Source organism: Marinobacter sp. MMG032, from assembly GCF_040112695.1.
GTDB lineage: Bacteria > Pseudomonadota > Gammaproteobacteria > Pseudomonadales > Oleiphilaceae > Marinobacter > Marinobacter salsuginis.
In genome coordinates this window covers 1,719,907-1,776,579 of record NZ_CP157802.1, presented here as the reverse complement: position 1 = coordinate 1,776,579, position 56,673 = coordinate 1,719,907, and the positions used below count along the sequence as shown (strand labels likewise).

At 56.1% G+C, this 56,673-nt stretch carries 52 protein-coding genes and 2 pseudogenes (2 of these 54 cut by a window edge); 35 read left to right on the top strand and 19 right to left on the bottom strand.

Annotated elements, in window-relative coordinates:
• Window positions 1–326, top strand: the 3' portion of a protein-coding gene (locus ABNF92_RS08215; protein ID WP_349343876.1) for a hypothetical protein. Its footprint begins 97 nt before the window's first position; only the last 326 of its 423 coding nucleotides appear in the window; the start codon falls outside the window, past its left edge; its stop codon occupies window positions 324–326.
• Between the two features lie 96 nt (window positions 327–422).
• On the opposite strand, the gene ABNF92_RS08210 is transcribed toward ABNF92_RS08215, so the two are convergent.
• Entirely contained in the window at window positions 423–1,076 is a 654-nt protein-coding gene (locus ABNF92_RS08210; RefSeq protein WP_349343875.1) for a DUF4124 domain-containing protein, read from the bottom strand.
• Between the two features lie 3 nt (window positions 1,077–1,079).
• The gene (gene pyrE, locus ABNF92_RS08205) at window positions 1,080–1,718 is read right to left on the bottom strand and encodes an orotate phosphoribosyltransferase (protein ID WP_069184776.1); all 639 of its coding nucleotides are present in this window, start codon (window positions 1,716–1,718) and stop codon (window positions 1,080–1,082) included.
• Between the two features lie 81 nt (window positions 1,719–1,799).
• On the opposite strand from pyrE, the gene ABNF92_RS08200 reads away from it, so the two are divergent.
• Window positions 1,800–2,606, top strand: coding sequence for an exodeoxyribonuclease III (locus ABNF92_RS08200; RefSeq protein WP_209399032.1), 807 nt, complete (start codon window positions 1,800–1,802; stop codon window positions 2,604–2,606).
• 207 nt (window positions 2,607–2,813) lie between these two features.
• Here the strand turns inward: ABNF92_RS08200 and rph are convergent, their stop codons facing one another.
• Window positions 2,814–3,530, bottom strand: coding sequence for a ribonuclease PH (gene rph / locus ABNF92_RS08195; RefSeq protein WP_136630813.1), 717 nt, complete (start codon window positions 3,528–3,530; stop codon window positions 2,814–2,816).
• Window positions 3,531–3,698: 168 nt separating this feature from the next.
• On the opposite strand from rph, the gene ABNF92_RS08190 reads away from it, so the two are divergent.
• A complete protein-coding gene (locus ABNF92_RS08190; RefSeq protein WP_349343874.1) occupies window positions 3,699–4,565 on the top strand; it encodes a YicC/YloC family endoribonuclease in 867 nt (288 codons plus the stop codon).
• 185 nt (window positions 4,566–4,750) lie between these two features.
• Window positions 4,751–5,992 carry a site-specific integrase gene (locus ABNF92_RS08185; protein ID WP_022987607.1) on the top strand — a complete coding sequence of 414 codons (1,242 nt, stop codon included), beginning with the start codon at window positions 4,751–4,753 and terminating at the stop codon, window positions 5,990–5,992.
• A gap of 10 nt (window positions 5,993–6,002) precedes the next feature.
• Here the strand turns inward: ABNF92_RS08185 and ABNF92_RS08180 are convergent, their stop codons facing one another.
• Genes ABNF92_RS08180 through ABNF92_RS08170 form a run of 3 tightly spaced genes read right to left on the bottom strand, consistent with a single transcriptional unit; the run spans window position 6,003 to window position 8,165 of the window.
• Window positions 6,003–6,245 (bottom strand): AlpA family phage regulatory protein, encoded by a 243-nt coding sequence (locus tag ABNF92_RS08180; protein ID WP_023008356.1) that lies wholly within the window; start codon window positions 6,243–6,245, stop codon window positions 6,003–6,005.
• Window positions 6,238–7,962: a DUF927 domain-containing protein gene (locus tag ABNF92_RS08175; protein ID WP_022987608.1), complete on the bottom strand. Its 1,725-nt coding sequence runs from the start codon at window positions 7,960–7,962 to the stop codon at window positions 6,238–6,240. The genes ABNF92_RS08180 and ABNF92_RS08175 overlap by 8 nt, the downstream gene beginning before the upstream one ends.
• An 11-nt stretch (window positions 7,963–7,973) precedes the next feature.
• Complete coding sequence (locus ABNF92_RS08170; RefSeq protein WP_031209892.1) at window positions 7,974–8,165, bottom strand: helix-turn-helix domain-containing protein; 192 nt, start codon at window positions 8,163–8,165, stop codon at window positions 7,974–7,976.
• A gap of 746 nt (window positions 8,166–8,911) precedes the next feature.
• Between ABNF92_RS08170 and mobI the strand changes: the two genes are divergently transcribed.
• From mobI to brxL, 13 genes are all read left to right on the top strand, one after another.
• Window positions 8,912–9,514 (top strand): conjugative transfer protein MobI(A/C), encoded by a 603-nt coding sequence (mobI, locus tag ABNF92_RS08165; protein ID WP_023011724.1) that lies wholly within the window; start codon window positions 8,912–8,914, stop codon window positions 9,512–9,514.
• A gap of 249 nt (window positions 9,515–9,763) precedes the next feature.
• Window positions 9,764–9,973 carry a helix-turn-helix domain-containing protein gene (locus ABNF92_RS08160; protein ID WP_008174223.1) on the top strand — a complete coding sequence of 70 codons (210 nt, stop codon included), beginning with the start codon at window positions 9,764–9,766 and terminating at the stop codon, window positions 9,971–9,973.
• Window positions 9,970–10,584, top strand: a complete 615-nt coding sequence (locus tag ABNF92_RS08155) for a DUF1819 family protein (protein WP_022988852.1) — start codon at window positions 9,970–9,972, stop codon at window positions 10,582–10,584. Before ABNF92_RS08160 ends, ABNF92_RS08155 begins: the two co-directional genes overlap by 4 nt.
• Window positions 10,585–10,601: 17 nt before the next feature.
• Window positions 10,602–11,192: a DUF1788 domain-containing protein gene (locus ABNF92_RS08150; RefSeq protein WP_011784100.1), complete on the top strand. Its 591-nt coding sequence runs from the start codon at window positions 10,602–10,604 to the stop codon at window positions 11,190–11,192.
• A gap of 43 nt (window positions 11,193–11,235) precedes the next feature.
• Window positions 11,236–14,817 (top strand): BREX system P-loop protein BrxC, encoded by a 3,582-nt coding sequence (gene brxC, locus ABNF92_RS08145; RefSeq protein WP_349343873.1) that lies wholly within the window; start codon window positions 11,236–11,238, stop codon window positions 14,815–14,817.
• A gap of 40 nt (window positions 14,818–14,857) precedes the next feature.
• Complete coding sequence (locus ABNF92_RS08140) at window positions 14,858–16,531, top strand: ATP-binding protein (RefSeq protein ID WP_349343872.1); 1,674 nt, start codon at window positions 14,858–14,860, stop codon at window positions 16,529–16,531.
• An 84-nt stretch (window positions 16,532–16,615) separates the two neighbouring features.
• Window positions 16,616–20,113 (top strand): BREX-1 system adenine-specific DNA-methyltransferase PglX, encoded by a 3,498-nt coding sequence (gene pglX / locus ABNF92_RS08135; RefSeq protein ID WP_349343871.1) that lies wholly within the window; start codon window positions 16,616–16,618, stop codon window positions 20,111–20,113.
• Window positions 20,114–20,123: 10 nt separating this feature from the next.
• Window positions 20,124–21,404 carry an AAA family ATPase gene (locus ABNF92_RS08130; RefSeq protein WP_022988845.1) on the top strand — a complete coding sequence of 427 codons (1,281 nt, stop codon included), beginning with the start codon at window positions 20,124–20,126 and terminating at the stop codon, window positions 21,402–21,404.
• Complete coding sequence (locus tag ABNF92_RS08125) at window positions 21,401–22,042, top strand: retron system putative HNH endonuclease (protein WP_022988844.1); 642 nt, start codon at window positions 21,401–21,403, stop codon at window positions 22,040–22,042. Before ABNF92_RS08130 ends, ABNF92_RS08125 begins: the two co-directional genes overlap by 4 nt.
• A 61-nt stretch (window positions 22,043–22,103) precedes the next feature.
• On the top strand, window positions 22,104–23,216 hold the full coding sequence (locus tag ABNF92_RS08120) for an AAA family ATPase (RefSeq protein WP_022992172.1): 1,113 nt from the start codon (window positions 22,104–22,106) through the stop codon (window positions 23,214–23,216).
• On the top strand, window positions 23,213–23,890 hold the full coding sequence (locus tag ABNF92_RS08115; RefSeq protein ID WP_022988842.1) for a DUF4276 family protein: 678 nt from the start codon (window positions 23,213–23,215) through the stop codon (window positions 23,888–23,890). Before ABNF92_RS08120 ends, ABNF92_RS08115 begins: the two co-directional genes overlap by 4 nt.
• Complete coding sequence (gene pglZ, locus ABNF92_RS08110) at window positions 23,887–26,385, top strand: BREX-1 system phosphatase PglZ type A (protein WP_349343870.1); 2,499 nt, start codon at window positions 23,887–23,889, stop codon at window positions 26,383–26,385. The genes ABNF92_RS08115 and pglZ overlap by 4 nt, the downstream gene beginning before the upstream one ends.
• A 12-nt stretch (window positions 26,386–26,397) precedes the next feature.
• Entirely contained in the window at window positions 26,398–28,449 is a 2,052-nt protein-coding gene (gene brxL, locus ABNF92_RS08105) for a BREX system Lon protease-like protein BrxL (RefSeq protein ID WP_022992174.1), read from the top strand.
• 32 nt (window positions 28,450–28,481) lie between these two features.
• Here brxL and ABNF92_RS08100 read toward each other — a convergent pair whose 3' ends face one another.
• The 6 genes from ABNF92_RS08100 to ABNF92_RS08075 form a co-directional block, all read right to left on the bottom strand.
• Entirely contained in the window at window positions 28,482–28,832 is a 351-nt protein-coding gene (locus ABNF92_RS08100; RefSeq protein ID WP_081699727.1) for a hypothetical protein, read from the bottom strand.
• A 105-nt stretch (window positions 28,833–28,937) separates the two neighbouring features.
• Window positions 28,938–29,096: a hypothetical protein gene (locus ABNF92_RS08095; RefSeq protein WP_022992176.1), complete on the bottom strand. Its 159-nt coding sequence runs from the start codon at window positions 29,094–29,096 to the stop codon at window positions 28,938–28,940.
• Between the two features lie 48 nt (window positions 29,097–29,144).
• A complete protein-coding gene (locus ABNF92_RS08090) occupies window positions 29,145–29,777 on the bottom strand; it encodes a recombinase family protein (RefSeq protein ID WP_022992177.1) in 633 nt (210 codons plus the stop codon).
• Between the two features lie 120 nt (window positions 29,778–29,897).
• Entirely contained in the window at window positions 29,898–30,287 is a 390-nt protein-coding gene (locus ABNF92_RS08085; protein WP_011784116.1) for a hypothetical protein, read from the bottom strand.
• Window positions 30,288–30,357: 70 nt separating this feature from the next.
• Window positions 30,358–30,633: a hypothetical protein gene (locus ABNF92_RS08080; RefSeq protein ID WP_011784117.1), complete on the bottom strand. Its 276-nt coding sequence runs from the start codon at window positions 30,631–30,633 to the stop codon at window positions 30,358–30,360.
• Entirely contained in the window at window positions 30,626–31,474 is an 849-nt protein-coding gene (locus ABNF92_RS08075) for a hypothetical protein (RefSeq protein ID WP_011784118.1), read from the bottom strand. Before ABNF92_RS08075 ends, ABNF92_RS08080 begins: the two co-directional genes overlap by 8 nt.
• 376 nt (window positions 31,475–31,850) lie before the next feature.
• Here ABNF92_RS08075 and ABNF92_RS08070 point away from each other — a divergent pair, with 376 nt between their 5' ends.
• Complete coding sequence (locus ABNF92_RS08070) at window positions 31,851–32,021, top strand: hypothetical protein (RefSeq protein WP_220150157.1); 171 nt, start codon at window positions 31,851–31,853, stop codon at window positions 32,019–32,021.
• A 63-nt stretch (window positions 32,022–32,084) separates the two neighbouring features.
• Window positions 32,085–32,294: a transposase gene (locus tag ABNF92_RS08065; RefSeq protein ID WP_022988836.1), complete on the top strand. Its 210-nt coding sequence runs from the start codon at window positions 32,085–32,087 to the stop codon at window positions 32,292–32,294.
• Here ABNF92_RS08065 and ABNF92_RS08060 read toward each other — a convergent pair.
• A pseudogene (locus ABNF92_RS08060) lies at window positions 32,247–32,873 on the bottom strand (transposase); the annotation flags it as partial. The gene ABNF92_RS08065 and the pseudogene ABNF92_RS08060 sit on opposite strands and share 48 nt — an antisense overlap.
• A gap of 209 nt (window positions 32,874–33,082) precedes the next feature.
• Here ABNF92_RS08060 and ABNF92_RS08055 point away from each other — a divergent pair.
• The 13 genes and pseudogenes from ABNF92_RS08055 to ABNF92_RS07995 form a co-directional block, all read left to right on the top strand.
• Window positions 33,083–33,241: pseudogene (locus tag ABNF92_RS08055) on the top strand (MarR family transcriptional regulator); the annotation flags it as partial.
• A 101-nt stretch (window positions 33,242–33,342) separates the two neighbouring features.
• Window positions 33,343–34,182 (top strand): universal stress protein, encoded by an 840-nt coding sequence (locus tag ABNF92_RS08050; RefSeq protein ID WP_011784122.1) that lies wholly within the window; start codon window positions 33,343–33,345, stop codon window positions 34,180–34,182.
• 186 nt (window positions 34,183–34,368) lie between these two features.
• Entirely contained in the window at window positions 34,369–34,815 is a 447-nt protein-coding gene (locus ABNF92_RS08045) for a MarR family transcriptional regulator (RefSeq protein WP_011784123.1), read from the top strand.
• A 316-nt stretch (window positions 34,816–35,131) separates the two neighbouring features.
• Window positions 35,132–36,082, top strand: a complete 951-nt coding sequence (locus tag ABNF92_RS08040; RefSeq protein WP_227501191.1) for a lipid A deacylase LpxR family protein — start codon at window positions 35,132–35,134, stop codon at window positions 36,080–36,082.
• 56 nt (window positions 36,083–36,138) lie between these two features.
• Entirely contained in the window at window positions 36,139–37,392 is a 1,254-nt protein-coding gene (locus ABNF92_RS08035) for an efflux RND transporter periplasmic adaptor subunit (RefSeq protein ID WP_011784125.1), read from the top strand.
• Complete coding sequence (locus ABNF92_RS08030) at window positions 37,389–40,556, top strand: efflux RND transporter permease subunit (RefSeq protein WP_011784126.1); 3,168 nt, start codon at window positions 37,389–37,391, stop codon at window positions 40,554–40,556. The genes ABNF92_RS08035 and ABNF92_RS08030 overlap by 4 nt, the downstream gene beginning before the upstream one ends.
• Window positions 40,546–41,979, top strand: coding sequence for an efflux transporter outer membrane subunit (locus tag ABNF92_RS08025; RefSeq protein ID WP_011784127.1), 1,434 nt, complete (start codon window positions 40,546–40,548; stop codon window positions 41,977–41,979). Before ABNF92_RS08030 ends, ABNF92_RS08025 begins: the two co-directional genes overlap by 11 nt.
• A complete protein-coding gene (locus tag ABNF92_RS08020; RefSeq protein WP_011784128.1) occupies window positions 41,963–42,430 on the top strand; it encodes a MarR family transcriptional regulator in 468 nt (155 codons plus the stop codon). Before ABNF92_RS08025 ends, ABNF92_RS08020 begins: the two co-directional genes overlap by 17 nt.
• A gap of 228 nt (window positions 42,431–42,658) precedes the next feature.
• A complete protein-coding gene (locus tag ABNF92_RS08015; protein ID WP_011784129.1) occupies window positions 42,659–43,279 on the top strand; it encodes a glutathione S-transferase in 621 nt (206 codons plus the stop codon).
• A 47-nt stretch (window positions 43,280–43,326) separates the two neighbouring features.
• Window positions 43,327–43,995, top strand: coding sequence for a cupin domain-containing protein (locus ABNF92_RS08010; RefSeq protein WP_011784130.1), 669 nt, complete (start codon window positions 43,327–43,329; stop codon window positions 43,993–43,995).
• Between the two features lie 138 nt (window positions 43,996–44,133).
• Window positions 44,134–44,730, top strand: a complete 597-nt coding sequence (locus tag ABNF92_RS08005; RefSeq protein ID WP_011784131.1) for a TetR/AcrR family transcriptional regulator — start codon at window positions 44,134–44,136, stop codon at window positions 44,728–44,730.
• Window positions 44,731–44,791: 61 nt separating this feature from the next.
• Window positions 44,792–45,874, top strand: a complete 1,083-nt coding sequence (locus tag ABNF92_RS08000) for an aldo/keto reductase (protein WP_011784132.1) — start codon at window positions 44,792–44,794, stop codon at window positions 45,872–45,874.
• A 71-nt stretch (window positions 45,875–45,945) separates the two neighbouring features.
• Window positions 45,946–46,713 carry a MipA/OmpV family protein gene (locus tag ABNF92_RS07995; protein WP_011784133.1) on the top strand — a complete coding sequence of 256 codons (768 nt, stop codon included), beginning with the start codon at window positions 45,946–45,948 and terminating at the stop codon, window positions 46,711–46,713.
• 115 nt (window positions 46,714–46,828) lie between these two features.
• Here ABNF92_RS07995 and ABNF92_RS07990 read toward each other — a convergent pair whose 3' ends face one another.
• The 5 genes from ABNF92_RS07990 to ABNF92_RS07970 are packed head-to-tail and all read right to left on the bottom strand — an operon-like array spanning window position 46,829 to window position 52,816.
• On the bottom strand, window positions 46,829–49,864 hold the full coding sequence (locus tag ABNF92_RS07990; protein WP_011784134.1) for an efflux RND transporter permease subunit: 3,036 nt from the start codon (window positions 49,862–49,864) through the stop codon (window positions 46,829–46,831).
• Window positions 49,861–50,913, bottom strand: coding sequence for an efflux RND transporter periplasmic adaptor subunit (locus ABNF92_RS07985; RefSeq protein ID WP_011784135.1), 1,053 nt, complete (start codon window positions 50,911–50,913; stop codon window positions 49,861–49,863). The genes ABNF92_RS07990 and ABNF92_RS07985 overlap by 4 nt, the downstream gene beginning before the upstream one ends.
• 37 nt (window positions 50,914–50,950) lie before the next feature.
• Window positions 50,951–51,853 carry an alpha/beta hydrolase gene (locus ABNF92_RS07980; protein ID WP_011784136.1) on the bottom strand — a complete coding sequence of 301 codons (903 nt, stop codon included), beginning with the start codon at window positions 51,851–51,853 and terminating at the stop codon, window positions 50,951–50,953.
• Window positions 51,843–52,334, bottom strand: a complete 492-nt coding sequence (locus tag ABNF92_RS07975) for a PaaI family thioesterase (RefSeq protein ID WP_011784137.1) — start codon at window positions 52,332–52,334, stop codon at window positions 51,843–51,845. Before ABNF92_RS07975 ends, ABNF92_RS07980 begins: the two co-directional genes overlap by 11 nt.
• On the bottom strand, window positions 52,331–52,816 hold the full coding sequence (locus ABNF92_RS07970) for a PaaI family thioesterase (protein ID WP_031209883.1): 486 nt from the start codon (window positions 52,814–52,816) through the stop codon (window positions 52,331–52,333). The genes ABNF92_RS07975 and ABNF92_RS07970 overlap by 4 nt, the downstream gene beginning before the upstream one ends.
• A 258-nt stretch (window positions 52,817–53,074) precedes the next feature.
• Between ABNF92_RS07970 and ABNF92_RS07965 the strand changes: the two genes are divergently transcribed.
• A complete protein-coding gene (locus tag ABNF92_RS07965; RefSeq protein WP_011784139.1) occupies window positions 53,075–53,689 on the top strand; it encodes a TetR/AcrR family transcriptional regulator in 615 nt (204 codons plus the stop codon).
• Window positions 53,690–53,730: 41 nt separating this feature from the next.
• Here the strand turns inward: ABNF92_RS07965 and ABNF92_RS07960 are convergent, their stop codons facing one another.
• Complete coding sequence (locus ABNF92_RS07960) at window positions 53,731–54,801, bottom strand: AraC family transcriptional regulator (protein WP_011784140.1); 1,071 nt, start codon at window positions 54,799–54,801, stop codon at window positions 53,731–53,733.
• Between the two features lie 75 nt (window positions 54,802–54,876).
• Here ABNF92_RS07960 and ABNF92_RS07955 point away from each other — a divergent pair, with 75 nt between their 5' ends.
• Both ABNF92_RS07955 and ABNF92_RS07950 read left to right on the top strand, forming a co-directional pair.
• On the top strand, window positions 54,877–55,251 hold the full coding sequence (locus ABNF92_RS07955) for a 2Fe-2S iron-sulfur cluster-binding protein (RefSeq protein WP_022988825.1): 375 nt from the start codon (window positions 54,877–54,879) through the stop codon (window positions 55,249–55,251).
• 14 nt (window positions 55,252–55,265) lie between these two features.
• Window positions 55,266–56,673, top strand: the 5' portion of a protein-coding gene (locus ABNF92_RS07950) for a cytochrome P450 (RefSeq protein WP_011784142.1). It continues 5 nt past the right edge of the window; the window shows 1,408 of its 1,413 coding nt (coding positions 1–1,408); the start codon lies at window positions 55,266–55,268; its stop codon lies off the right edge, out of view.

Sequence of the window (56,673 nt, the reverse complement as noted above, 5' to 3'; positions counted from 1 at the left end):
CGTTCGACTACGCAGAAAAGCTGGAGTCCGAAGCGCGTGAATACAGCGTGAAGACCTTGCGCAAGCGCTACAACGGCTACAGCGATAGCCTGTTCGAGCAACTTCGCAACCTGAACAGTCGTTTCGGCAGCTTCGCTGGTGACCTGGTCGCCAAGCTGGAGAAAGAAGCCGCAGAAGGCGCGGATGCCGTGGCAGAAGCCGCTGAAGACGTATCTGACGCTGCCAGGGATGCCAAGAAATCAGTTGAGCCGAAGAAGCCGGCTGCCCGCAAGACCACTGCGCGCAAAACCACTTCTACTGCCAAGAAGAGCACCGCTTCCGCCTGAGCTGCGGATAGCGTCTCACCGACAGGTGAGTGAAATGAAAAAGGCCGCCGGTTTTACCCGGCGGCCTTTTTGTATGCAGGTGCGTTCCAGAAAAAATCAGTCTTCGGTTTCGGTGTGATCGAGTGGTACGGTCCGCGCCTCGCCAGTGACCTCTTCCAGGCGCTCTATGTCGGCCTCGAAGGCCTTGCGCAGCTCTTCGATTTCCTGGGTTTGTGAGGTGATTTCCCGCTCAATATCCCGTATCTGGGATTCCAGGCGCCGGATTTTTTCCAGCGTGGCCTCGGGAATCTCGCGACCGGCCCGCTCCATGTTGGCGGCACGGCTCTGTTCGCTATCCAGCTGACTGGATATCACCGAAATGTTGCCTCGCTTGAGCTGTATCAGGCCCTCAAGCTCCCGGATTTTCCGATGCATGGCTTTTACCGCCTGATCCGGATGGCTGAAGCGCTTCAGTAGCGCGCGGTCCTTCTCGCGTTGCTCCGCGATTTCCTTCTGGCGCTGCTTTTCCGCTTCCCGGGCGGCAATCTCTTCCTCGGTTGGCGCTGGCGGAATGGTCTCAATGACGCGGCCATTGTTGCTCAAAATGTCATAGCCACGTTTGGTGGCTTCCTGGGGAATGGTGCTGCTGATGACGATCTGGCCGTTTTCATCCGTGTAACGGTACATATTGGCCGCGACCTGGGCAGAGAAACCCAGGGCAAGCGCCAATGCTGTAGCTTTGACAGATATTGCGGTCAGACGATTGGCCATCAATCAGACTCCGTAACGATCCCGATAACTGGCCACCTTTTCGGCATGCCCGGCGAACTCCGGGTTGGCTTTGAGGTAGTCCAGCACTTGCTCAAGACGAATGATGCTCACCACCGGGATGCCGAATTCCTTTTCCACTTCCTGGATGGCGGACAGTTCGCCATTACCTTTTTCCTGACGATCGAGGGCAATAAGCACGCCTGCCGGTTCGGCCCCGGCAGCCCGGATGATGTCGATGGATTCCCGGATCGCTGTTCCGGCAGTGATTACATCATCAACAATCAGTACCTTGCCCTGTAACGGTGCGCCAACTATGTTGCCGCCCTCTCCATGATCTTTCTTTTCCTTGCGGTTAAACGCAAAGGGTTTGCTGTTACCGTCTGTAGCCAAGGCCATGGCGGTAACGGTGGCCAACGGAATGCCCTTATAGGCAGGGCCGAAAATAATGTCATAATCCAGCCCGCTGCGTGCTATCGCGGCGGCATAAGCCTTGCTTAACTGAAGCAGGTCGTCCCCGGTATTGAACAGACCGGCGTTAAAGAAGTAGGGGCTGGTTCGGCCCGACTTGAGCGTGAACTCACCAAAGCGTAGTACATTCCGGCGGATGGCAAATTCGATAAATGTTTGCTGATAGTCGTGCATGACAAGGCTTCTGGCGGGTGTTGATCTTTAATTAGCGCGTAAAAACGGTATCATACACACAAACCGAATCAGGGAACACGTATGCGGGTAGTATCAATCAGCGTCAATGGCCTCGCCCAGGCTGTTGAAAAAGGCTTTTTCGACTGGCTGGCAGAGCAGGACGCTGACGTGGTCTGTGTCCAGGATCACCGCATGCGCGCCTACGAGATTGAAGACTACAACCTGATTCCGGAAGGGTACGAAGCCTATTTCATCGATGGTGAAAAAAACGAGGATGGCGGTGTCGGTATCTACACCCGCCATTTCCCGAAAGCCATCATGTACGGGTTCGCCAATGAACAGGCAGATCGCGAAGGCCGGTTCATTCAGGCCGATTTTGACAAGGTGTCTGTCGCCTGCGTGCTGGCGCCCTGCGCCCTTGGCCGAGAAGAAGAGCTGATCGGCGAGGACGACCTCACGGTGCTGGATCACAAGGACGAGTTCATGGAGTCCTTCGGCCTGCACATGCAGAAAACACTGCGCAAGCGTCGGCAGTTCATCTTCTGCGCCAACCTTCAGACCGCCCATCACGTAACCGATGCCAGCCCGCTTTACCACAAACTGGATTTCTCCGGCTTTCTGCCCCACGAGCGTGCATGGCTGGATCGCCTGTTCGATGAAATGGGCTGCGTTGACGGTTTCCGTGAGATCAACAAGCAGAGCAACCAGTTCACCTGGTGGCCCGAGCAGGCCGAGGGTTCCCGCAAGAATGCCGGCATCCGTGTGGACTACCAGCTACTCACACCGGGGATTCGAAAGACCATCGAGGACGGCTGGATCGACGACTCAACACGCTTCTCCGATCACGCCCCCGTGATAATGGATTACGACATCGAAATCGGCTTCTAAGCTCTGAGGAAGGCGCCTGCGCGGCAACGCTTTCCCAGACACGCTACAAGCACATCCATGTGCGCTTGAATCGGGCCATCCATGGCCCTCAACAGTCTGGGAAAGCGTCACCACGCAGGCGCCCCATGCTTGTGAGGTTTTTCGAACAGTAGCGTGTCCCGGAAAGGTTTCCCCCTCCGGACACGCGGGCTGCTTAATCAGCAGTCGTCAGGCCTCCAAAGCAGCCTTTTGAATCTCAAACAACTGCTCGATACCTTGTTTGGCCAGAGTCAGCATGCTGTCCAGCTCTGACTGGTCGAACGGAGCTCCTTCCGCTGTTCCCTGGATTTCAATGAAGCCGCCCTGGTCAGTCATGATCACATTCATATCAGTCTCGGCTTCGGAATCTTCCGGATAGTCCAGATCCACCACCGGCGTGCCTTTGTAAACACCGACTGAGAGTGCAGCGACCATCTGCTTGAGGGGCGATTTCTTCAGGCGCTTCTCGGCGACCAGGTGGTTCAGGGCGTCCACCAGCGCCACGCAGCCGCCGGTGATCGCCGCGGTGCGGGTGCCGCCATCGGCCTGGATGACGTCGCAATCGATGGTAATGGAGTGTTCGCCAAGGGCGGTCAGATCCACCGCAGCACGCAGGGAGCGACCAATCAGGCGCTGGATTTCGACGGTGCGACCACCCTGTTTGCCGCGGGCAGCCTCCCGACCCATTCGGCTGCCCGTGGAGCGGGGCAGCATGCCGTATTCGGCGGTGATCCAGCCCTTGCCTTCGCCCCTGAGAAATGGGGGAACCTTGTTTTCGACGGAGGCGGTGCAGATGACTTTGGTATCCCCGAATTCCACCAGCACCGAGCCTTCGGCATGACGGGTGTAGTTGCGGGTGATTCGAACATCTCTGGGTTGCTCGGGCGTTCTGCCGCTTGGACGCATAGTATTTCCTGAAATCATTATTGAATGTCCGGGCGCGTGTCCCGGTCGAACGTTTGTCGAAAAGGCCGGTCAGTATAACACGTTGGTGTTGGGCTTTTGTCCGGTTCGCCGACGCTGTTAAGAGCCTGTTAGACTGGGTTTATCATTATCTATCGAAGCGGAGCCAACATGATCCGAAGTATGACCGCATTTGCCCGCAAGGATGTCCAGGGAGACTGGGGTACGCTGACCTGTGAAATCCGGACCGTCAACCATCGATATCTGGAGCCCTCATTCCGGTTGCCGGAGGCTTTCAGGGAACTGGAAAACCGGTTTCGGGAAGAGCTGAGAAAACAGCTGAAACGGGGCAAGGTGGATGTGTCCATGCGCCTGCAGTCTGCAGAGAAGGCGTCCCAGAGCTTCGAGATCAGCGAAGACATGGCCCAGGCGGTGAATGAGGCGGCCAACCACATCAACCGGATGCTGGATAATCCGGCCCACATCAATGCCCTGGATATCCTCAGATGGCCGGGCGTATTGTCTGTGCCGGAGCACGATTACAGCCCTGCAAAAGAGGCTGCTATAGGACTCTTCGAACAGACCGTGTCCGACCTGGCCTCGGTGCGCGAGCGTGAGGGGGAGCGCCTGCGGCCTCTGTTCGAGGATCGCCTCAATACCATGGGCAGTCTTGTCGCCGATGTGCGTAAACGCATGCCGGAATTGCTGGATGCCCAGGAAAAAACGCTTCGGGAGCGATTTGAAAAAGCCAAAGTGGAGCTGGATGCCGAGCGGGTGGCCCAGGAGATGGTCATGCTGGCCCAGAAGAGCGATGTTGCCGAAGAATTGGATCGGTTAGACGCGCATATTGGCGAGGTGACGGATACCCTCAAAAGCGACGACGCTATAGGCCGGCGGCTCGACTTCCTGATGCAGGAGCTGAACCGGGAGGCCAATACCCTGAGCAGCAAGAGCATCGATGCCGGCGTCACACGCATTGCGGTGGATCTCAAGGTGCTCATCGAGCAGATGAGGGAGCAGGTGCAGAATATTGAGTGATGTTCTTGGGGGTTCGACGTTGTTCTTGATGGCATTATAAATCAAATAGTTATGTAATTTTGACGCTCATAATGTTCGTGTAAGTTCTGCCAAGTTTGGGTAGTGATGGGTAGTAGATTGGGGAGTATTTTCTCGCTATATTGTATCGGCGAGATTGTACTCCCCAATTTTTTTAAGGCAGGAAAGTGGGCAAGCTACACGACAAGACCGTCAAGAAACTGATCAAAGAGAAGCCATCCGTGCGGCATGCCGATGGCAATGGTCTCTACCTCATGACCCCGAAGCGCGGCGATGCCTACTGGATGCTGCGCTATACCACCCCAGCTACCAAGCTCCGGCGCGAATACACCATCGGCAAGGTGGACGACTGGTCATTGGCCGACGCCCGTGATGAGGCGGCGAAGCTGAGGTTGGCGATCAAGCGTGAGGGTGCTGACCCGGTTCAGGAGCGGCAGAAGGTCAACCAAAACCCCTTCAAAACGCTCAATGACCTGTACGCGGACTACTACGAGCTTCGCAAACGAGAAATCGCGTCCCACCATAAAGAGAAGAGCCTGTACGAGCGTGAGGTCGCCTGGCGCATCGGAAAGGTGGAACTTGAAAAGATCCGACCAGTGGATATCAGTGAAATCCTGCGGGACGTGGCCACTGGCTATGACGACAATAAGCCCCGCCCAACCCTATCAAATGATTTGATGCGCCTGCTGAGGAACCTGTTTGATCATGGCATCAAACTGGACGTCACCAGGTTCAATCCAGCCTCGCCATTCCGTCCCAGGGACGCCGGCGGGGAGGAGAAGGCCGCCAACTACCCAATGAATGAAGACGAAGTCACCGAGTTCTTCACCAAACTCCGGGTGATTCCGGCGCAGTTCAGCCGTGAAAACTACCTGGCCTGTGCTTTGTTGATTGCGACCTGTACGAGAAAAATGGAGCTGCTGGCAGCGCCTTGGTCGGAATTCGATCTGGAGAACCGTATCTGGTACCTGCCCGAGGAAAGGACCAAAAAGAGAAGGGCCATCGATATCCCGTTGGCGGAGCCCGCCGTGGAATGGCTGAATGAGCTGAAGGTACGTTCCTGCGGTAGTGAGTGGGTATTTCCAGCTCGCAGGATCAGTAAAAAAGCACGGACGCCGTTTGTGTGTGAAAACACGCTGAACCATGCGCTCAAGAAACTCTTTGAGAAAAAGTTCTTTTCGTTCGACAAGCGCCGCGTCCACGATCTGCGTGGCACGGCCAGGACGAAGCTGGGCAAGCTTGGTTTTGATGACAATCTGGCTCAGCGCTGCCTGAATCAACTGCCCGGCAACCGGACGGACCGGGTTTATAACAAGCATGCGTACTTTGAAGAGCGAAGAGCGGCTCACGAGGCGCTCTGCGAGTGGCTGGCGCCCATCGTGAGAGGTGAAGTCAGCTCTGGAGGGTAAAGGGGCCAGATCAGGCCCCTTGTTGCTCAATCCAGGCCAACAGATCCGACAGGCGCCAGGCCACTGAGTTGCATCCCAGCTTGAGTCGTGCCGGAGCCACTCGCTTTCGTTCCAAGGTCCACCACTGCGTCCGGCTGACGGCTGTAATCGCTCGACGGTCCGACTCCCGAACCAGCCGCTCACACTGTCCAGAACGAGCCAGCAGCTTGGCGCGCACCTCCTCCGAAGGCGGACTGAAGGTCTTGTTACTCATTCTCCGTTACCTCCGAATCAACACTGGGATAAGTGGGAAACTGGGAAAGTCCATCTCCATCCGGTAGCGCTTCCCAATACGCCTTGATGCGATCAGGCCACAGGGCGAAAAAACGCTCCGATCGATCCCGTAGCTTGATTTTCATGGTGCCACGGCTCTGTTCATTGGTTTCCAGGAAATCTCTCTGGATCAGCGGCTCAATTTCCCGGGTGTATCGACTTCGAAGGCCAAGCTCCTTGATAAGAGTATTTTTGGGTATCAGCCACTGCGTCTCACCGGCCACTTTGCGTCGCAGACCAATTGCTCTTCCGTAATCCCCCCGCTCTATGTCAACGAGACGGTGATTCCATTTGTAAATAGCATCGCGAAGGCGGGCCAACAGGCGGTACTCCTCCGAATTGAAGATGTGACCCCGGCTCCGAAGCCAGGCTCCAACGACTTGGTGTACTGCTCGAACCGACTCCGCTTCCGTCCAGGGGAGGAGATAGTTCCGACATGCCAGGCATAGTGCAGCGGTGATCAGTGCGAACCGCCTGATCACTCGGACGACTTGCGAAGCCATATGAGGGGTCTTCCATTGCTCCGTCAACCGGGCAACCTCATTCTGGATGTAGCTGGGTAGGTCATTCACATCTTCTGTAAGACGCTCGAGCCAGTGCCGGAACAGTGTGCCGTGGTAGTGCCCGGTACGGCTTTTCAACGTGTCCACGAACTCTTGGGCACTGTTGAATCCATGCAACTTGTCAAAGGCTCCAAACCTCCCAAAAATCGGAATCTCGACAAGTCGGGTTTCTTGGCCGGCTTTAACCGACTTGCCTATTTCCTGAAATACTTCCGATAGCCATACCTCACCGGTACTTAAAGCCAGAGTTCGCCAGTGCGTTTGTGCAGTAAGGTCCCCTGATATATTCGCACGCAACTTACTGGCACCGGTCATTATATGATACGTCGCTACATCGACATCTTCCGGGCGCGCCAGGCCAATTTCATCCAATGCCAGCAACATGTCATTGTGCTCAGCAGCCACGGCTGCCAAGCCATTGGCAGTCGATACCCAGTTCCGCACAAACGTTGGTGCACCACACACGCTCGCGGCCGCCTGCAGTAGTGTCGTTTTACCGCTGGAGCTATTGCCGCCGAAGTGAAAAGCCCCATTTTCAATCTCCGCATGCTTCAGCAGTGGTGCCGCAAGGGCTACCCCAATGCTGAACATCGCCAGCGGGTTGCCCTCACACAGCTTCCCCACTTGAGCTTGCCAATCCTGGAGAGAACCGTTTTCCTGAAGTAGAGGGGAGGTTGATAGCTGCCCGACGAAGTAGTGCTGCTCATCCGCCTGACCTGCCGTCCAGCTACTCGTCGCGAAGATGGGGCCGTGCCAACCTGTACGGTCGACGGTTGTGGCCGGCGGCGCCTTTGCCATTTCCTCAAGCAGGTAGCGTTGTAGTCGTGCCCAACTGATATTGCCAGGCTCCAGCGGATAGCCGCTGTCCACGAGCAGCTCCCGTATCTGTCGGGCGTTATCGCCGTTCAGGTTGCGCGCATACACCACCTCGCGGAGCAGGACGTTGTCCATATTTTTCCACTGCAGCAGCGCACCGTGACCGTGCTTCTTGTTGGAGAGTCGGGTTCTGGCAATAACCTCAATCCATCCACCAACTCTTTGCCATTCATCAGAGCTGAAGCAGTACAGGCCAGAGTCTCTCAATTGAAATTTCATTTGCCCCTCCGTCACAACCGATCCAGCCAGTTTCTAACATCCTGGATCCGAAACCTGACGGCTCGACCTTGCGGGTTTGGCTTGATGGGGGCGGGGAAGCGACCTGATCGGACGTATCGACGTAGCGTGGCTTGCGATAGCTGAGTGACGGCGCACACTTCTTCGTATGTGAGCAAGCGCTCGTTGGTCTCGCTAGAAAACATGTGTTTCATTATCTACTCCTGGTTCGTTGATTAACGGCAGGAGTGATTATTAGTAATCAGGAGTCAGGACCAGAACCGTGAAATTGGCCATTTTGGGCGCAAAGAGAAAAAAATTATAACTAGATGAAATTAAAGGTTAACTTCTGTCATTAAGGCGATTTTCATGGGAGCCTCATCGGTTTACGAGCAAAATCTGGCGAAATGTAAGCAATCGCTGTTACCCGCCACCATCACGGCATCATTTTGTGAAGCGGTAATGCGCATTGACTTTCACATGTGAAAGTCAATGCTGGACGTGATCAAAACAGCCTCTTAAAGAGCCTTTTCGAGGCCCTGTTATTTTACGGGGCATGTCCATATCACAACGGGGCTCCAAAAGGTCTCTTCCAAGCCCTTTGTAAGTGCCCCGAGGAAGTAGCGGGAATTGTCGTAGCGACGACAGTCAGTCCGGTTCCATCAAGCCACCGGATACCGGTGTTTTCACTGAGGTGGGAGGCCAGGGTCCCAAATAAATAATGGAGCGCGGATCCTTCAGCCCATGCGAGCTATTTCATGGCGCGTGGGAGCGCAGCGGCAAAGTCCCAAATCAGGTAGTCACGTGGACAGGAATTGGAAAGGTCCCATGGCTTGGAGGAAGGAATCTGCCTCCGCCCCCGCCTTTGTGTCCAAAAAGGACAAAAGCACATGGCAGCTCAAAGCACTCGACGGATTACGATTGTTGGCAAATCCATAGCGAGGAGCCAGCCATGAGCAAACGAATGACTCACCAGGAAATCTGCGAAGAGTGGGAGGCGGTCAGCCGAGCCCAAAATGTGAACCACCAACGTGGTATCAAAGCCGCCATAACGCAATGCCGTCAGTTTCTGACGGCGATTCACCAGCAAGCGGACGTGGAGCAAGCAAGGTACCGCTATCTGGCGCAGCGGCTCTGTGATCACTTCTGGTCCCACAACATGGCTCATCGTACCGACAAGACACCCGGCTATCCCGGGCACTTCGGCTGCCGCGTTCGACTCAGAAAAAGAAAACTGGAATTGTCCTGGTACTACAACCGCTTTATCCCGAAGAAGAGTGGCGAGGGCCGATCAGTTTTCAGTGAGTACATCCGCAAAGAAGGTCGGTTCCGCTATCACAAACCGGCCTTCACGCGGGCACAGGACTGGGAGAAACCGCTCATCATGGAAACTGAGGACGGTTTTGAAATGTTGCGAAGGCTCAATGCCAACCAGGCGGAGCTTTGTCGAATCGTGCGGAAAAGCGAGCGCCTCCTGAAAAATCTGGAGGAGCACCTCGGTGGACTGAAGGAGGCGACCAGCGGGAGTTCAAGCCCCTCCAACGAGGAGGGATGAGGGCTGTTGGCGGTAAAAGGCATGCCGCTCACACCGCAGGTGTTGATTGCGTGGGGCTATTGATGGGATCGCCCAGATTTCAGGTGGCTATATATGCCGTTCTTTGCTGGTCTATCCGGGTCAAATCGGTTGAATGCAGCGTGGTACCTCTATATATTGATCAGTCAATGTAGTGTAGGGCTGTTCCGCCCATGAGACCGTGCCGCCTCAGATAAGGTGGCAACACCATCGCCCATAGGAAGCGAAAACATGGCCGAGATGGAAGATCGCTGGTTATCCGTAGACGAAATTGGCAAGCACCTCGGTGTCAGCAATGACACCGTGTACCGCTGGATCGACAAGCACGCAATGCCCGCCCACCGCATGGGGCGATTTTGGAAGTTCAAAAAAGTCGAAGTGGATGAGTGGGTCAAGGGCGGTGGAGCCGCTGAGACGAGCAAAGGTGAGCGTTCCGAATGACCCAAGGCCGGTATCGCATCTCCTTCACGTCCGGCAGCCTGTATCACCGCGAATCGGTGAAGTTGGCCGAGCTGTACCTGTCGCTCCGTGACTGGGAAGATGTGCGGACTCAAGCTCTACATGACAACCTGCTACAGGCCAGAACAGAAAGCACGGCAAAGCGCACCTGTAGAGAGGCGATTGCACGCCTGAAGACGTTGACCGAAAGCGAACTGACTTTCCTGGCCGAGGCAAACCACCAGGACCAGGCTCACCTTCTGTGGGTTGCCGTGTGCCGCCTGTACCGCTTTATCGCGGACTTTGCGGTGGAAGTGCTACACGAACGGTTTGTCGCGATGAAGCTGGATCTCAGTTTTGAGGATTTCGATGCCTTCTATAACCGTAAATCGGAATGGCATGACGAACTGGATAATGCCAGCGCCTCAACGCGCGATAAATTGCGGCAGGTCCTGTTCAGAATGCTGCGGGAGGCAGGGTTGTTAGCTAAGGACAAAACCATAAACGCAGTTCTGCTCAGCCCCAGGCTGGTTGAGTTGCTGCGTCAGAACAATCCTGACGAGTTTTTCTACTTCCCAGTCTATGAATCCGATATCAGGGGGATGTCAGCTTGAAAAAGGACATTGCCAAAATGCCGATGCAGGAGCGACTACAGCACCTGTTTAGCGTGGTTTCCGGCCAGCGGTTCCTGAACAAACAGGGACTGGGTAATGAAGTGCCTTTCTTCATCTGTCCCTACCGGCCTGAAGAAGCGGTCGAGATGGAGCGTCTTCAGCGGCAGTTGGTTAACCGGCTGGAGCAGGCGGGCATCCGGATCCTGAGTATCAATCTGTACGACCTGGCCGTCGATATTTTGAAAGAAAGAGACATCTGGGAGCAGGTGTTGGAGCTCGAGCCCACGGTCTCAAAGGATCAGCTGAAAGAACTGCTACAGGGAGTGCTGGACCCGGAAGCCCATTTGGTGCCCGCTATTGCGGCAAAACTCCAGTCCGTTGAGTTTGACGTGCTGTTTCTCTCAGGGGTGGGCGAGGTTTTCCCCTACATACGCTCCCATAACGTGCTCAACAACTTGCAGAGCACCGCCAAAGACCAGCCAACGGTGATGTTCTTTCCGGGGTCCTATACCCACTCGCTGGAAACCGGTGCATCGCTGGATCTGTTCGGCAGGCTGCATGACGACAAGTACTACCGTGCGTTCAACATCTTTCATTACGAAGCCTGAGCGGACGATACGATTCGAGGCGTAATCATTAAGGGAAAGTACAATGACATTGAAGAATATTTTTCTAAAGCCCGTTGACCGCCCCATTGAAGGCGTTATCAAAGCCGACGATGAAGCCAGTCTTCGCCTCGAAATTGAAGAATACGTACTGACCAACGAAGTCGAGAAACGCCTCGAAGAGTTCCTGGACGCCTACAATAACTACGAAGGGGCGAACGGGGTCTGGGTATCCGGCTTCTTCGGCTCAGGTAAGTCGCACCTCCTCAAGATGCTGGCCCTTCTGCTTGAAAACCGGGAGATGGACGGTGCTACTACCCTGGACCTGTTCCTTCCCAAGTGCAGTGAGAATGAAATTCTCCGGGGCGACCTGAAGCGAGCTGTCTCAATTCCGGCGAAGAGCATTCTGTTCAACATCGACCAGAAAGCCGATGTCATCAGCAAAACCCAAATCGATGCGCTTCTGGCCGTGTTCGTTAAAGTCTTCGACGAAATGTGCGGCTACTACGGCAAACAAGGGCACATTGCCCAGTTTGAGCGCGATCTGGACGGCCGTGGCCTGTACGAACAATTCAAAGCCGAGTACGAGACCATCGCCGGCCGCCCCTGGCAGAAAGGCCGGGAGCAGGCCCTCCTGGAAGGCGCGAATATCGCCAAAGCCTACGCCGCTGTGACCGGTGGCGACCCGCAGTCGGCAGCGGGCATTCTGGACAAGTACCGCAGCGAATACCGAGTTTCGATAGAGGACTTCGCGGACAATGTGAACACCTATATCGAGAAGCAGGCAAAAGAGGGTGGCCACAAAGAGTTCCGCCTGAACTTCTTTGTGGACGAGGTTGGCCAGTACATTGCCGACAACACCAAGCTGATGACCAACCTGCAAACCATTGCCGAGAGCCTCGCCACCAAGTGTCGTGGGCGGGCCTGGATTATCGTCACCGCCCAGGAAGAAATGAAAAACGTGGTTGGCGAAATGGGCAAGCAGCAAGGCAACGATTTCTCGAAAATTCAGGCACGGTTCAATAACCGTATGAAGCTGTCCAGTGCGGACGTGGCGGAGGTCATCCAGAAGCGCCTGCTAACCAAGACCGAAGAAGGCGTCAATCAGCTGTCGGACGTCTATCACGCGCAGGCAAACAACTTCAAAACCCTGTTTGACTTCGCGGATGGATCGGCCACCTACCGGAACTTCCGGGACAGGGACCACTTCATCCACAGCTACCCCTTCGTCCCCTACCAGTTCGCGCTGTTTCAATCGGCGATCCAGAATCTGTCGCAGCACAACGCCTTCGAGGGTAAACACAGTTCTGTCGGTGAGCGCTCCATGCTGGGTGTTTTCCAGCAGGTGGCCATCCACATCGGCAACCATGAGGTGGGCCAGCTGGCCACCTTTGACCTGATGTTTGAAGGCATCCGCTCTGCACTGAAATCACAAATACAGCGGGCGATTATTCAGGCCGAGAACCATCTCGATAATGCCTTCGCTATCCGGCTGCTGAAGGCCCTGTTCCTGGTCAAATATGTCAAGGAATTCAAGCCCACGGTGCGCAACCTTTGCGTGCTGATGCTGGATGCCTTCGATCAGGATCTACCGGCACTTCGCACCAAGGTCGAAGAAGCCCTGAGCCTTCTGGAGCAACAGACCTACATACAGCGCAACGGCGACCAGTACGAGTACCTGACGGACGAGGAAAAGGACGTCGAGCAGGAGATCAAGAACACAGAGGTTGAGTCATCGGACGTTGCGGACGAGCTGGAAAAGATCGTTTTCGACTTTGTTATAAAACAGCGCAAAATCCGCTATGACGCCGGCTCCTCCCAAAACCAGGGGCAGGACTACTCCTATTCGCGCAAACTGGATGATCGTCTGCATGGGCGTGAATACGAGCTCTCGATCAATGTCATCAGCCCGTTCCACGAGCATACTGACAACGAGCAAATGCTACGCACAGCCTCGACCTACAAGGCGGACGAGCTGTTCGTGCTCATGCCGTCGGACGAGCGCCTGGTGCGCGATCTGCTCATGTTCAAGCGCACCGAGAAGTACATCAAGCAGAACATTTCCGTTACCCAGCAGGAAGCCGTTAAGCGGATCCTGAATGACAAGGGCTTCCAGAACCGTGAGCGCGAGGCCAGGCTCCGGCAGCAGGTTCAGACCCTCATGGGCAAGTCCAAGTTGCTCATTGGCGGCGCCGATGTGGAAGTGGCGAATGAGGACCCCCAGACGCGCATTATTCGGGGCTTCCATGAGCTGATTTCACGGGCTTACCCCAACCTCCGCATGTTGCGCGGCGTTTCCTACACGGAAAACGACATCAGCAATTGCCTCAACCGTACAGACGATGGCCTTTTCGGTAACGACGCCACAGCCCTGGCGGAATCCGAGCAGGAGGTGCTGGCGTTCATTCAGAGCAACAACCGGGGCGGTGTCCGCACCACCTTGAAGAGCCTGCTGGAAAAGTTCGAACGCAAACCCTACGGCTGGTATTACGCCGCGATTCTCTGCACCCTGGCCAACCTGTGTGCCCGTGGCAAGGTGGAAGTTCGTCTCGACGGTAACATCCTGGAGGACAGCGAGCTGGAGCGCGCCCTGCGTAACACACACGGCCACGGCAACGTGGTGCTGGAACCACAGATTGAGTTCACCGCCTCTCAGGTCCGAGCCCTCAAGTCGTTCTACGAGGACTTCTTCGACAGCCCGCCCCGCAGCAGCGAAGCCAAGGCCCTCGGCAAAGAGGCCGGCGAAGCCTTCCAGGACATGTACCACGACCTGGATCGGCGGATAGCGCAGGTCGATCAGTACCCGTTTCTCAATGCCTTGAAACCTGCCCTGGTGACGCTGAAAGAGGTCGCCGGAAAGCCCTACACCTGGCACCTGACGGAATTGGGCAAGCAGGAAGACCAACTTCTGGACCTGAAAGAGGATGTCATCGACCCCATCCGCAAGTTTATGGGCGGTTCACAAAAAGACATCTACAACCAGGCTCGGTCCTTCCTGCAGAGCCAAGAGCCCAACTTCATCTATGTGTCCGGGGACGAGATCGAGCAGATCCGCACCATCCTGAACGACCCCAACTGCTACAAAGGGAATCGCATTCAGCAGCTCAAGGGCCAACTGGATAGCCTGCAGGAGCGCATCGACGAGAAAGTGCAGCAAACCCGAGCTCAGGCAGAAACCTCCCTGAATACCATGCAGGAACGCATGCAAAGTATGGACGAATATCAGTCCCTGCCGGAACCACGCCAGGATGAGCTCAACAAACCGTTCCGGGATCTGGTCGACTACATCGGGCAGGAGCGCCTGATTGCCGTGATCAAGGACCGTACCCGGTACTTTGAAGAAGAGGGCTACCAGAAGCTGCTGGGCAAAATGGTGGCGCTGGCCAATCAGAAATCAGCACCGGCAGACGACCCCGATCAGCACCCAGGTAGCCAGAGTGAAGACCAGGATAACCGGGGGCCTCATGAGGTCAAGGAATCGGCAGCCGACTACGTTCACGCCCGCAACCTCCGTGTCGCGTTCGACAAGGCCTGGTTGGCCGACGAGGGGGATGTGGAGCGCTATCTGAATGCCCTGCGCGAGGCCCTGCTGGTTGAAGTCCAGCAAGGGCGCAAGGTCCAGATCTAAGCGTGCCGAACCGTCTAATCGGTCAAAGTTGGGGATAGCCATGCACGAAGCCGAACAGGAAATCCGGGCGCTCATTCGCGGTGGCGAAAGCCTTGCCGTCGAGTTCAAGAGCGACGTCAAAAGCCTGCCGGACCGGGATCTGGTAGCTGCGGTGGTGGCCCTGGCCAACACCGAGGGCGGCGACCTGTTCCTGGGCGTTGAAGACGATGGCACCCCGACTGGGCTGCATGCCAATCATCGCAACCTCGCCGGCCTGCCCGCGCTGATTGCCAACAAGACCATTCCCTCGCTGGCCGTGCGCGTTGAGTCCCTGGAGCTGGAAGGGCAACCTATTGCCAGGATCCAGGTGCCCAAGTCCCGGCAGCTGGTGTCCACCTCGGATGGTCTGCTGCAACGTCGGCGTCTGAGAATGGACGGCACTCCGGAGGCCGTGCCCTTCTACCCCCATGAGTTTGTTCAGCGCCAGTCCAGCCTGGGGGTAACCGACCCCTCGGCCTTGCCGGTGGAAAACCTGGCGGTTGAGGACCTGGACCCGATTCAGCGCATCCGAATCCGCAACGCCATCAAGAAGTACGGCGGCGACCAGAGCCTGATGCCCCTGGCGGACGATGAGCTGGACGGCGCCCTGGGGCTGACTGTGAGCGTGGGAGGCATCCGCCGTCCCACGGTTGCAGGCCTGTTGCTGCTGGGGAACGAAATGCAGCTCCGGCAACACCTGCCCTCCCACGAGGTAGCCTTCCAGGTGCTGCGCGGTACCGATGTTCTGGTCAATGAGTTCTACCGCAAACCGCTGCTGGAGACCTTTGAAGAGGTCGAAGTGCTGTTTCGCGCCCGGGTGGAGGAAGAGGAGATTCAGGTCGGGCTGTTTCGCGTGCCCATCCCCAACTTCGACCGCCGGGCCTTCCGGGAAGCCTTTGTGAACGCTCTGGTTCACCGCGACTACAGCGCCCTGGGCGCCGTACACGTCAAACTGGACGACGATGGCCTGAGCATCAGCAACCCGGGTGGATTTGTGGAAGGCGTCAACCTGGACAACCTGCTGGTGGCCGACCCTCGCTCCCGTAACCCCTTGCTGGCTGACATTATCAAGCGCATCGGCCTTGCCGAACGCACTGGCCGGGGCATCGACCGGATCTTCGAGGGTATGCTCCGCTACGGGCGTACCGCCCCCGACTACTCCATGTCGTCCGCTCATACCGTCTCCGTGCGCATGAGCGCTGCGGACGCGGACGCCGAATTCCTGCGCATGATCGTCGAGCGCGAGGAACAGACCGGCGCCGCCATGCCCATCGACAGCCTGATTATCCTGTCCCGGCTACGCAATGAGCGGCGTTTAAGGACGACCGATCTGTCCAGGTCCGTGCAGAAGCCGGAAACCGTGGTACGGGGCACCCTGGAGAAACTGGTGGAAGCCGGCATGGTGGAAGCCCACGGAACCGGCAAGGGCCGCACCTACACCTTGGGCGCCAAGGTATATCAAGGGGCGGGGCAAAAGGCCGCCTATGTACGCCAGGCAGGGTTTGATCCTATCCAGCAAGAGCAGATGGTCATGAGCTTTATTGATACGCACGGCAGCATCAAACGTGCTGACGTGGTTGAGCTGTGCCATATCAGCCCGGATCAAGCCTACAAGTTGTTGGCCAGATTGAAGAAAAGGGGAGAAATCGAGCAAATAGGCGAGCGTAAAGGGGCTATTTACAAGCGCGCGCGTTAATTTATGCGCTCAGCGTAGATATATACGCTCATTTATGCGTCAGCGTATATCGCTCGGTCACGATCAAAACCAAGGCATGAATCGATGGAAACCGCAAAACTCAGAAAATTCGCTCAGTTCGCCCGCCGCAGCCTGATTGAACAGGTCGGCGCCAAGCTAAAACTGGTATTGGCCGAAGAAAGCCCCGCCCGGCGGGAAAGCCCATCGGCCATCAAAAAGCTGGAAGAGGCGATAACCGACCAAGGCAAAGAACAGGTTATCGAGCGGGTGGCCTATATCTGGTTCAACCGCTTCTGCGCCCTGCGTTTTATGGACGTGAATCGTTACAACCGCATTGGCATTGTTTCCCCTGCAGAGGGGCAGTTCCAGCCCGAGATCCTGGCTGATGCCAAAATGGGCCATATCGATGAAGAAATGGTGTCGGAGTCAACCCGTCAAAAGATCTTCGCTCTGCTGGACGGCAAAACACCCAGTCAGGATCCGCAGGGGGAAGCCTATCGCCTACTGGTCGTAGCTGCCTGTAACTACTGGTACAGCGCAATGCCGTTCTTGTTCGAGCGTATTGACGACTACACCGAGCTTTTGATGCCGGATGATCTGCTCTCAGGCAACTCAATCCTGGCCTATACCCGCGAAGCCATGACGCCGGATGCCTGTGAAGATGTCGAGGTGATCGGCTGGCTGTATCAGTTCTATATCTCCGAGAAGAAAGACCAGGTATTCGCCGATCTTAAGAAGAACAAGAAGGTTACTCCCGAGAATATCCCAGCGGCGACCCAGCTATTCACGCCGCACTGGATTGTGCGTTATTTGGTGGAAAACTCGTTGGGACGCCTCTGGATGCTCAACCGTCCCAACTCCGGCTTGATCGAGCAGATGGATTACTACATCAAGCCGGAAGAGCCAGAGACCGACTTCCTGCGGATCAATAGCCCGGAAGAGATCAAGATCTGTGACCCGGCCTGCGGCTCGGGACACATGCTGACGTATGCATTCGATCTGCTGTATGCCATTTATGAAGAGGAAGGCTACGAACCTGCCGATATTCCGGCCAAGATTCTGGCTAATAACCTTTACGGAATTGAGATCGACGAACGCGCTGGAGAACTGGCCGCATTTGCGCTGACCATGAAGGCGCGAGCCAGACAACGCCGTTTCTTCCGAAAGCCCGTGCAGCCGAATGTTGTCGTTCTGGAGAACGTGGCTTTTACCAGCGCCGAGATGCAGGACGTCGCCGCCGTGGTGGGTAAGGACCTGTTCACGAAAGAGCTGCGCGAGACGCTAGGACAGTTCGAGCAGGCGAAAAATTTCGGCTCATTGATACTACCTAAACTACGGGACCCTGCGGAGACACTGCGTGTTGTAGAGGAGCGAGGTGTCGACGGGGATCTTTTGCTGAAGGAGATACAGGACCGTCTGGTGGCCGTCCTGAGAATGGCCGAGGCTCTCTTGCCCAAGTATCATGTGGTGGTGGCCAACCCGCCGTATATGGGCGCCAGCAATATGAACCCGACGATCAAAAGTTGGGTGGCCAAAGCGTATCCTAAAGCGAAATCAGACCTGATGACCTGCTTTATGACGAGGGTTCAGGAGCTAAACATTCGTGGCGGATATTGGAGCATGATCAACCTTCCGTCTTGGATGTTTCTTAGTTCCTTTGAGAAATTTCGCGAACAACTTATTTTAGAGCAAACGATTAATTCTCTCCTCCATCTCGGTCGTGGAATTTTTGGCTCAGATTTTGGTTCGACAGCTTTTTGCTTCCGGAACACTACTCCTAGTGCGAACAGCAAAGGCGTATATAGGCGTCTATTTACGCGACATGTAGACGTTCGAAAACCTGAAGAAATAGAACGACTGTTTTTGATGCCAAACGAAGGTCATTACTCCGTAAAACAGTCGTTCCTAAAAACGGTCCCGGGTTGGCCGCTTTCTTACTGGCTTTCGAATGAAGCCGCCAATGCATTCACGCAAGGGAAAAAACTTCAAAACATAGCGGTAACTCGAAAGGGCATGGTAACCGCTAACAACGATATCTTCGTTCGGGCCTGGCAAGAAGTCAGTATTCAGAAGTTCAATTCTAGAGCGAAAAGTCGAGAAGATGCAGAGGTGTCCGGGTGCAAATGGTTCCCCTACATCATGGGTGGAGAGTTTCGTAAGTGGTTCGGTAATCGGGAGAATGCGGTAAACTGGGCTTCGGATGGGCACGAAATACGAAACAAGAGACATCCTAAAGAAGATCGTATTTGGGCGACTAACTTTAATCTCGACTATATATTCCAGCCCAATGTGAACTGGAATAGCATTACATCGGGAAGCCTGTCCTTTCGCGTGTCACCTGGTGGAGAGCTTTTCGCCTCAACCGGTCTCGCCTGCTTTGTTGCAAAACGAGAGAATGAAGTTGCTGCGTTTCTGAACTCAACAGTTTCAAAATACTTTCTGTCGATCATCGCTCCCACGATGTCTGCAAACCCAGGTGATATTGGACGTTTGCCAGTTTTTGGTGAGGGCATGGCTTCCGTTCAAAGAACCGCTTCAAAGTGCGTTCTATCTTCCAAAGAAGACTGGGACTCATACGAAACTTCATGGGATTTCACCACACTTCCGCTGCTCTCGCCTGACTATCGTTGCGAAACACTGGAGGCCACCTACTCCCGTCTCCGCGCCCATTGGCAAGGCATGACAGACGAGATGCAGCGGCTGGAGGAAGAAAATAACCGCATTTTCATCGAAGCCTACGGTCTGCAGGACGAGTTGATTTCCGAAGTTCCGATCGAGGAGATAACACTCACCTGCAATCCCGCTTATCGTTATGGGATAAAAGGTTCTGAGAAAGATCGAGAAATCCGCCTGCGTGCTGACACTATGGCTGAACTTATTTCCTATGCCGTGGGCTGTATGTTCGGTCGCTATGCACTGGAAGAGCCGGGACTGATCCTGGCCAATCAGGGCGAGACCATCGACGACTACCTGAAGCGGGTTCCAGAACCAAGCTTTCCGGCAGACGATGACAATGTCATCCCTATGCTCGATGGCGACTGGTTCACCGACGACATCACCGAGCGCTTCCGTGAATTCCTGCGCATCGCCTTTGGTGAAGAGCACTATGGGGAAAACCTCCGCTTTGTCGAGCAAGCGCTGGGTAAGGATATTCGCAAGTACTTCCTGAAGGATTTCTACAACGACCACGTGCGCCGTTACAAGAAGCGACCCATCTACTGGCTGTTCTCCTCACCCAAGGGCTCATTCAATGCGTTGATCTACATGCACCGCTACCAGCCTCACACCGTGGGCACGGTGCTGGAGTATCTTCGGGATTTCAAAGACGAGAAGCTAAAAGCCCGGAAAAACCATCTGGAGGCCCTGAGTATCAGCGCCGGGGCCTCCCAGGGTGAGAAGACCAAGGCCCTGAAAGAGATCGAGAAGATCAACAAAACCCTCGCCGAGCTGGATGACTACGAGCGGGATGTGCTCTACCCACTGGCCACCGAACAGGTGGAAATTGATCTCGATGACGGGGTGAAGACCAATTATCCGAAATTTGGCGAAGCTTTAAAGAAGATTACCGGCCTCTCTGGCTAGGAGCACAGGCATGCATATCAACAAACTAACCTTGCAGCGCTTTCGTGGCGCTCAAGATCTACCGCTGGATCTGGATGACAAGCTTAATGTGTTTGTCGGCATGAATGGCACGGGTAAATCCAGCATTCTGGATGCCTCGGCCATCATGCTGTCCTGGCTGGCGAATCGGATTAAGCATGCGGGTGCGTCTGGGCGTCCGATTGCCGAATCCGATATCAGGAATGGTGAATCCTCCGCCAATCTGGCCATTCAGCTATGTGATGAGGGTACTTCCTTCGGCTGGAACTTGGCGAAGGTGCGTAAGGGGTACAGCAAAAAGGACCTGGCCTCTGTTCTGATTTCTGCATCCGAAACGGCCAAGGGTATTCAGGCCGGCATCACCGAACACAACGGGAAGGTAAACATCCCCTTGTTTGCTTACTACCCGGTGAATCGCGCTGTGTTGGATATTCCACTGCGTATCCGAGAAAAGCATCAGTTCGGGCTTCTTTCTGCTTACGAGGAGTCGCTAACCAGTGGCGCCAACTTCCGTACTTTCTTTGAATGGTTCCGGGAGCGTGAAGACCTTGAGAACGAGAACCGCAAATACATAGATGATCTGATCAAGCCGGACGATTTCGAGTTCCCGGATTCGCAGCTAACGGCGGTGCGGCGGGCCCTTGAGATTTTCATGCCGGACTTCCAAAACCTGACCGTAAGGCGCCAACCGCTGCGGATGGAGGTAACGAAGAAAGGCCAGCGGCTGACGGTAAACCAGCTTTCCGATGGCGAAAAATGCTTGATGGCCATGGTTGGCGACCTTGCCAGGCGCATGGCCATAGCCAACCCGGAGCGAGAAGATCCGCTGCTGGGAGATGGCATTGTGATGATCGATGAAATTGATCTGCACCTGCATCCGAAATGGCAGCGCCTGGTGGTGCCCAGTTTGAGGGCGGTTTTCCCGAACTGTCAGTTTTTTATCTCCACTCATTCACCGCATGTAATTACCCATGTGAAACCGGAGAATCTGTTCCTTATGAACATGACAGATGCCGGGGAATTGGAGATTGTTCGCCCGAATGAGTCCTACGGGAAGACGGTGGACAGGGTACTTGAAGATCTGATGGGCCTTGAGACCACACGCCCTGACCAAGTGGAAGATGCTCTTCGAGCTATTTACGGGCAAATCAATGATGGCGAGCTTGATACTGCCAGAAAAGGCATTGCTGAATTGGAACGAGACATTGGCGAAGATCCGGAACTGGTAAAAGCCAAGGTGCTGATCAAACGCAAGGAGCTGATTGGCCGATGAAGTATGTGGAGAAGCGCCACGAACCTGAAGTTTTTACGCAATGGAAGGCTCTGGCCAATGTCAATGAAGACTGGCAGCCTACCTATGGCGACCTGAGGGGTGAGCCCAAAGCCTCGGTAAAGAGATCATTGATGCGGGAGCAGGGTTACATCTGCTGCTATTGTGAACGCCGGTTAACCGAGGGCGATTCCCACATAGAACACTTTCAGCCTCAGAGTGACCCGACTGTGGATCCGCTGGATTACGGCAATCTTTTGTGCTCCTGCCAGAATCAGATCAGAAAGGGTGAGCCCCGTCACTGCGGTAACCTGAAAGGCGACTGGTTTGACCCCGAGCTGTTGATATCTCCGCTGGATGCGAATTGTGAGCCCCGGTTTGGTTTTGAAGGTGATGGTTGGATTAAACCTGCTGACAATAACGACCGGGCGGCCTGTGAAACCATTACCCGACTGGGCCTCGACCTGCCCAAGTTGAATGAGTTGAGAGCTGGAGCAATTGAGCCTTTCCTGGATGATAGCTTGAGCCATGATGAGCTGGGTCAGTTCGTGTCGGGCTACTTAACCATGGGAGCAGACGGCCGTTTCGGTGAGTTCTGGACCACCATCAAATACCTGTTTGGGGACTATGCCGCCGCATGAGTAATCGAATTTCCCAGGCCTCTCATGAATATCCCAGGTCGCTCATGAAGGAGGGCTACCTATGAAATTGAAAGAAATTGCCGTTAAAGGCTTTAAATCCATCAGCAATCACGACTACGAGCGTATTGCCTTTAACGATGTCACGGTGCTGTTGGGGGCGAATGGCTCCGGGAAAAGTAACCTGATTTCACTGTTCCGGCTGTTGGGATTTATGACCACTGGTGCTCTGCAGCAGTACGTTGGCAGGCAGGGCGTCAGCCAGCTTCTGTTTTATGGCCCAAAGGTGACCGAATCGCTGAGTTTCAGCGTGAAACTGGAAGATGACAGCACCACGGACTCCTACGATGTAAAGCTATCGTATGGGTTGCCGGACCGGCTGTTCGTCAGCGGTGAACAGGTAAGCTATCACAAGGCCGGTCACCCCAGACCGCAGGAATACTTTCTGTCCAGTGGTGGCCCCGAAGCGGATCTGGGGCAGGATGATCGGCCCACCAGTAAAGTGCTTACCGGTCTGCTCAGAGGCATACAAACCTTCCAGTTTCACGACACATCCGACACCGCCCGAATCAAGGACCGGGTGTACGTTGATGATGTGTCCTACCTGCGCAGCGATGGGGGCAACCTCGCGGCCTTCCTCAAGATGTTGAAGGAGTCGGACAGCTATCGTCCTTACTACGAACGAATTGTCCGGCATATTCGCAAGATTATGCCGCAGTTCAACGACTTCGTACTGGATACCCTTCCTGGCAATGACCGTTTCGTGCGACTGAACTGGTCTGATACCTACCGCCAGGATTATCTTTTTGGTCCGGATCAGATTTCCGACGGGTCTCTTCGCTTCATGGCGCTGACCACACTACTGTTGCAGCCACCGGCGTTGCTTCCAAAAGTGATCGTTCTGGATGAGCCGGAGTTGGGTCTGCATCCGGCTGCCACGCTTGAGCTTGCCGGTATGATCAAACGTGCATCCCAGAAAACGCAGGTGGTCCTGGCCACCCAGTCCACACGGCTGGTGGATGAATTCCTGCCGGAGCAGATTGTGATTGTGGAGCGCGATTCAAAGACCGGCGCCAGCTCGTTCCACCGTCTGGAAGCGGAGGCGCTGGGTGAATGGTTGCAACGGTACAGCCTCTCGGAGCTTTGGGAGAAAAATGTGTTGGGAGGGCAGCCGTGATTCGACTGCACATAACCGCAGAGGGCCAGACCGAGAAAGCCTTCGTCGACCAGGTTTTGACACCCCATCTGGCGCACTTTGATGTCTACACCGACGCGCGCTGTGTGTTAACGAGCAAGGACAAACGGGCAGCCAAAGAATACCGGGGTGGCTTGATCAGTTACCAGAAGGCAAAAGCAGACATCGAAACCTGGATGAAGGAAGACGCCAACCAGGAATGCTGGTTTACCAGCATGTTCGATTTATATGCCTTGCCAGACGATTTCCCAGGATTTGACGAGGCGGAACGGCTGGAGCCTTATCAAAGGATCGAACGGCTCGAAGCTGCTTTTGGCAATGAAATGAACAAGCCAAACTTTATTCCCTATATCCAGTTGCATGAATTTGAAAGCCTGATTCTGGCTGACCCGGCCAAGCTGGATTGGGAGTACCTGGAGCACGACCAGCCAATTGGAAATCTAGTGAAGATGGTCGGCTCCCAAAATCCGGAGCTCATCAATGACGGTCGAGAAACAGCGCCATCAAAACGAATTCTCAAAGAGATACCGGAGTACGACAAGGTGACATCAGGGGTATCGGTTGCGGCTCACATCGGCCTCGGTGCTCTGCGGGCCTCATGCAAACACTTTGATGAGTGGGTGTCGCGCTTGGAGAAGCTCGGGGGCAAAGAATGAGCCAGCAAATCAATTATGCGCTGGGCAGGCTTTTCGATAAGCACCGGGTTGTGTTCTGGTACGACACCAAGCAAGAGCTGCGCAGTGACTTCGAGGCGGTTTCCATTCCGGACGTGGAGAAGCTGGAGATCGCCAACAACGAGTACGGCCTGAAACATCGCATCCTGCGGGAGGCACCGGAACAGAAATTCTTGCTGTACAAAGAAGGGCCACAACCGGAGGATCTGGACAACTGGTTGCTGGACGTACAGCTGGCCCACGGCGAGTTCCGGACCGACCAGGTGGCCATCTGGCTGTCCGAGTTGGAGTTGGGCCTGGAGTTCGCCGAGATAGCTCAGGCCCATACGGAGTTCTTTCAGGCGATCAAGCGCAAGGAGGCACTGAAGAAGTTGCTGAAGCCGGACGATACCGCCGGCCAGCTGCGCCTGAAGATGCTGGCCGTGTGTGCCGGTAGCGAGCCCCGTATGGACTCGGTGGTGGAAACCCTGCTGCAGCAACTGGCTGAAGACCGTGATGATGGCATCCGGCTGATTGAGCGCTGTGGTCTGGGCAGCTTCCTGTGGGAGCAACTGACCCGTTTCTACGGCTACGAGGCCAGTGAACCCAGCCTGCGCGATTTCGTGATCGAGCTGTTCAAGTCCTGCTACGCCATGGGTACCGATGGCGATGTCAAACTGACCGGCGACGCCCTGGTGTTCCTCAAGCGCTGGAAAGACAGCCGGCAGTTCGAGCAGGGGTTTGAAACCCTGTCTGCCGAGTGTGCCGAGGTGCTGGGCATTGAGCAGGATCTGGGTAAGCGGGACTTCCGGGACCTGGTTGAGCTGGATTACTTCCGGCTAATCGACCAGAAGATTATCAGTGACCTGGTGCGGGCGGTGGTAGGCCGCACGGTCACTAGTGGCGATGTGGCATTGTGGGTACGGCAGCGGCGCCAGGGCCACTGGTACGGGGAGTTCCGCCACCTGTATGAAGCCATTGAGTTTGCGGCCCGTTTTGTCCAGATGCTCGGTGAGGCTCGTCTCACCATGGACAGCCTCTCCGACGGCGTTCAGCGATACAGCCGTTCCTGGTTCCAGTTGGATCAGCTCTACCGCAAATTTACCTACCATGTGCGCATGTCCGGCCAGGCATCGTTAATGGGCGATCTCAGTGAGCAGGTGGAGAATTTGTATTCCAACAACTACCTGCTCAAGCTGGGCGACGGCTTCCAGGTTCACGTGGATGCCGCGCCGCGCTGGGAGGCCTATCCGGTCGTTCAGCAAACAGCCTTTTTCGAGCACTGGGTTCGCCCGTACCTGTGCAAGGACAAACGGATCTGCGTGATCATTTCCGACGCCATGCGCTATGAGATTGGTGATGAGCTGCTGGGCCTTATCCGGCAGGAAGATCGCTACAGCGCGGAGCTTGAACCGGCACTCTCGACCCTTCCCAGCTATACCCAGCTCGGTATGGCGGCGCTACTGCCCAACAAGTCCCTGGCAATCGCCGACAACGATACCGGTACGGTACTGGTGGATGGCCAAAGCTCACAGGGCACGGTCAACCGTACCAAAATCCTGCAGGCCGCCTTGGATGGTCGGGGCCAGGCCGTCAAGGCGGAGGATTTTATGCAGCTCAACCGGGAAGACAGCCGTGAGCTGCTCAAGGGTAATGATGTGCTGTACATCTACCACAACCGCATCGATCACACCGGCGACAAGATGCATTCAGAGGGGCAGGCCTTTGAAGCCGCAGAACAAACCCTGGATGACCTGATTCGACTGATCAAGAAGCTCACGGCGGCCAACGCCAATAACCTGCTGATCACCGCTGACCATGGCTTTATTTACCAGAACCGTGAGCTGGATGAGAGTGATTTCCTGGGCGATGCCGTTTCTGGCGATGATATTCGCTACCGGGACCGTCGGTTCGTGCTGGGTAAGGGGCTGTCCGCCTCTCCGGCCTTCCATCACTTCTCGTCTGAGCAGCTTGGGCTGGATGGCGATATGGAAGTGCAGATTCCCAAGTCCATCAACCGGCTGCGTCTTAAAGGCTCTGGCAGCCGCTTTGTGCATGGCGGCGCATCCCTTCAGGAGGTTGTGATTCCAGTCCTGAAGGTTAACAAGAAGCGCCAGAGTGATGTCAGCGCCGTTGAGGTGGACATCCTGCGTGGGGCCAGCTCGGTGATCACTTCCGGCCAACTGGCCGTCACCTTGTATCAGTCCGGACCGGTTACCGAGAAAGTACAGCCTCGCCACCTGCGGGCTGGGATTTATACCCAGTCAGGGGAGTTGATTTCGGACAGTCACGAACTGTCGTTTGACCTGACCTCGGAGAACCCCCGCGAGCGGGAGCTTCAGGTGCGCTTTGTGCTCAGCCGCAAGACGGACGAGGCCAACGGCCAGGAGGTTTTCCTGAAGCTGGAAGAACAGCACGCCGGCACCTCCCACTACAAGGAATACAAGTCGCTCAGGTATTTGATGCGGCGGTCCTTTACCAGCGATTTTGATTTCTGAGGGTTATAGCCAATGAGTACGCTTGACCAAAAGATCAACGAACACTTCCCCGGGTTGGTGGTGCGCAAAGACCTGGTGAAAACGGTCAAGGGCAACGCCATCGTTCCCTCATACGTGCTGGAGTATCTGCTCGGCCAATACTGCGCCACTAACGACGAGGCCACGATTAAAACAGGGATTGAAACGGTCAAGGAGATTCTGGCCAAGCACTATGTCCACCGGAACGAGGCCGGACTGGTGCGCTCGAATATCAAGGAAAAGGGGCGCTACAAGGTTATCGACAAGATCAGTGTGGCCCTGAATGAGAAGACGGATGCCTACGAGGCGCAGTTTTCCAACCTGGGAATCAAGAAGGTATTGGTGGATTCTGGGACCGTCAAGGCCCACCCCAAACTGCTGGTAAGCGGCGTATGGTGCATTGCGGACATCGAATACGTATTTTCTGAAGACCAGAACGTCAGCCCCTGGATTCTGTCCACCCTCAAGCCGATTCAGCTATCGCACTTCGACTACGACGCCTACGTTGCCGCGCGGCAGCAGTTCAGCACCGATGAGTGGATTGACCTGCTGATCCAGAGTATCGGCTTTAACCCGGAGATGTTCGGACGGCGCAGCAAGCTGACGCAACTGGTCCGATTGATTCCGTTCTGCGAGCGGAACTACAACCTTATCGAACTTGGCCCCAAGGGGACGGGTAAATCCCACGTTTACTCCGAATTCTCGCCCCATGGGATCCTGGTTTCCGGTGGTGAAGTCACCGTACCCAAGCTGTTTGTGAATAACTCCAGCGGCAAAATCGGCCTGGTGGGCTACTGGGATTGCGTGGCCTTTGACGAATTCGCCGGTAAACAGAAGCGAGTCGACAAGGCCCTGGTCGACATCATGAAGAACTACATGGCCAACAAGTCCTTCTCCCGTGGCGTGGAAACCCTGGGCGCCGAGGCGTCCATGGTGTTCGTGGGGAACACCCGGCACACTGTTCCTTACATGCTGAAGCATTCAGACCTGTTCGATGAACTGCCGGACAAGTTCTACGATTCTGCCTTTCTGGACCGGATCCACTTCTATATTCCGGGATGGGAGGTCGACATCATCCGGGGCGAGATGTTCTCCGACGGCTATGGCTTCGTGGTGGACTACCTTGCAGAAATCCTGCGCTCGATGCGGAACTACGATTACTCCGACCAGTATAAGGAGCACTTTACCCTTTCTTCGGATATCTCGACCCGTGATCGGGACGGTATTAACAAGACCTTTTCCGGCTTGATGAAGATCCTGTTCCCCCAGGGGGGAGCGACCAGGGAAGAGGTTGAAGAAGTGCTGCGCTTTGCCATTGAGGGGCGCAAGCGGGTCAAGGACCAGTTACAGCGGATTGATACCACCTACGGCGAAGTACGCTTTTCCTATCAGGATCAACAAGGCCAGGAAATACTGGTCACGACACTTGAGGAGGAAGAGTACCCAGGCTACTACCACCAGACGGTCTCGACTCCTGATGACGAGGGAGTAGAACCCGAGCCAACAGCGGACGTTAAAGGTGTCGAGCCAGAAGAGCTGAATGCCCCCGAGCCAGTACTGGAAGAAAAGCACCTGACCTTCCAGGAAAATCAGAAGGGCATCTCATTCGACGGCTTGTTTGGCGCATACCTGAAAGGAGCCAGCAAGATCACCGTCACAGACCCCTACATCCGGCTTTTCTACCAGATCCGCAATTTCATGGAGTTTCTCGAAGCCATCGTGAAGAACAAGGCCGAAGAAGATGAAGTGGAGGTTCACCTCGTCACCGTCAGGGACGAGTTCAAGGGTGACCTGCAAGACGAGAGTTTTGAAAAAATCCAGGAATCCGCTCGCACCGTGGGCATCGACTTCACCTGGGCGTTTGACGAAAGCGGCACCATTCACGCCCGTCATATCGTTACGGACCACGGCTGGAAGATATCGCTGGATCGGGGGTTGGACATCTTCCAGCACTACGAGATGAATGAAGCCTTCGCGTTTGCCAACCGGTTGCAGCAGTTTCGGTCTAGCAAGGCCTTCGAAATTACCTTCATCAAACAGTCATAGATCCACCCGGCAGTGCAATGGGAGGCGGTGTGTCAGGCGCTCGCTTCCCACTCCCACCAGGACTGAAACAGCTCGTCACCACCCGGCACATAGGTGTGAACCTCCCGGCCATTCCAATCCAGCGCCAGAACCTGCAACGCAGCCTGTTGCAGCTCGGCATCCAAGGCCCTCAGCCGGTTCAGCTCGAATGGCCAGTGACTCGCGTTATATAGGCCAAGCAGGAATCGCCGGATATGCCGGGCCTGGCCGCCTCCACTATGAGCGGCGTCGATCAGTATTGTGAGAGCCGGAAGCCCCGCGTCCTCCCGCAGCTGCCTCCGCTTTTCTTCCTGTTCCAGCAAAAATAGAAAGCTTTCGGGAAGCATGGCTGTTTTGTCCGTCATGAGCATAACCTCATATCGACTTCACGATTATGCTGCCATGGACGACGCAGTAGGCACGGCTCTCAAACTGCCCGTTTTGGGCAAGAACACCGGTTTGCCCCGAATTTATTTCAGATCGCCATTGTGTCGGGGTGATTTTTTTCGGAACTTTCGCTCCAGGAACGCTTCCAGCCGGTCCGCGTTGCGGTAGGCCACAACGCAGATAAAAAGTACAACTGCGACAAAGCTCAGGAATGCAATCAGTGTGGCAGATAGGTTCAGCATATTCACGTCTCCAATAGTTGACTGCCCTTTGAGGGCAGTTTGTTGGTTTCAGGCCACAGCATCGGCCTGTCTTTGTTCTTTGGCGACAGACGCAATCAAGTGCCGCGAGCAACTCAGCATCTCCTGGATCTCGCTGTAGCTGTGGCCACTGCGTAGCAGGCTGGCGATGTGCTGTCTGCGCTTCAGGTCTGGTTGCCGCCCCTGGTACTTGCCCTCCGTTTTTGCTTTATGAATGCCCTGGAACTGCCGGCGCCGACGGTCTTCGTAATCTTTGCGGGCCACGGCAGCCAGCATGTCGAGCATCATGGCGTTGACCGCTCGTAGAATGGAGTCGGTGAATCCGGTGTCGTCTTTCTTTTCCAGAGCGAGCCAACTGGTTGGTAATTCCGGGGAGACGATGGCTAACCGCTTGGCGGCCAGCTTTTGCTTGAGGGAGTCCCAGTCACTTTTTTTGAGGCGAGCCAGCCGGTCGATCTGTTCGACCAGCACAATGTCACCCTCACCGGAATCTGTGATCAGCTTCATCAGCTCGGGTCGGTGCAAAGTAGCGCCGGACACGTTCTCCACGTAGAAAGCGGCAATACGCTGACCGTGGTTGGCTGCGAACTGTACCAGTGACTCCCGGGCTCGCTCCGCATTCTGTTCCTGCGTGGATGCCCGAAGGTAGGCTCGAATAAACATCGTCGGTTCCTCAGTCTGTTATAAGTGGTTCTCTCTGGCCGGTCTGGTTTAGGTGGTTCTGGTGGCCGTTACCGGGTTCGAACCTCTGGTTCTCCTGATCTGTACCCATAAGGAACCACCTCAAGAGTCGAGAAACTCCCCGAACGGATCGTCCGCTCGATAAATCTGGTTGATTCTGTCGTCATCGAAGAAACCCTCTGTACCGCCATTGCTCCCATTGCCGGAAGTTGCCTTGTTGCCCGCGCCGGTTGCCTCCTCATCACTGCCTCGACTGAACGACGCCATCTTTTGTTCGAATTCAGGAAACGTCATTTCCCCATCGGGTCCCTTGGCGAAAACCGTCTTGTAGGCATCGACTACGGCCAGTGCGAAGCGAATGAACAGTGCGACCACCCAGAGCACGAACAATAAATACCATGCGTAAAGCGCTGCATCGGTACCCCTAAAGGCGAGCTCCACAACGCCGATCCCGGCGAGCCCCACTGTTACGATTTTTGCCACTCTTACCATGGCCTCAGTCCCCGATAGTTCTTTACTTCGAAGCTACCAGAACCTGAGAAAATGCAAGTTTTTCCCGGCGTCAGGCCGCTGCGGCTTGCCCGGCCAGCCACGGCGGTTTCACCTTGCTGTAGGCATCGTTCGTCATCGCCCTCAAGTCCTGCTCGAGCTCGACCCAGCAATGGGGAGCGGTGGTCATTCGGCTCAGTCGGTCCTCCGCGTATCCGATCCGGCATTGATGGAAAATGCCTCGCTCGCTCAGGGCATTGCTGATCACAAAAGTCATGTAGACGCTATCGACTCTCAGGTCCTCCAGCGGCAGCAGTGCCAACTCAAGTTCATCGTGCCAGTCACTCATGGTCGGGCTCCCTGAACATCAGCTGTTGGCCCTGTTCATACAACACCGGATAGGGGAGCGGCTCGCCGTCCTGGATCACGGTGTTCGGTGGAAAGTACATCACTATCCAGGGAGGCATGCCGGCGCTGACAGCGCCATAGAATTCATCTACAGGAAAGGTACGTTCATGGCCGGACTGCCGAAATACCAGTCGGGAATATTTCTCGGGATGGTTGGCAGCGATGTTGTAACTGGCTGCTTCACGGCCGATGACATAGCTTGGTGTCTTCCAGTGATTCGGTTGTTGGATGTTATAGGCGATGATGCAGTTGCTATCGGCACAGCCATATCGCTCGACTGTTACCGACCACAGCATGAGCGGGTTCCCATCAATCTCCGGCGTCTTCACGTCTGTGAGCTTCGTTACATTTATCGCCATCGACTCGGCGGCCTGGGTGATGGCCTCATCTACAACGGCAACATAGTGGTCATAGGCGTCATCCTCGTTCGCCGCCAGTGATTCCGGCATCCAGCCCATCAGGCTGGGTCGCGCCGAAGGGTTGTCCGGCGTCATCATGATGTCAGTGGCGTTGAAGAACAGCGTCTGGGTGCCGGTAAGATGACGAAGCGGCGCATCTAATGAGGTGGCCAATCTGGCCAGGTCGAGGGCGCTTACCAGCAAACCCTTTCGATGCGAGCGCGTCCCGTCTGGTGAATCCCGCAGGTCCTGATCGTAGACGCCGCCGGCACGGGCCAGATTCAGTGCGCGGGATGATTCGTCGTCATAGTGTCGAGGCATGACAGCGCAACCCGCGAGCGCGGCTGTAGTTACAGCAAAACAAATGGTCTTCAACTTGGTCATTTTGAACTCCTGCGTTTTCTAAAATATTCGCACGAAGTTTCAAATATGCAAGAGGAAAATCAAAATAATATTTAATAAAATCAATGTGTTGCGCTGTCAGTACAAACTTCGGTGTATCCGCAGTGGTGCATCGGGAGTGCCGCTCTTGCTAGACTTGCCAGTAGGTTTTTTTCGGTTGAGGCGAGGTGTTGGTAAATCGGAAAAGGATCAGAAATTCCCAGTTTCCCACTTATCCCAGTTTATAAGCATGGGTAGTAACCGACCGGGCCAATAGAGAAAAAGTTTCTATTCATGCAAGAAACAGCGGGATGACGACTGCCTGAACGATACTGGTCTGCGCTTTAGTGCCGATGTGCCGGTGGAAGTCATTGAACACATGCCATCGGAGCAGATCGGGCCGGACGCCGACCAGTACGACATCCTCGGCACCAAAACCTCCTACCGGCTGGCCCAGCGGGCCTCCAGTTACGTGGTGCTGAAGGTGGAACGCCCGGTGTTCCGGCGCAAAGGGCACCGAGAAGCCTGCGACAACACCGGCTCTATTTAACGTGCTGCACAACAGCCTGGCCGATGTCAGCCTGCTGGTGGACAAGTTTCAGTCCCCCTGCCGTTGTATCGTCAGCACCAGCGCATCCAGCAATCCGGCATCACCATCAGCCGCAGTACCCTGACCAAGCTGGTCAAGCGAGCCATCGACCTGCTGCGCCCCATTGTGGATGCGCAGACCGACAACGTGCCGCGCAGCCGGTACTGGCCATCGACGAAACGCTCATCAAGGCCGGCCACCAGGGCCGGTCAGGCCCCCAAAAAGGCAAGATGAGATCCGGCTGGTTCTGGCGGCTGTCTGGCGATGCTGGCGAAGTGGTGTCATCCTGACCGACAGAACAAACAGCCCGAGGCCCCGTCGCTTGCGGTGGCCAGGATCCACCTTGCCGGCAGACTCGGCTTTGCAGTTGATGAGTCTGGCATAGGAAGCGAACTTCTGAACTGACTCAAAGCGCTGGATATCACCGATTTCGTAGAGAATGGTCAGCGCTAGGATGCGCCCTACACCGGGAATGGTCCTCAGCACACTCAGAGAAGTGGGATTATGTTGTTTGGCTTGCCGCTCCAGGTGTTCTTCAAGCTTGCTCAGCTCACGGTGATAGCACTCGATGATGGCCAGGTCGAGATTGATGTTGTGCTGGACATTCTGTCCGGCAAAGGCCGCCTGAACCTGTTCCCGGACTCCCACATTCTTAAGGTTTACCTTATTGGGTGGCGGATTGTATTGGCTGGTGGTGTTCACCACGTGGGTTTTGAGCATGGCCCCGTGCTGGACGATGCGGAAGCGTCGTCGCAGTAGGTCGCGGGTGGCCCGCATCTCGTTGGGATAGGTGTAGGCCAGCGGGAAGTTGCCGTCCTTTGATTTCCTTGTGTAGCAACACCTCCCCCTGCTGGTTGATGATACAGACGTACAGGCATGCAGCAGATTGATTCCACAATAATGATGGTAGGTGCTACGATAAAGTTTATTGAGTCTTCTCCCTTGTGGTGTTTGGTCGCCTTCCAGCTTAGCGGTCAACCGCTAGACTGGGGAGAGGGCTTAATAAGTATCAGGACAGTGACATGGACCCGCAAATCCCTCGGGATCAGTTTCCTTTCACCAGTGTCCGGTTAGCAAGGCGCTGGCGCAAGTTGCTGGATGAGCGCCTGAAAGACCTGGGGGCTACCCAGGCTCGCTGGTTCACCATGGTCTGCCTGCAGCGTGATGGTGGAGGGCTGACATAGCGGGATATAGCCCACCTGATGGTCATCGAGAATCCGACATTGGTCCGCCTGCGTGTTTTTGAGTAGGTTATGGAAAGCGCGTGACCAGGAGGTGAAGCATGCTACCTAAGGATATCGTTGTCTTTCTTGAAGAGGCTCGGCCCTATGACCGGCGACTGGCGATCGCCGCTGACATCGCTGCGTGCTGGGATGCCTGCCTGATAGCGGTGTTTGTGGCAACGCCACTGAGAGCGATGCCTCATGCGTACGCTGTGGCCGGCCCCGCCATGCGCGCCTTGCTCGAACAGCATCGCGTGCGTGTTCGGGACGCAGAGACTCAGGTCAGGGAGCGGTTTGAGGCAATGGCTCGCGCAAGAGGTATTAGCGCAGAGTGGCGCTTGTCCGAGAGCGAGGTGGCGGAGGAATTAATGCTACACGCGCGCTATGCAGGGCTGGCGTTGGTCCCTCCCTTCGAAAGCTCCCCTGAACCTTCCATGACGGTCAGGATGGCCGAGCATGTTATCTTCGGGTCTGGACGCCCGACTATACTCATTCCTGACGAGTGGCCGGCCGGACGGATTGGACGACGTATCGTTGTTGGCTGGAACGCTAGCAGGGAGGCAACACGAGCTGTCGGCGATGCGTTACCCTTCCTGGCCCAGGCAGAAGCAGTGAAGGTGGTTTGTGTCTGCGATGAACCGGATGGCGAGCTGGAGTGTAGAGAAGATTTCGGCGCGGACCTGTGTCGCCACCTCGCGCGTTATGGCGTACAGGTAACACTGGAACAAGTCGACGGTGGTAAGGTCGGCCCGGTGCTACTCGAGCAGGCGCGGGCGTTCCATGCCGACATGCTGGTGATGGGCGCCTATGGCCATACGCGGCTCACCCGACTGGTGCTGGGTAGCGCTACTCGAACTGTACTCTGTCAAGCGTCAATCCCTGTGCTGGTGTCTCGTTGACTATAAACGAACGCGCTGGCGGGCTATTGACGGAGCCCTTCGGAGAAGTTCCTTAGTAGCTGGCCTGAGAACCTGCTTGAATTGCAGGTCGAATTGGCGCAAACCTGGTTAGTGCGTAACGCAGACTTGCCTCAATGATTAGCTTACGATTTACTGTTACTGAGTCAGCAATATCAGGACAGTGATATGGACCCGCAAATCCCTCGAGATCAGTTTCCCTTCGCCAATGCCCGAGTGGCAAGGCGCTGGCGCAAGTTACTGGATGAGCGCCTGAAAGACCTGGGGGTTACCCAAGCTCGTTGGTTCACCATGGTCTGCCTGCAGCGTGGTGGTGAAGGATTGACCCAGCGGGAGTTAGCCCATTTGATGACGATCGAGAATCCGACATTGGTCCGTCTGCTTGACAGCCTTGAAGAGCAGGGGCTGATTGAACGACGGCCCTGTAAGCATGATCGGCGCGTCAGGTTGCTGTACCTTACCAATACCGGTGAGCGCTTTTCGAGCGAACTGAATGAGCGGGCGAATCTCTTGCGAGAGGAGATGCTGAAAGGCATTGAAGACCAGGATCTGGAAGTCGCTCTGCGTGTGTTTGAACGGGTTATGGAAAATTCCGCCAACCCCAAATATTACTGAACCCGAGACATTTTTCAGACGCGAGCGACAAGATTAGGATTGGAGCGTTCCGCAAATTTCGCCGGCACAGGACGGTTCCATCACGGCTGGCGGTCCGTCGTTATGTGTGTTACGTTCAGTCCATGCTGAACGAAATGAACAAGTTTTGCAGCAGCCTTCCTATCATTGTTGGCGGAACACCGAATCAACTGGCACGGGAAAGTGGGGCAGCATCCGGGAGTATGGTCTTTTGCAACCGGTTCAACCCGCCTTGACAGAGGGCGCTTTATTGAAATCTCGACGTGGCAAAAAGTGTTATTGGAGTTGGTGCTCAGGTTTGTTGCTGGGCTTCCTTGTGACGTCAGCTTCCGCCGACGGCCTGCTGTCCCTGAAAGTGGAAAACGATGCCTTTTCCGCCGGTGGCGATGGTCAATACACCAACGGCGTAGAGGTGATCTGGGCCTTTGAGCCCCCGGATCGACATTGGACCCGCCGTCTTGCGGACGTCATTCCGGGCTGGTCTGGCAGTACTCTTGCGGGCGTAACGTACCGGCTCGGGCAACAGATCTATACGCCCGAAGATATAGAGGTCGAAACGCTTATTAAAGATGACCGCCCCTATGCCGGCCTTTTGTTTGGTGGAATTTCGCTACTGAGCGAAAGGGAGCACGGTGGCTTGCGTTTGGCAGACAGCCTGCATATCGACGTGGGCATCGTAGGACCGGCTTCCGGTGCTGAGGTAGTCCAACGAAATTTCCACGATCTTATTGCGGCAGACAAGCCGAGGGGTTGGGACAACCAGCTTGAGAACGAGCCAGTGATTAATTTTGGTTATGAACGGGCCTGGCTTAAACAACAGGATGTCGCTGAGCTAAGCCTGGAATATGGACCGTCTGCCGGGTTTGCGCTCGGCAACCTGTATACCTACGCTTCCAGCGGCCTTGGGTTTCGTTTGGGAGAGGGGCTTGATCGTAGTTTCGGCATTCCGTCAGTCGCCCCCGCACAAGGCGGGCAATCTTCTTTTCGGCGGGATCGGGGCTTTAGCTGGTACGTCTTCGCTGCCGTAGAAGGGCGCTATACAGCACACAACCTGCTGCTCGACGGCAACAGTTTCGAGGACAGCCACTCCGTTGACAGTCGTGAGTGGGTTGGCGATGCTCAGGTGGGTGCGGCATTGACCTGGGATCGCTGGCAGATCGCCTACACCTACCTGTGGCGCAGCGAAGAATTCGAGGAAAAGGACGGCGTCGATCAGTTTGGATCGATCGTTCTGTCTACCTGGTTATAAGTGAAGGCATGAATTGAACGGTTTTTGAGTCTTTTGCCCATTCAGAGGTTAGTTATATGCAGACAGAGAAGAGTTTGATGGTGCGGCTATTTGGGGTCCGCATGTTGCCAATGTGGTTGGCGGTTCTTTTGCTGGCTGGTTGTGACAATTCCTCCGGTCAGGCAAAGGCTGAACGGTCAGCGCCGCCGCCTCCGGAAGTCGGGGTTGTTGAAATGCAGCCGCAGCGTGTGAACCTTTCAATGGAACTGCCGGGCAGGACCGCCGCTTACCGTATCTCGGAAGTGAGGCCGCAAGTCACGGGCATTTTGCAGGAGCGCTTGTTTGAACAAGGCGCCCAGGTCAAAGCAGGTGAGGTCCTCTACCAGATCGACCCCAACCGATACCGTGCTGCCCATCAACGGGCCCAGGCAGAACTGGAGCGCGCACAGGCCGAATTGCGACAGGCTCAGCGGGAGTGGGCACGTACGTCAGACTTGTTTGAGAAGAATGCGGTCAGCAAGCGTCAGCGTGATGAAGCGCTATCGGCCTTGGAGGCAGCCCGGGCGGATGTCTCCCGATCCGAGGCGATGGTCGAAACGGCGGGTATCGAGCTGGCGTATACCGAGGTCAAGGCTCCCATCGCCGGGCGCATTGGCCCGACACTGTACACGGAGGGTGCACTGGTAACCGCCAATCAGCCCCAGGTCCTGGCGCGCGTGGTTCAGCTTGATCCCATGTATGTCGATATTCAGCTACCGGTCGAAAAACTGGCTCGAATTCGGTCGTCTCTGAATGAGGGCGCGGCTTCTAAGCCCGGCCTAAATGAAGCCGAGACTGTTTTGTTGCGCGATGACGGTACTCTCTATCCGCATAAGGGACGCGTTGACGTTGCGGATGTTACCGTCAACCAAAGCACCAGTTCGGTCACTGTGCGGGCGGTTTTCCCCAATCCTGACGAAGACCTTCTGCCTGGAATGTACGTGCGCGTTCGCCTGAGCGAGGGGGTGCGGGAGAACGCCCTTCTGGCGCCGCAGCAGGGCGTGAGCCGTAATCCGCAAGGCGAGGCCACGGCGTTGCTGGTCAACCCGCAGGGAGAAGTTGTTGCCCGCCAGTTAGAGGCAGAGCGGGCCATTGGCGCTTTCTGGCTGGTGGAGAACGGGTTAGAGCCGGGGGATCGCCTTATCGTCTCCGGTCTGCAAAAGGTTCGGCCAGGGGCCAAGGTGAAGCCGGTTGAGGCAGATGTTCCATTACATCCCACCCAAAACCAGCAAGCCAGTGGCAAGGATAGTTCACAGAAAAGCGCCTCCGACGACGAGGGCCCCGCACAATGATTAATTTCTTCATTTCCAGGCCCGTTTTTTCCTGGGTTCTGGCCATTGTCGCCATGTTGGCGGGCATCATGGCGATCTTCGTTTTGCCGGTCCAGCGATACCCGTCGGTGGCGCCGCCGGCGGTGGAGATTCAGGCCGATTATCCTGGCGCCTCGGCGGACACCGTGTCCAATACGGTGGTTCAGGTCATTGAACAAGAGATGACCGGCCTCGACAATTTGCTCTATATGGGGTCAACAGCGGATTCCTCAGGCCACGCTACGGTTACTCTCACCTTTGCGGCGGGCACCGATCCGGACATTGCCCAGGTCCAGGTGCAGAACAAGCTCAAACTGGCGGAACCGCGGCTCCCGGAGGTGGTGCGCCAGCAGGGGATCAGCGTCGAGAAATCCAGCACCAGTTTTCTGATGGTAATGGCATTCGTCTCTACCGACGGTCGCCTCAGCAAGCTGGATATCGCCGATTTTATCAGCTCCGAGTTAGCCGAACCCATTGGACGGGTAACTGGTATCGGCAGCGTGCAGGTTTTCGGCTCTGAATATGCGATGCGGATTTGGCTGGACCCTTCGGCGTTGACCAATTACGGCCTGACCGTCGCCGACGTGAGCGCCGCCATCGAGGCGCAAAACGCCCAGGTCACCGCCGGCCAGCTCGGCGGGCTGCCCGCGGTCGAGGGTCAGCAGCTCAATGCCACGGTCACCGCCCAGACCTTGCTCACCTCAACCGAAGAGTTCCGCAACATCCTGCTCAAGAGTATGCCCGACGGGTCCCGGGTGCGCCTGGGGGATGTTGCCCGCGTTGAGCTGGGCGGCGGTGCAGTCCAGATTGACACTTTCTACGATGGCGAGCCGGCAGCCGGCCTTGGCATCAATCTGGCGCCGGGTGCCAACTCGCTTGCGGTCACAGAGGCTGTTAAAGCGCGGCTCCAGGAGCTCGAGCCGTATTTTCCGGAAGGGGTGGAGATTCGGTATCCCTACCAGACGGCCCCCTTCGTGGAGGCCTCCATCGACGCGGTGGTCACAACCATCATCGAGGCAATCGCCCTGGTGGTCCTGGTCATGCTGGTATTTCTCCAGAGTTGGCGGGCTACCCTGATACCAGCGATCGCAATCCCGGTGGTGCTGCTGGGCACCTTTGCGATCATGGCGGCCTTCGGCTTTTCCATCAACATGCTCACTCTCTTCGGTCTCGTATTGGCGATCGGCCTTCTGGTGGATGACGCCATCGTGGTGGTTGAGAACGTCGAGCGTGTGATGCATGAGGACGGCCTGAGCCCGATGGAGGCGACGCGCAAGTCCATGGGGCAGATAGCCAGCGCGCTGATTGGCATCGGCGTGGTGTTGTCTGCGGTGTTTATCCCGATGGCCTTCTTTCCGGGCTCCACCGGGGCAATCTATCGGCAGTTTTCCCTGAGTATTGCTGGTGCCATGGTGCTTTCGGTGCTGGTGGCTCTGATTCTGAGCCCCATGCTGTGTGGTCGGATCCTCAAGCCCACGCATGAAAGAACCTTGCTGCAAAAACTGTTCGGCTGGTTTGAGGCAGGCCTGGGGCGACTGACCCGGGGCTATGTCCGCCTGGTTGGCCATACGGCGCGCCACGCCTGGCTCTACACACTGGCGTTCCTGGGCATCGTCGGCCTGGTGGCCGTTCTCTTTGTGCGGTTGCCCGGCGGGTTCCTGCCCGCGGAAGACCAGGGGTTCGCCGTGGTGCAGTATCAGTTGCCCGCCGGTGCGACCCAGCAGCGCACAATCGATACGATTCAGGTTATCGAAGATTACTTCATGGACCAGGATGAGGTGCAGGGCCTCTTCACAATCGCTGGTTTCAGCTTCGCTGGCCGGGCGCAGAACGCGGGACTGGCGTTCGTCAATCTCAAGCCATGGAGTGAGCGCGATCCCGAGACGCAAAGCGCCGACGCGATCATTCAGCGGGCGAACCGGGCGCTTGCCGGGCTGGTGCGTGATGGGCGGGCTTTTGCTTTCAATTTGCCACCGATACCGGAATTGGGGCAGGCCCTGGGCTTTGAATTGCGTTTACAGGATCGGGGTGCCATCGGGCATGAAGCGCTCATGGCAGCGCAAGGTCAATTGCTGCAGTTGGCGGCCGAAAGCCCCGTGCTGACGAGTGTGCGCCCCAACGGTTTGGCGGACAATCCCCGCTACAAAGTGGACATTGATTACGAAAAGGCGCAGGCCCTTGGCATAGAGCCGTCCGAGATCAGTCGACTTCTGTCGGTGACCTGGGGCTCGCAATACGTTAACGATTTTCTCCATGAGGGGCGGGTCAAGCGAGTCTATGTTCAGGGTGATGCCCCTTTCCGGATGCTGCCTGAGGATTTTGAGGCGTGGTATCTGCGAGCCGCTAACGGAGAGATGACCCCGTTGAGCGAAGTGACGAACGGACGCTGGGAGTATGGCTCACCGCGCCTTGAGCGTTTCAACGGTGTTCCGTCCCGTCAGATTCAGGGTGAGCCGGCACCGGGCTACAGTACCGGTGAGGCCATGGCGGAGGTCGAACGTTTGATCGCTCAACTCCCGGACGGTGTGGCCGGCGCCTGGAGCGGCCTGTCCTATCAGGAGCGCCAGGCCGGTGCCCAGGCATCCCTGCTTTACGCGCTGTCGGCACTGGTGGTGTTTCTGGCGCTCGCCGCGCTCTACGAAAGTTGGACCATACCCATTTCCGTGATGCTGGCGGTGCCCTTGGGCGTACTCGGGGCGGTACTTGCAGCGATGGTTCGCGGGCTTCCTAACGACGTCTTCTTCCAGGTTGGCATTCTGACCACCGTTGGTGTGACTGCGCGCAACGCTATACTTCTGGTGGAGTTCGCCCGCTCGTTAGAGGATCAGGGAATGAAATTGATCGAGGCAACCAAGGAAGCGGCGCGAGTGCGCTTGAGGCCGATTCTGATGACATCGGTTGCTTTCGGCATGGGTGTGTTGCCGCTTGCTTTCGCCAGTGGTGCCGGTGCAACCACCCGTATTGCGATAGGAACGGCGGTTCTTGGCGGCATGATTTCGGCAACGATACTGGCGACGTTCTTTATTCCACTGTTCTATGTGGTCGTCCGCCGTATCACGGATTTTCTGAGTGGCTCCAGAGACCAGGATGACTCGGCTGCGGCCGCTCCCGGACGGGCAAATGGAGGTGTGGCTGATGACCGTTAAGGTATTGCTGACCACTTTGATGGTGTTGTCACTTGGTGGCTGCTCACTCGCGCCGACTGTTAAGAAGCCCGAGCCGTCGATGCCGGAAAACTGGACGTCCGCACGACTTTCGGCGGACGAGAAACTCCCTCTGGACTGGTGGCGTGGCTATGGCGATCCGGCACTTGTCACGCTTGTTGAGGAGGCACTTGATGCCAACAACGATCTGCAGCTCGCCGCTGCCCGGGTTGCCGAAGCAAGGGCGCTCCTTACCGGACAGCAGGCAGAACGATACCCACTTCTGGAGGTGGAGGGCTCCGCGGTGCGCCAGGGCCCGAGTGAGGAGTCCGTCAACAGTACTGGTGGTCAACCCTTCAATGATATCCAGGTTGGCGGTGTTCTATCGTACGAGCTGGATCTCTGGGGGCGGCTTGCCAATGCCAGCGAAGCAGCCCGGGCACGGCTTCTGGCCAGTGCAGCGAATCGCGAGGCCGTGCGACTGGCCGTGATTGGTGAGGTGGCCAATGGTTACTTCAATTTGCGTGCGCTTGATCGTCAGATCGACATCGCGGAACGCACCGTGTCGTCCCGCCGCGAATCGGTCGCCCTGCAACGGGCCCGGTTTGAAGGAGGCGAGATTAATGAATTGGCCCTGCGGCAGGCAGAATCCGAGCTTGCGGCCGCTGAATCCGAACTTCCGAGGCTTCGCCAACAGCGCTCCCTTCAGCGAAACGCCTTGGCAGTGCTTCTGGGGCGAGATCCACAACGGATTGTACGTAGTGATATTTCCGTAGCGAATACCATTGGTGAGATGGATGTTCCGGCCAGTATCCCTGCAGGCCGACCAGCAGATCTGATGGTTCGGCGACCCGACATTGCCGCAGCCGAACAGGAATTGATCGCGGCCAACGCCGAAATCGGTGTTGCCCGGGCGGCGTTTCTGCCCAGGATTTCATTCGAGGGGCTGCTGGGCCTGCGAAGTGCGTCCGGTGGCGACTTGTTCCAGGGTTCGGCATCCACGTGGCAGTTGGGCGGCTCGTTAGTCGGCCCGTTGCTGGACTTCGGGCGTTCCGAGGCACTAGTCAATCAGGCGGAGGCGCGTCAACGCCAGGCCCTGATTGCGTATCGTCAGGCCATTCAGGTGGCGTTTCGGGAGGTGCTCGACGCGATGGCCGGGGTGCGTGGTACCGAAGATCGCCTGGAAGCGCAGGCCCGGCAGGTAGCAGCACTGCGAAGCACGGCTAAACTTGCGCGATTGCGCTTTGAGGGTGGCGCGTCCAGTTACCTGGAGGTGCTGGACGCTGAACGAAGCCTGTTTACAACCGAACTTGATCTCGTGGAAACGCGGCGCGATCACTTGCAGTCGACGGTTAATTTGTATCGCGCGCTGGGCGGGGGTTGGCAGAATTCATTGCAATCTTCTGATTATGAAAACACTGACTGAATCAGACAGGCGTTTTATTGAGCGCCTCGGTCTTCAGGCTCAATCTGAAGGCTTTTCCCGCATCGCTGGGCAACTTTGGGCGACACTGATCGTGTCGGATGGTCCCGTCAGCTCATCGCAGCTTGTGGATACGTTGCGTGTCAGTAAGGCGAGCGTCAGTACGAATACGTGCTTTCTTGAAAGACTCGGCATTGTTGAGCGTCGAACAATGCCGGGTGAGCGCCAGGACTTCTTCGCGATTCGTCCCCATCCCTACGCTGCCTTGGTGGAAGGGCAGATAAAACGGCTCGAGGCCAGAAAGGAGGTGATCGCCGAAGCCAAGGCAACCATTACCAATGAACAAACGCTTGCCAAGCTGGCTGATCTGGATCAGTTCTACACCCTGTATTATGAGAGCTCCAAAGACCTTCTAAAGCAGCTGAAATCTCAAATCCATGGACATAAAAAATAATAACATCAAAGGTTTAACCTTGGATTTAATCCGGGCCTGAAGGAAACGCGGGCTATGTCAGAGCAACCCTGGCTGGTGTTACTGCGAGGAGGCCTGAATGGTTTTTGCCATCTGGAATGTCTGGTCAGCGGCTCAAAGCAAAGCAGACTAATTAAATTGCCTCTTGCGCACCTATCTACTGATAGGTAAATTAAACGTCGTATGCTTAATGACCAACAGAGGTAACCAATGAAAATTTACGACACTGAAGGCTTTCCCAACCCGCTGCGCGTTCGCATTGCCCTTGCCGAGAAAGGTGCCACCGATAAAGTGGTGTTTGTCCCGGTGGATGTCATGGGTGGTGAACACCGTACCACTGATTTCAGGGCAAAGAACCCCGATGCCACCGTGCCGGTACTGGAGCTTGATGACGGCACCTGCATTGCACAGTGCAACGCCATCACTGAGTACCTTGACGGTGTGTTTGACGGGCCCTCCCTGACGGGCGCCTCGCCTAAAGAGCGTGCGGTTATCGCGATGATGAATATTCGTGCCGAATCCGGTTTGATGAATGCGGTGGGCGCGTATTTCCACCACGCAACCCGGGGACTGGGGCCCGACCTTGAGACATGGCAATGTCCTGACTGGGGTAATAAGCAGAAAGAGGTCGCTCAGTCCACGATGGCCTATCTCAACGAGGTGCTTGCGGAAAACGAGTTTCTTGCTGGTGACCGTTTCACTGTTGCGGATATCACGGCTTATGCCGGACTGGTGTTTGCAGAGTTCGCCAAGGTTGACATTCCCGGTCACCTGGATCATCTCCTGGCCTGGCGTGCCCGGGTCGCGGCCCGTCCGTCGATTACCGGCTGATGCCCGGGCCTTTTGGCTTGGCGGACTGATTAACCGGAGGACAGAGCATGGAAATCAATGCAGATTTCACAAAGCCCGTGGTCATTGATACTGACCAGCTTGAGTGGCGCCCTTCACCCATGAAAGGGGTGGAGCGGCGAATGCTGGATCGTATCGGTGGCGAAGTGGCCCGTGCCACCAGTATTGTGCGGTATGCGCCAGGCAGCCGGTTCTCGGCGCACACTCATGACGGTGGTGAGGAATTCATCGTACTTGACGGTGTGTTTCAGGACGAACATGGGGATTATCCTGCGGGAACCTATGTGCGGAATCCGCCAACCACCTCTCATGTACCAGGCTCTGCCGAGGGCTGTACGATTTTTGTCAAGCTCTGGCAGTTCGACCCGGCGGACCGCACCCAGTTCAGCAAAAACATGGAAGCGGAACTGGGTGCTCCGGTGGAGGGCATTTCCACCTCGCTCCTGCATGAGGACGAGCGTGAAACGGTCACTCACCGCAAGCTTGAGCCCGGTGCTAACTTGACATCAGAGGCGGCCGGCGGGATCGAGGTGTTGGTCCTGGACGGCGATGTCACGGTAAACGATGAAGTGCTGGGCAGGAATGCTTGGCTGCGTCTGCCCGAAGGAGAAGCATTGTCCGCAACGGCCGGAGCCCGTGGGGCGAAAATCTGGATGAAGACAGGGCACCTTCGGTTTGTCAGGACCCCTGAAGTGTAACCAGCAGGAGCCTGAACATTTCTGGGCTGCCAAAGAGCCAAAAAGGGCTTGATCAGGGGAAGGAATCGTAACCTTCCCCTGATCAAGGTGCCATACACGGCAACTGCCTGAGTGAACGACGTTAACCATTGACTAATTATGAACCGTGACACAAGAACCGCCCTGTTAGACTTCGCAGAGCGCACCGCCCGATCAAGAGGGTTTGACGGATTCAGCTATGCGGATCTCGCGAAGGCCATTGGCATCAGAAAGGCTTCCATTCATTATCATTTTCCGACCAAGGCGGACTTGTCGGAGCGTTTGATCGAGCGGTATCACACCAGCCTGAAAGAGCGGCTGGTTGAAATAGAGGCGGCCTGTTCCAGCGCCGGCGAACGCCTGAGTGCTCTCATCGCTGTGTACCGAAGTGCCCTGCATGACGGCCAGACCGTCTGCCTGTGCGTTGCCTTTTCAATCTGTCGCGAAAGCCTGCCCGAGGCGGTTGTCAACCGGGTGGGTAGCGTTCGGGCAATGGTGCTGGACTGGACCAGGGCAACCTTTGAACTGGGCCTGAGGGATGGGTCAATTTCGTCCATTTCTGATCCCTCACAAGAAGCCTGCGCAACCCTGGCCACGCTGGAAGGCGCCCACCTGGCGGCACGCACAGCACAAGACCCAGCTCCATTTGATGCGGCTACACAACTTTTAAGGGCTCGCTGCCAAAGTGCTTCGGAAGGGAACAACACTGGCGCTTGAATGGCAGTGAATGAGACGCGACAGAAAGTCGTGACATTAACCTGTTATCAGGAGGTGCAACATGACCCCTCACAACCTGCCAAGATTTGATCACAATCCGTTACGCTACACAGCACTCGGAAACTCGGGCTTGTTCGTCTCCGAACTCTGCCTGGGAACCATGACCTTCGGCGGTGATGAAGACATCTGGGGCCTGATCGGCCAGTTGCAGCAGGAACAGGCCGACGAACTGGTGAAGATCGCTCTGGAGGCGGGAATCAACTTTATCGATACCGCCAACATCTATGGCTTCGGGGCCAGCGAGCGCATCGTCGGCCAGTCCCTGAAGAACCTCGGCGTTCGCCGGGAAGATGTCGTGCTGGCCACCAAGGTGCTCGGCCCCATGGGCGAGGGCCCCAATGCCCGTGGTGCTTCCCGTGGCCACATCATGAGCGAATGCAAGGCGAGCCTGGCGCGATTGCAGACCGATTACATTGATCTGTACCAGATCCATGGCTTTGATCCGGCCACCCCGATCGAAGAAACCCTGGAGGCACTGAACACCCTGGTGCAACAGGGCCATGTGCGTTATGTGGGCTTGTCTAACTGGGCCGCCTGGCAGGTCATGAAGGCCATCGGTATCACCCGGGCCCGCAACCTGTGCCCGGTAACGTCTCTGCAGGCGTACTACACCCTGGTGGGGCGCGACCTGGAACGGGAGGTGATCCCCATGCTGGCGTCGGAAAAGGTCGGGTTGATGGTGTGGAGCCCGCTGGCCGGCGGTTACCTTTCCGGCAAATACGAGGATCCGGACGTATCCGAGGAGAACCGGCGCACTAAGTTCGACTTCCCTCCGGTTAACCGCGAGCGGGGCAAAGAGGTTATCAAGGTCATGCGTGAGGTGGCTGACGGAAAGCAGATTGACGGCGAACCCGTCACCGTGGCCCAGATCGCTCTTGCGTGGCTACTGCACCAGGAACCTGTATCCAGTGTTATTGTTGGTGCCAAGCGACCAGATCAGTTGAAAGCCAATATCCGGGCCGCACAGATCCGATTGTCTGATGACGAGCGTAAAGCTCTGGACGAGGTGAGTCGTATCCCGGAGGAGTACCCGGGCTGGATGATGGCAATGATGGCCGGGTACCGAAATCCTTCCGAGCCTTAATCCGATAGCGACCCACTGCACACATTTCGCTGCGCCTTGGCTGCGCAGCCAAACAACGGGAAAACTCGTCTATGCTGTCAAAAGTTAAACGTCCGTGGCTACTGGCCACATCGACGACGCTGTTGGTTGTTTCAACCCCGGGCCTGGCAAACTCGGCGTGGGACGCCAGCCTGGGTGCGGGTGTACTCTATACTCCGGACTACCTTGGCAGCGACGATTATGAAACCAGGGTCTGGCCGACGATCAATGTGAGCTATGGTGACCGTTTCTACTTTAACATTCGCGATGGTCTTGGCTGGAACCTGATTCGCCACGGCAACTGGAAGCTGTCGCCCTTTATTGGTTACATTCCGGGGCGCGACAATGACGAGGATCTTGAACGCCTGGACAAGATTGATGGCGGCGCGATCGCCGGCTTGCGCGTTGCTTACAACCACGACGCATGGTCGTACAGCGCAGCCGTCCAATCTCCCTTCACCGGCGATGTCGATGGCTATCAGGTGGTGCTTAAGGCACGATGGCGGAACCAGTTCAGCGATCAATGGTTTGCCTCCCTGGGGCCGAACCTGACCTACAGCAGTGATGACTGGACAGACGATAGGTTTGGTATTTCCGATACGGAAAGTGCCCGCTCCGGCTTGGCCTCTTATAGCCCTGATGGCTATGCCCGGTATGGCCTGACAGGCAGTTTAACCTACTCGTTGTCTGCGCAATGGTCGGTCACCGCGACCGCTGGGGTGTCACAATTAACCGGCGATGCCGAGGATAGCCCGATTGTCAGTGATATCGGGGAGGCTACCCAAGCCTACACCGGTGTTTTTATGAGTTACCGATTCTGAATGTCTTCGGGGACCGGGGCAATTCTTGTCACGGGAATGGGCAAGTAACCCCTGAATCTCCCGGTTCTGGCTTCGTCGGCTATGTAAGGATTACTTCGGAGCTCAAACACCTGGCTCACTTTTCCTTTAACCGAAACCAGAGTGCGTAAAGCGCCGGAACAAACAGTAGGGTGATCAGAGTGCCGACTGCTACGCCCCCTATAAGTACATAAGCGAGCGGCCCCCAGAACAGGTCAAAGGTCAGAGGTACAAACGCCAGAACGGCCGCCAGGGCAGTGAGTACCACGGGGCGAGCGCGTTGGACGGCTGCCTCGACCACGGCTTCCCGAGCAGCCATCCCAGTTGTGAAGTTGTCCTGCACCTGCTGCGTCAGAATCATGGTGTTTCGCATCAGGATACCGCCCAGGCCAATGAGCCCCAACAACGCGGTAAAGCCAAAAGGTTGATTAAACAACAGCAAAGCCAGCACAGCGCCAATGAGTCCCAATGGCGCGGTGGCCAGAACGGTCAAGGTGCCGATAAATGAACGCATCTGAAGCATGATGAAAATCAGCATCAACGCCAACATCACCGGTTGTAAAGTCTGAATGGAGGCGTTGGCTTTGGCGGATTGCTCCACCGTACCGCCAATTTCAATACGATAACCGTCCGGTAACCGTTCACGCAGGCCTGCCATCGTACTCCAGATCTCTTTGGTGACATCCGGTGGCTGGGCGCCTTCCACATCCGCCTGAACGGCCAGGAAGGGGGCGCGGTTGTAACGCTTTATAACCGGTTCCTCATAACGAACCTGCCACTGCCCCAGTTGTTTTACGGAGAGTTTGCGGCCGTCGCGGGTTTTGATTTCAAGATCTTCGGGCATCATGATTTCACCGCGGGCATTACGCGCCACCAGTTGAACGCTCCTTATGCCCTGGCGTAACTCGGTAACGGCCACGCCGCGAAGCTGGAACTGGAGTTGCCGTGCAACCTCTGCCGGGGTCAGGCCCATCCAGCCCAGGTTTTCCGGGTCCAACTCAAGATAGAGCGTGGGCACACGCTCATCCCATTCGAGGTGCGGCATGACGATGTTCGGATGCCCGGTCATGAGAGTCCGAATCTGGTGCGCGATCTCTCTGAGTTGATCGGGTTCCGGACCCAACACTCGAAAACTGACCGGCCAGGCCACCGGCGGGCCGTACAGCAAACGCGTTACACGCACTCTCGCCTCAGGAAACTCACCCGCCGCGATTTTGGCCTCCAGCGTCGAGATGATGTGATCGCGCCCTTCAACGTCCTGCCCGATGGCAATCAACTTGGCAAACGCCGGGTCCGGCTGCTCGGGGTTTGCCGATACGAAGAATCTGGGTGCACCGGCACCGATGTAAGCGGACAGGCTTTTAACCTCCGGCATGTCCATCAATATCGCTTCGAGGCGTCTGACGCTTTGATCCGTGGTGGCAATAGCGCTCCCCTGCGGAGCATAGACACTGATCAGAACCTCGGGGCGATCAGAACTGGGAAAAAACTGCTTCTGTACCTGGGCTGCCATACCGAAAGCACTGAGAGCCAGTAAACCCACTGTGAGAAAAACGACGGTTTTCCGGTACCTTACACACGCTGCAATCACCCCACGCAACCGCTGATAAAAAGCGCTTTGATAAAGGTCCTGGCCAGTATGCCCGATGTAATCGGGCAATAGCTTGACGCCCAGATAAGGCGTAAAGGTGACCGCCACCCCCCAGGAAATCAGCAACGCAAAAGCCAGCACCCAGAAGATGTTACCGGTGTATTCCCCGACACCCGACTGAGCAAAGCCGATGGGGACAAAACCGGCCACTGTTACTAGCGTTCCAGACAGCATGGGCGCGGCTGTGACGCTCCAGGCATGACTGGCTGCCCGTACCCGGTCCCAGCCACTCTCCATCTTCACAATCATCATTTCAATGGCGATGATCGCATCGTCCACTAACAGGCCCAGTGCGATAATCAACGCGCCCAGGGTGATGCGGTCCAGGTTAATGCCCGCTATTTTCATCAATAAAAAGGTCAGCCCGAGAGTAACGGGAATCGCAATGCCCACCACTAAACCCGCACGCAGGCCGATCGCCAGAATACTGACGCCCATTACGACGACCAATGCCACCAGAAACTTGACCTGAAAAAGATCAACGGCCTGAGTGATGGCCTCAGCCTGGTTGGTCAGGGTCTGTATTGACATCCCCAGGGGCAGCCTGGCCTGTTCAGTGCTGACAAACTTACTGAGCCGTTCACCAAACTCCAGGCCATTTTCGCCCGCCTCCATGACGACGCCCAGGAGGATCGCATCCTCACCGCTGGAACGGACGATGTAGTTCAACGGATCTTCATAGCCCAAACGCACCTCGGCCAGATCAGACACGGTGATAACTTGGTCTCCGATACGCAGAGGTACTGAGGCGAGGCGCTCAAGGTCAGACAGGTCAATGTTGCTGCGGACATAAACCCGCGGGCCGGCAAGATCAACAAAGCCCAGAGGCTCAAGGCGATTGTTGGCCTCTATCGCCTGCAACACTTCTTCTGCCGACAAGCCGAGATTGTTGAGCCGGTCCTGATCAAACTCGAGATACACCCGCTCAGGACGCTCGGCCAGGATCTGTGCCTTTTGCAAGCCGGGTAGCCGTTGCAGGCGATCTCGTATCGCTTCTGCCTCGCGGGTCAGTTCACGCATTGGCATTCCCGGTGCTGTGAGGGCCATCAGGGAGAAATACACGTCTGAGAAATCATCGTTAACGATGGGGCCGATGACACCACGGGGGAGATTGGGGCTTTCATCGGACATGCGCTTGCGAACTTGATAGAAGAGATCGGGCATTTTTTCACTAGGCGTATAATCCTGGAACCGGATAAGCATGGTGGCCTGTCCGGGCCGAATGGTGGTTTCAACAGTGTCGAAATACGCCACTTCCTGTATTCGTTTTTCCAGGCGGTCCACCACCTGATTCCGTAGCACCTCAGGGGTTGCTCCTGGCCAAACCACAGAAACCACCATTGCCCGGACAGTGAACGCAGGGTCTTCCGCCCGACCAAGGGATGAGAACGCGTAGAAGCCCGCAACAACGGACATCAAAAGAAAAAAGAGGGTGACCGAACGCTCGCGCACTGCCAGTGCGGAAAGATTAGGCAGGCTCATTGAGCCAGCTCCCGCACCGCCATGCCAGGCGTGAGCAGGTGTGTCCCTAATGCGACGATCGGCGTAGTCGCGTTGATGTTGGCCCGGATCTGCGCATACTCCTCACCCAAATCGATAACCTCGACCGCAAGGGGGGTCACCATGCCGTCGGAGACCAACCAGACCTGCGGCGTTTCTCCTCTCTCATCAAGGGCACCCAGCGGTACACGATGGCTGGCCGTGGTTTGTTTCTGCATCAGCCGGACACTCACCACTGAACCAAGCGTTAAAGACGAAGGGTAGGGCCCCTCCAGGCTGTATCGGGCACGCCAGCTCCGGCTTCTGGCGTCGGCAGCCCCGGCAATCTCTCTCAGATTCACCGCAAGCTGTTCGCCATTGGGTAAAGGAACATAACCTTGCCGGGGCGGGTTGCTGCCCTGAGGTAAAAAGACCTCGACTTCCAGGGATTGATCTTCAGCCAGAACGGCAAGGGTTTGACCGACACCCACAACCTGGCCGGGCTCAACGATGACCTCGGTGATCACGCCTGCATTGGCGGCTTTTAGTTCCGCATATCCCAGAGCATTCTGAGCCTGCTGATTTCGTGCAGAAGCCGTTTCCACCTGGCTGCGTGCTTCACGCTCCGCCAGTTCAAGGCGTTGCAGGGTTTGTTCGCTGACAAACTGACGTCCTACCAGTTCCTGCTGTCGCTGGAGCTCATTAGTGGCAATGGCCAGGGCCGCTTCTGCACGCCTCAGATCTGCGGCGGCCCCCTCCGCGGTTGCGATAAGGTCTCGTGAATCGAGTTTGAACAGTAAGTCGCCTTTTTCCACGCGCTGACCGGGATCGATGAAACGTTGTTGAATCCGGCCGGCGATCTGAAAGGCCTGGGGAACTTCGTGGCGGCCTCGCAGGGTTCCTGAAAACCTCTGAGATGTTGGACCTGCCTCCTTCAATTCCACTGTTTTTACCCAGGGAACAGGGGGGCGGGCCTCTGGAGGCGTTTCCGCGGACTGCTGACAACCTGACAGAATGAGCAGCGAGATAAACAGGGTCAGCAGAAAGCGCATGGCAGATGTCTCGATCGGCAAGATTAAGGTGTGGATATCAGTTCTCGCGGCATCCAGATAAAGCTAGTTGCAGGATAGCATCGCGAACGATGTCCTTCTGCTCCATAGGCAGAAAATGGGTCGTGCCCTCAAGAACCCTGACGTCAGCCGAAGGCAGCAGGGCCTTCAGGCGTTTTTGTGCCTTTGGTGAGAAGGTTGACCCGCGTTCCGCGGCCAGTGCTATAACCGGGCACCGCAACTGACGAATACCGGGCCAGGGGTTGTGTTCGGTATGGGCAAAGGTGGTGCTCTCCCATTCGGGCGCACACGCCAATTGAACTTGGTCACCCTGCGGCACGAAGGCGTGTTGGACGTAGGCGTTCAGCCATGCTTCGGGCCAGGTCTTGAAGCCACCGCGGCCACGATAGTTGTCCAGCGCAGCAGCGTGCGAATCAAATACCCTGCGCCGACGTGCCGCTCCGGCGGCCAGCGACAACCGATGTGACTGACGCAGCAGCTTGGCCAGCCCCAACTTCAGGCCCTGCACCGGATCCATGATCACCGGTTCCGCCAGAATCAGACCCAGCACTTTGTCAGGCCGCCGGGCAGCGGCCATGATGCTGGTGGTGGCACCGATGGAATGGCCGGCAAGCCAGACCGGTTCGTCCAGGCATTCCAGCAGAGCGATCAGGTCGCGATAATAGGTTTCCCAGCCCCGGAATGTCGACAGGTTGGCTGCACCAACGCTGGCCCCGTGTCCTCGCATGTCCCAGGCCAGGACATTGACGTCCGTGGCGAGCTCGTCAAGCAGTGGATGGTACAGGCGGCCATGGAAACCCGTGGCATGGGCCCAGTGCAGTGTGGGTCGCGCTTTGGATTGCGGCCAGCGCCACAGTGCGATATCGGCGCCATCCGTCGCCCGGAATTCGTCGCGTTCAGGTGTGTTGTGCTTAATGTCCATGACGGTCTTCTTGTTGGGCGGCCATTGTCGGGAGCAATAACTGAACCTGACCAGTGGCGATCGGTTTTTTATCATCGCCTTGCCAGCAGGTCACCTGGACCAGGCTGGTGCGCCTGCCTTGCCGAATAATGTCGGCCCTGGCGAACGTCGATCGGGCCTTCGCGGAGCGGAGGTAATTGATGTGGCTGTCGAGAATGCGCGGGCAACGTGTCTCTGCATCCTGGCTTTGCGCAGCCACCCGCGCGGTGAGTTCGATCAGGGCTCCAAGCACGCCGCCATGGAGGGCTGGTAGCATGAAGTTGCCAATCAGCGCTTCACGACACGGCAAATGAACCAATACGCCTACATCACCGCGCTGAACCTCAAGCCCGAGGTGCTGTGCATAGGGAATGCGCTCCAGAAGAGCCTGCCAGTCAGCACATTCTTTCGCACTTTCCGCAGTGCCTGAGATTTGTGGGGCCGAATCGCCAGTCGTGCTCATGCGCTCTCCTTTCCTGGTCCACCTGCATGCAATTGCTGTCCCTGGGTGTTACGCATGAAGGTGGCGTTTGCCGTCGCTAGTAACTCGCGATTTCCCTCGCTAAGGATGTCACAATGAATAAACGCGACATCGTCCGATAAATGACGACAGGTGGCCACCGCTGACAGGGCCCGGTCGCCGATGGCAGGCCGCAAATAATCCATGCGCAGATCCAGAGTGGCAATGGGCATCAACTCCAGGGCACCCGCGAATACCGCCAAGCCTCCGGCGGAGTCTGCCAGCGAGTAAAGTACGCTGGTGCAGATTTCTTTTGTATCCTTATGGGCGAACATCCATGACTGCGGGGTTAGCCGCATACAGACCTGGCCCTGGTCTACCGAGACAACTTGCATGCCCAGATCCCTGCCGTGAGGAACCTGTTCGGTGAACTGCCACGCCGTCGTCACAGCGTCACTGTGCTGAAGTTTGTTCAGATCGTTCATCAGATCCGCCCAGTCTGACATGCATTTCGCGCAGGGGCGGAAGTGTAGAGGACCAGTGGATTGTCATAGGTCATTGCCATGGCGTTCTCTTGTGAGTAGCATTGTTTCCAAAGTTTGGTTGGTCAACCAACCAAAAGTCAACACTTTGTTAATCCAAATGGCACGGCACCGGTGTAATGGCGTGCGATCAGTGAAACGAATCGAATGATGGCTGCTCTGATGATTAATAAACGGGATTGCTCAGGAGATGGTTAAGCCATGGTTGACAGACAGATTACCCCTGCAAGCAAATTAGGCGATCAGGGTAACGTTTTGTCTAACGCCGCCCGGCTCTTTCGAGAGAAAGGTTTTGAAAGGACGTCTCTAAAGGAGATTGCCGAAGCCTGCAATATGCTGCCCGGAAGTCTGTATTATCGTTACAGCAGCAAGGAAGCGCTGCTCGTTGAGCTGATGCGTCGGGGAGTAGACCTGGTTACAACAGAGGTTGAAACCGCGTACGCCAGCTCGGACGATCCCGTGGAACGATTGCGTCTTTGTATCAACGCACATTTGCACGCCCTGCTGGTTGATTCGGATACGGTTTACGTACTTTTGTTTGAGTGGCGTTCACTGAGCGCGGAGGCCCGCGGGGACATCATCGCTTTGCGTGACCAGTATGAATCCCTTTGGGCCGAGATCATCGAAACGATGATTGAGCAAGGCGTGATTCGGAAGGATGTCAATGCTCGCCTGCTTCGCCTAATCGGCCTCGGGGCGCTCAACTGGGTCGCAACCTGGTTTGATCCGAAAGGTGTCTATACACTCGACGGCATTGGTGATTTTGTCTGGAACGTCATCATGGATGGTGTAATCAGGAAAAGTGTACGAACATAGGCACTGGCTCCCCAAGCGTAATTAGCGCCGGTTTATGTTTGTTAATCACGTGTATAGATGGTGTGTGATCTGACGTTTAGCCTGAATTGCTCAGGTGGCTGGCCAAACCAGCGTTTGAAGGCGCGTCTGAAATTGGCACTGTCGTGATAATTCATCAACGCGGCAATGGCCTCGATTGACAGTTCGCTGTCACGCAGGTATAGCGCTGCCTGCTGAGACAGAATCTCGTCACGGATTTTTCGAAAACTGCTGCCTTCATGGTTGAGTTTACGCGCCAGGGTGCGTTTGCTGATGAACAGAGAAGCAGCCGCTTCCTCTTCACTGAGCGTTCCCGGCGGCCGGGACAACATCATCTTCTTCAGCCGGGTCTGGTAGCTTGGCTTATCGGACTGAAGTTGCGCAAGCATGGCTTCACACTGTCGCATGGCCAGATGATAGTTTTCATGATTGGCAGAGGCGTTTGGTTCCCGACACAAGGCCATCGGCAAGCTGAGTTTTAATTGGCTGCAATCAAAGTGAATCTGCCCGGACAAAAAGTCCGAATACGTTGCGTGATACTCGGGTTTCGGATGGGCAAAGCATACTTCAGCCTCGCGCAAAGGGCGGCCAACCATGAACTCGCCGAATTCGAAAAGTGCCTTGACCATCGCATCCGACAGGCAACGCTGTATGTCATCGTCTAATGGCCCCAGGTACTGCAGAATACATTCCAAACGCTCACCGACTTGCTGCAAGTGCAACTGGATGAAGCTCGCGCGCGTGGGCAGGAATGTCCGAATCGCGTGTAGAGCAGTGAGGAGGTCGGGGCTGCTGTAAGCCACGAACCCCATTGCTCCGTGGGTTGCCGGAGTCATTCGTTTACCCAGCCTTAACCCAAATTCTGGCTGGCCGGACAGATCCATTGCATTACGCAGGATCTGTATCTGCTGAGCCACAGTAAGCAGTCCGTCCTCGCTCAAAAATTGCGTCACCCCAAGTCCAGTGCCCCGCAGCAGACGCGGAAGTTGTCTGGCTGTCAGATTCAGCTCACGTGCAACTAGCCGTGAGTAATTCGATGGAATATCCGGACCGGGACTTTGCAACTCCTCCATTTTCTTCCGCGCCGCCATCATTGATACCCCCCTTCCTAAAGTTTCGCCATTTTGTCTTCAAATGACCCCTGCTTGTCAAGAAATGACCTGAAAAATATGCTGGCAGACAGGCAATATCTGTCAATCATCAATGCTGGTAGGAGAACAACATTGGGCAAAGTTACGTTTATCGAACATGATCAAACTGAACATGTCGCAGAATTCAAAGCTGGTTCCTCGGTAATGCAAATCGCTGTTGATAGCGCCATTCCCGGTATCGACGGGGATTGTGGGGGGGAGTGCGCCTGCGGTACCTGCCACGTTATCGTCACGAACGAATGGTTCAGCAAGACAGGCACGCCTGGCAATGAGGAAGAACAAATGCTGTCAATGACACCGGAGCGGGCGAGCACTTCGCGCCTGGGCTGCCAGGTGGTACTGACTGATGAAATGGACGGCATGACCGTGCATTTACCCGAGTTCCAGATGTGAACACAGGAGGACGCATGCCAACACTGCCCAGAACATTTGACGACATTCAGTCCCGACTGATTAACGCCACCTCCAGGGTGGTGCCGATGCAGAGGCAAATTCAGGGACTGAAATTCTTAATGAGCGCCAAGAGGAAGACCTTCGGCCCACGCCGACCGATGCCCGAATTCGTTGAAACACCCATCCCGGACGTTAACACGCTGGCCCTTGAGGACATCGATGTCAGCAATCCGTTTTTATACCGGCAGGGTCAGTGGCGCGCCTATTTCAAACGGTTGCGTGATGAGGCGCCGGTCCATTACCAGAAGAACAGCCCTTTCGGCCCCTTCTGGTCGGTAACTCGGTTTGAAGACATCCTGTTCGTGGATAAGAGTCACGACCTGTTTTCCGCCGAGCCGCAAATCATTCTCGGTGACCCTCCGGAGGGGCTGTCGGTGGAAATGTTCATAGCGATGGATCCGCCGAAACACGATGTGCAGCGCAGCTCGGTGCAGGGAGTAGTGGCACCGAAAAACCTGAAGGAGATGGAGGGGCTGATCCGATCACGCACCGGCGATGTGCTTGACAGCCTGCCTACAGACAAACCCTTTAACTGGGTACCTGCTGTTTCCAAGGAACTCACAGGCCGCATGCTGGCGACGCTTCTGGATTTTCCTTACGAGGAACGCCACAAGCTGGTTGAGTGGTCGGACAGAATGGCAGGTGCAGCATCGGCCACCGGCGGGGAGTTTGCCGATGAAAATGCCATGTTTGACGACGCGGCAGACATGGCCCGGTCTTTCTCCAGGCTTTGGCGGGACAAGGAGGCGCGCCGCGCAGCAGGCGAGGAGCCCGGTTTCGATTTGATCAGCCTGTTGCAGAGCAACAAAGAAACGAAAGACCTGATCAATCGGCCGATGGAGTTTATCGGTAATTTGACGCTGCTCATAGTCGGCGGCAACGATACGACGCGCAACTCGATGAGTGGTGGCCTGGTGGCCATGAACGAATTCCCCAGGGAATTTGAAAAATTGAAGGCAAAACCGGAGTTGATTCCGAACATGGTGTCGGAAATCATCCGCTGGCAAACGCCGCTGGCCTATATGCGCCGAATCGCCAAGCAGGATGTCGAACTGGGCGGCCAGACCATCAAGAAGGGTGATCGAGTTGTCATGTGGTACGCGTCGGGTAACCGGGACGAGCGCAAATTTGACAACCCCGATCAGTTCATCATTGATCGCAAGGACGCACGAAACCACATGTCGTTCGGCTATGGGGTTCACCGTTGCATGGGCAACCGTCTGGCTGAACTGCAACTGCGCATCCTCTGGGAAGAAATACTCAAGCGTTTTGACAACATCGAAGTCGTCGAAGAGCCCGAGCGGGTGCAGTCCAACTTCGTGCGGGGCTATTCCAGGTTGATGGTCAAACTGACACCGAACA

What these genes read in the sequence shown, in the direction of transcription:
- ABNF92_RS08085 (WP_011784116.1), bottom strand. Translation starts at nt 30,287, where the DNA reads ATGGTAAGAGTGGCAAAAATCGTAACAGTGGGGCTCGCCGGGATCGGC.
- ABNF92_RS07985 (WP_011784135.1), bottom strand. Translation starts at nt 50,913, where the DNA reads ATGCGCTTTCTGCTGACCCTGTTTATCTCGCTGCTCATTCTGTCAGGT.
- ABNF92_RS07955 (WP_022988825.1), top strand. Translation starts at nt 54,877, where the DNA reads ATGCTGGCAGACAGGCAATATCTGTCAATCATCAATGCTGGTAGGAGA.
- ABNF92_RS08035 (WP_011784125.1), top strand. Translation starts at nt 36,139, where the DNA reads ATGCAGACAGAGAAGAGTTTGATGGTGCGGCTATTTGGGGTCCGCATG.
- ABNF92_RS08020 (WP_011784128.1), top strand. Translation starts at nt 41,963, where the DNA reads ATGAAAACACTGACTGAATCAGACAGGCGTTTTATTGAGCGCCTCGGT.
- brxC (WP_349343873.1), top strand. Translation starts at nt 11,236, where the DNA reads ATGACATTGAAGAATATTTTTCTAAAGCCCGTTGACCGCCCCATTGAA.
- ABNF92_RS08190 (WP_349343874.1), top strand. Translation starts at nt 3,699, where the DNA reads ATGATCCGAAGTATGACCGCATTTGCCCGCAAGGATGTCCAGGGAGAC.
- ABNF92_RS08090 (WP_022992177.1), bottom strand. Translation starts at nt 29,777, where the DNA reads ATGTTTATTCGAGCCTACCTTCGGGCATCCACGCAGGAACAGAATGCG.
- ABNF92_RS07960 (WP_011784140.1), bottom strand. Translation starts at nt 54,801, where the DNA reads ATGATGGCGGCGCGGAAGAAAATGGAGGAGTTGCAAAGTCCCGGTCCG.
- brxL (WP_022992174.1), top strand. Translation starts at nt 26,398, where the DNA reads ATGAGTACGCTTGACCAAAAGATCAACGAACACTTCCCCGGGTTGGTG.
- ABNF92_RS08100 (WP_081699727.1), bottom strand. Translation starts at nt 28,832, where the DNA reads ATGACGGACAAAACAGCCATGCTTCCCGAAAGCTTTCTATTTTTGCTG.
- ABNF92_RS08155 (WP_022988852.1), top strand. Translation starts at nt 9,970, where the DNA reads ATGACCCAAGGCCGGTATCGCATCTCCTTCACGTCCGGCAGCCTGTAT.
- ABNF92_RS08140 (WP_349343872.1), top strand. Translation starts at nt 14,858, where the DNA reads ATGCACGAAGCCGAACAGGAAATCCGGGCGCTCATTCGCGGTGGCGAA.
- ABNF92_RS08210 (WP_349343875.1), bottom strand. Translation starts at nt 1,076, where the DNA reads ATGGCCAATCGTCTGACCGCAATATCTGTCAAAGCTACAGCATTGGCG.
- ABNF92_RS08180 (WP_023008356.1), bottom strand. Translation starts at nt 6,245, where the DNA reads ATGAGTAACAAGACCTTCAGTCCGCCTTCGGAGGAGGTGCGCGCCAAG.
- ABNF92_RS08175 (WP_022987608.1), bottom strand. Translation starts at nt 7,962, where the DNA reads ATGAAATTTCAATTGAGAGACTCTGGCCTGTACTGCTTCAGCTCTGAT.
- ABNF92_RS07975 (WP_011784137.1), bottom strand. Translation starts at nt 52,334, where the DNA reads ATGAGCACGACTGGCGATTCGGCCCCACAAATCTCAGGCACTGCGGAA.
- ABNF92_RS07990 (WP_011784134.1), bottom strand. Translation starts at nt 49,864, where the DNA reads ATGAGCCTGCCTAATCTTTCCGCACTGGCAGTGCGCGAGCGTTCGGTC.
- ABNF92_RS08005 (WP_011784131.1), top strand. Translation starts at nt 44,134, where the DNA reads ATGAACCGTGACACAAGAACCGCCCTGTTAGACTTCGCAGAGCGCACC.
- ABNF92_RS08160 (WP_008174223.1), top strand. Translation starts at nt 9,764, where the DNA reads ATGGCCGAGATGGAAGATCGCTGGTTATCCGTAGACGAAATTGGCAAG.
- ABNF92_RS08130 (WP_022988845.1), top strand. Translation starts at nt 20,124, where the DNA reads ATGCATATCAACAAACTAACCTTGCAGCGCTTTCGTGGCGCTCAAGAT.
- ABNF92_RS07980 (WP_011784136.1), bottom strand. Translation starts at nt 51,853, where the DNA reads ATGGACATTAAGCACAACACACCTGAACGCGACGAATTCCGGGCGACG.
- ABNF92_RS08010 (WP_011784130.1), top strand. Translation starts at nt 43,327, where the DNA reads ATGGAAATCAATGCAGATTTCACAAAGCCCGTGGTCATTGATACTGAC.
- ABNF92_RS08125 (WP_022988844.1), top strand. Translation starts at nt 21,401, where the DNA reads ATGAAGTATGTGGAGAAGCGCCACGAACCTGAAGTTTTTACGCAATGG.
- pglX (WP_349343871.1), top strand. Translation starts at nt 16,616, where the DNA reads ATGGAAACCGCAAAACTCAGAAAATTCGCTCAGTTCGCCCGCCGCAGC.
- ABNF92_RS08015 (WP_011784129.1), top strand. Translation starts at nt 42,659, where the DNA reads ATGAAAATTTACGACACTGAAGGCTTTCCCAACCCGCTGCGCGTTCGC.
- ABNF92_RS07995 (WP_011784133.1), top strand. Translation starts at nt 45,946, where the DNA reads ATGCTGTCAAAAGTTAAACGTCCGTGGCTACTGGCCACATCGACGACG.
- ABNF92_RS08000 (WP_011784132.1), top strand. Translation starts at nt 44,792, where the DNA reads ATGACCCCTCACAACCTGCCAAGATTTGATCACAATCCGTTACGCTAC.
- ABNF92_RS08120 (WP_022992172.1), top strand. Translation starts at nt 22,104, where the DNA reads ATGAAATTGAAAGAAATTGCCGTTAAAGGCTTTAAATCCATCAGCAAT.
- ABNF92_RS08050 (WP_011784122.1), top strand. Translation starts at nt 33,343, where the DNA reads ATGCTACCTAAGGATATCGTTGTCTTTCTTGAAGAGGCTCGGCCCTAT.
- ABNF92_RS07970 (WP_031209883.1), bottom strand. Translation starts at nt 52,816, where the DNA reads ATGAACGATCTGAACAAACTTCAGCACAGTGACGCTGTGACGACGGCG.
- pyrE (WP_069184776.1), bottom strand. Translation starts at nt 1,718, where the DNA reads ATGCACGACTATCAGCAAACATTTATCGAATTTGCCATCCGCCGGAAT.
- ABNF92_RS08075 (WP_011784118.1), bottom strand. Translation starts at nt 31,474, where the DNA reads ATGACCAAGTTGAAGACCATTTGTTTTGCTGTAACTACAGCCGCGCTC.
- rph (WP_136630813.1), bottom strand. Translation starts at nt 3,530, where the DNA reads ATGCGTCCAAGCGGCAGAACGCCCGAGCAACCCAGAGATGTTCGAATC.
- ABNF92_RS08150 (WP_011784100.1), top strand. Translation starts at nt 10,602, where the DNA reads ATGCCGATGCAGGAGCGACTACAGCACCTGTTTAGCGTGGTTTCCGGC.
- ABNF92_RS08200 (WP_209399032.1), top strand. Translation starts at nt 1,800, where the DNA reads ATGCGGGTAGTATCAATCAGCGTCAATGGCCTCGCCCAGGCTGTTGAA.
- ABNF92_RS08170 (WP_031209892.1), bottom strand. Translation starts at nt 8,165, where the DNA reads ATGTTTTCTAGCGAGACCAACGAGCGCTTGCTCACATACGAAGAAGTG.
- ABNF92_RS08070 (WP_220150157.1), top strand. Translation starts at nt 31,851, where the DNA reads ATGCCATCGGAGCAGATCGGGCCGGACGCCGACCAGTACGACATCCTC.
- ABNF92_RS08045 (WP_011784123.1), top strand. Translation starts at nt 34,369, where the DNA reads ATGGACCCGCAAATCCCTCGAGATCAGTTTCCCTTCGCCAATGCCCGA.
- ABNF92_RS07965 (WP_011784139.1), top strand. Translation starts at nt 53,075, where the DNA reads ATGGTTGACAGACAGATTACCCCTGCAAGCAAATTAGGCGATCAGGGT.
- pglZ (WP_349343870.1), top strand. Translation starts at nt 23,887, where the DNA reads ATGAGCCAGCAAATCAATTATGCGCTGGGCAGGCTTTTCGATAAGCAC.
- ABNF92_RS08030 (WP_011784126.1), top strand. Translation starts at nt 37,389, where the DNA reads ATGATTAATTTCTTCATTTCCAGGCCCGTTTTTTCCTGGGTTCTGGCC.
- ABNF92_RS08095 (WP_022992176.1), bottom strand. Translation starts at nt 29,096, where the DNA reads ATGCTGAACCTATCTGCCACACTGATTGCATTCCTGAGCTTTGTCGCA.
- ABNF92_RS08025 (WP_011784127.1), top strand. Translation starts at nt 40,546, where the DNA reads ATGACCGTTAAGGTATTGCTGACCACTTTGATGGTGTTGTCACTTGGT.
- mobI (WP_023011724.1), top strand. Translation starts at nt 8,912, where the DNA reads ATGAGCAAACGAATGACTCACCAGGAAATCTGCGAAGAGTGGGAGGCG.
- ABNF92_RS08080 (WP_011784117.1), bottom strand. Translation starts at nt 30,633, where the DNA reads ATGAGTGACTGGCACGATGAACTTGAGTTGGCACTGCTGCCGCTGGAG.